We start from the raw sequence: 57671 nt of genomic DNA on the forward strand, positions 1-57671 counted from the left end.
AAGACAGGACGCCTCGTTGCGCTATCCTCTCAGCCGTGCTGCCGGCTGCCGGCCCCTACCGCGCGAGCGGTTTAGTCCTTTGGCCCTTCTCGGACCTCCTGCAATGTCTGCTCCTGTGCCGCTGTTGGGGAATTAGCGGACATCCTAGGTTTATGAGTATGCGCCCTTGCTAGCAGCCTATCCGCCAGCCGCACGAGCGACCGCAACTGCCGGCACAGCCTGCGCCGTTAGCGGTGCATGGCGGCAATAGTGATGGTTCATGAATAGACCACGTCCGCTGCGCTTTCGAACCCTCGTCGGCCCAGCAACTGACGTGGAGGGCCAGACGCGGACATTCGACAGGCTTCCAAATCGCTCGAAAGTGCGATCATATGCCGTTCGGCGACACTTGACGTTGTGTTGCAAGAGTCTTGGTTTGCCGGAGGAGAATGCGCGTGAAAGAACTCGCTGGAAAGACTGCGTTCGTGACCGGTGCGGCGTCAGGCATTGGCCTGGGGATCGCGACCGCTTTCGCCCAGGCGGGGGCGAAAGTGATGCTTTGCGACATTGAAGAAGAGGCGCTGTCCGCGGCGCTCAAGCAACTGAAGCTCACCAACGCCGATGTCGAGGGCGTGAAGGCCGACGTCTCACTCAAAGCCGAGCTCGTGGCGGCCGCTGAAGCCACGACCGCCCGCTACGGCAAGGTGCATATCCTCGTCAACAATGCAGGTGTCGGCGGCGGCGGGCCCTATGGCACCTGGACCGAGGCGTCGTGGAATTGGACCCTGGGCGTCAATTTGATGGCGACCATTTGGGGGATCGAGATCTTCGGGCCGTTGATCGAGCAACATGGCGAGGGTGGACACATCGTCTCTACAGCCTCGATCGCCGGCCTGATTTCAGGGGCGAGCAATGCATACAACGTTTCAAAATATGGTGTGGTCGCGCTGTCCGAGGGCCTGCGGCTTGAACTCGCCCCGCGCGGGATTGGCGTATCCGTGCTGTGTCCCGGGTTCATCCGCACTCAAATCGTGAACTCAAGGCGCAATGTCCCCAAACGCTTCGAGGAGGGAGTCCCTGCCATGCCGACTTCGGGCCCGCGTGCCGAGCAGATCAATATGATCCGTGAACGCGTCTCTCAGGGCATTGATCCCCTCTATGTCGGTGAGCTCGTCCGCGAAGGCGTCGAAAACGACTGGCCATATATCTTCACCGACCTCGAATTCGAGCCGTTCGTCGAAGCGCGCTTCGCCGCAATCAAGCAGGGCTTTGACCACATCCGCGGCCGCAGCCCGAAACATTGAGCGCGCAGCCTTTCACCGGCCTGAGGCCCCGGGACATCTCCCGGGGCCTTTGAATCACGCGCAGAGTTTTCTCGAGAGCGGGCGGACCAACCGGCTCATCCGCCCGCCGCACCGGCGACGACGACGGCTGGCACTACGGTCTCGGACACTCCCTCTTCGACCAGACCACGCTTGTCTTCCCACCTCGCCACGGCGGCCGTCGCAATGCCGTTGCCGATGACGTTGGTCATGGTCCGGCCCATGTCCAGGAACTGGTCGATGCCCATCACGAGAAGCATGCCGCCCACCGGCAGATTGAACATCGGCAGGGTCGCGGCAACGACCACGAGCCCGGCGCGCGGCACGCCGGCGATCCCCTTGCTGGTCACCATCATCACCAGCAGCATGACAAGCTGCTGCGTGAAGCTGAGCTCGATGCCGTAGGCCTGGGCGATGAACAGGGCCGCGAAGGCCTGGTACATCATCGAACCGTCGAGGTTGAACGAATAGCCCAGCGGCAGCACGAAGCCCGAGATGCGCTCGCTGACGCCGAACTTCGTCAATTGCTCGATCATCTTGGGGTACGCGGCCTCGCTGCTTGCGGTCGAGAAGGCGAGCAGCATCGGCTGACGCAAGAGGCCGAGGAGTTGAAGGACGGGCCGGCCGAGCGCCAGCAGGCCAACGAGAACAAGGACAGTCCAGAGCACAGCCAGGCTGAAATAGAACGTCGCGATGAACTTGCCGTAGGTCAGGAGCACGCCAAGCCCCTGCGTGGTGATGACAGCCGCAATGGCCGCAAACACGCCGAGCGGCGCGAACTTCATCACGAAGTTCGTGATCTGCAGCATGATGTGGACCAGCTCGTCGATCGACGACGCGATGGTCCTGGCATGGCTCGTCTTCAGCCGGCTGAGCGCGAGCCCGAAGAACACCGCGAAGACGAGGATCTGCAGGATCTCGTTCGTCGACATGGCCTGGGCGATGCTGGTCGGAAAGACGTGGGTGATGAAGTCCTTCAGATTGAAGCCGGCGGTCTGCAACGTGGTGGAAGCATCTACATTAGGAAGCGGCAGCTGCAAACCCCGCCCCGGCGCGAACAGGTTCGCAAAGACCATGCCGAGACCAAGAGAAACGAGCGAGGCCGAGACAAACCAGCCCATGGATCTCGCAGCAATGCGGCCGACCGCTCCGCCTTCGGAGCCGAGGCTGGTAATCCCCGACACGATCGTGGCGAACACCAGCGGCGCAATGATCATCTTGATCATGCGCAGGAACACGTCGGTGACAATAGAGAAATAGCCCGCAATGTTCTTCGCGGTCTCCGGCGTCGGCGCCAGCTCGTGGCAGGCGTAGCCCGCCAGGATGCCGAGCAGAAGGCTGACCACGAGAGCGTTGGTCAGGCGGTTGGATCGCGCCGGTGAATTGTCGGCATTCACTGTCATTTCTCATCTCCTCCCTTGGGTGCGTCTGATCATGTTGGGCCACGCGCGGCGACCCAATCGGCGTGCTGACGCTGTTGCGTGATGGCTTCAGCAAATCGGCTGTGGCTGGCGGCCGTCCTGGTCCGCGGCGGCAAGGCTTTGCGGCCGCGTCAGCATCTCGGGCTTCAGGATCGCCGCAAGCGTGGCCTCGGTGAGCAGGCCCCGTTCGCGCACGAGCTCGGCAACGCCGCGGCCGGACGCATGCGCCTCCACGGCGACCGCCGTCGCGGCCGCATAACCGATGTAAGGATTGAGTGCCGTCACGAGGCCGATCGAGTTCTCGACATCGGCCCTGAGACGGTCGCGGTTGGCGGTGATGCCTGTGACGCAGCCGCGCTCCAGCGTCAGGCACGCCTGACTGAGATGACTGATGCTCTTGAACAGGCTGTGCGCAATGATCGGCTCGAACGCATTGAGCTGCAACTGGCCGGCTTCGGCGGCCATGGTCACCGTGACGTCGTTGCCGATCACTTCGAAGGCGACCTGGTTAACGACCTCCGGAATGACAGGATTGACCTTGCCGGGCATGATCGAGGAGCCGGCCTGGACCGCCGGCAAATTGATCTCGCCGAACCCGGCCCGCGGCCCGCTCGAAAGCAACCGGAGGTCGTTGCAGATTTTTGAGATCTTGACCGCGACGCGCTTCAGCACGCCCGAGATCTGAACGAACGCACCGCAATCCTGCGTCGCCTCGACCAGATCAGGCGCGGTCACCAGCGGCAATCCCGTGATCGCATTCAGGTAACGGCAGACGAGACGCGCATAGTCCGGGTGGGCGTTGATGCCGGTGCCGATAGCGGTTGCGCCCATGTTGATCTCGTGGATCAGGCGTCCCGCTTCGCGGAGCCGCTCCTGATCCTCGCCGATCATGACGGCGTAGGTGTTGAACTCCTGCCCCAGCGTCATCGGCACCGCGTCCTGCAACTGGGTCCGACCCATCTTCAACACGTCCTTGAATTCTGCGGCCTTGCCGGCGAAGGCGAGGCGCAGGACGTCCATCGCCTTCACGAGAGTCTGCAAGCCATGCGAGGTCGCGATCTTCAGCGCCGTGGGGTACACGTCGTTGGTGCTTTGGCTCATGTTGACGTGTTCGTTCGGATGCAACGCGGCGTACTCGCCCCTGGCATGGCCGAGAATCTCCAGGGCCCGGTTCGCGATCACCTCATTGGCGTTCATGTTGGTGGAGGTGCCGGCGCCGCCCTGGATGACGTCAACGACGAACTGGTCGTGAAGCCGGCCGGCGCGCAACTCCTCGCACGCCGCGACGATGGCCCGCCCGCGTCGCTGGTCGAGAAGACCGAGCTCCATGTTGGACAGGGCTGCCGCCTGCTTGATGGCAGCGAGCGCACCGATCAGCTCGGGATAGGCCGAGATCGCGATCCCTGAGATCGGAAAATTCTCGACGGCGCGCATGGTGTGGACGCCGTAATAGGCCTCACGAGGCACCTCGCGATCACCAAGCAGATCATGTTCCGTCCGCATGTCATCTCCCGCTCGTCAGCTCCGTTGTCCGGAGACAGTGATCGTGGCCGTGAGCCTCGCGCGGAGGCTTGGCGTTGCGGGGGCGATGCATGCGCCTGACGACGGCGGGCCGTCCAATGTTATGCCGGCAAGCTCTATTCCGATTTTGCATAGATTTCCCCTGAGGATCGGGGCATCTTCGCCAGGGCGAACACCGGAGCAGACACGATGGAATTGAAATGGCTGGAGGATTTTCTCAGCCTGGCGCGGACCCGCAGCTTCTCACGCGCGGCCGATGAGCGGCACGTGACGCAATCTGCGTTCAGTCGCCGAATCCAGGCGCTGGAGCTCTGGCTCGGTGTGTCCCTTGTCGACCGCAGCAGCTACCCGACGACGCTGACCGCCGAAGGGCGCGAACTCCTGGAGACCGCGGAAGAAACGGTTCGCATGCTCCATGCGAGCCGTCTCGCGCTTCAGGCGAGCAAGCGGCCGAGCACGCAAGTCGTCTCGATCGCCGCGCTGCACACGCTGTCGATGCACTTCTTTCCGCGCTGGTTCCGGACCATCGAGAAGGACGTCGGGCCGATCGGCAGCCGCCTGCTGCCCGACGATTTTCACAGTTGCCTGCAGGCGCTCGTCGAGAGCAGCTACGATTTCCTGCTCACCTTCCACCACGCCAATGTGCCGATCCTGCTGGAGCCGGAGCTCTACCCGCATATCGTCGTCGGCATGGACAGTTTCGTCGCCGTCCGCAGCACGGCGTTAGCAGGAGACGACACAGCTTCGCTGCCCCTGCTCAGCTACGCCTCGAACTCGTTCCTGGGGCGGGTCGCCACCTTCGCCCAGGCCCAGGCCGGCTCACCGCCCGCGCATGTGACTCACACCAACGAGAATGCCATGGCCGAGGGGCTGAAGTTCATGGCGCTGGAGGGCTACGGCCTGGCCTGGCTGCCGCGCAGCCTGGTGGCCCGGGAGCTGGATGAGGCCACCCTCTCGATCGTGGGGCCGGAGATTCCCCTGGAGGTCCGGCTCTATCGCAGCGCACGGCGAACCAGGCCGATCGTGGAAAAGGTCTGGAACGCCGCGCAGGCTGCCGCTCTCAAAACTATGTAGAAACTGCATACGCCGTTCTGAACAGGCATTGGATTTGGCCGAAGCAGCCATGCACCATGGCCTCAGGCAAGGAGACTTCGATGCTTGGCATTCTGGGCGGCATGGGCCCGATGGCGACTGTGGATTTCATGAGCAAGATCGTCGGGAACACCCCCGCGTCCCGCGACCAGGACCACATCCAGATGGTGGTGTGTTCGGCGACCGATGTGCCCGACCGCACCGCCGCCATTCTCGGCCAGGGCTCCGATCCCTTTCCCGCCATGCTGAATGCCCTGCGCCGGCTCGAGCTGTCAGGCGCGACCCGCATCGCGATCCCCTGCAACACGGCGCATCATTGGCACGGCGCGCTCCAGGCCGAGACGTCGGTGCCGATCCTCCACATCGTTGATGCCGTAGCCGATGCGCTTTCTCGGCAGCGGACGACCCCGACCCTCGGCGTGCTTGCGACCGACGGCACGGTCCACGCCGGAATCTACCAGCAGCGTCTCACCGAGCACGGCTATGTCTGCGTGATGCCCGATGCGAAGGCGCAAGCCGAGGTCATGCGCGCGATCCGTCTCGTCAAGGCAGGACTTACGGACGAGGCGGCCGGCATCCTTGGTCGGGAAGCAGAAGCGCTCGCAGCCAAGGGCTGCTCGCACATTGCGATGGCCTGCACGGAAATCCCCCTGGCCCTCGCCGCCTTCGACGGCGATATCGGCGCGGCATTGCTTGATCCCACCGACCTGCTGGCGCAGGCCTGCGTCAGATCATGCCTGGCCACGCCGCAGGAGATGGTGCGGGAAGTCGCCTAGCCCTTCCCTCACGCCGCAGCGGGCGTTCGGATCTCGCGCGGCAGGATGATCGCCGCCGCAATCGCCAGCAGGCACAGGCCGGCAAATGCGTGCAGCATCGTCACGAAGCCGCCCTGCTCGTAGAGCCAGGCGACGAGGCCGACCGAGGCGCCGGCCGCCGTGAAGCCGATGAAGTACCGCACGGCATAGGCGCGCGAGCGCCATTCCTCACTGGTGTATTTGCCGACCATGGCATCGTTCACCGTGACCTGCCCGAACGCGCCCATGACGATGCCGATCGAAACAACAATCAGCGGCAGATTGTTCAGGCTCGCGGCCAGATACAGGAACGGCGCCAGCATGAAGGACAGCGGCAAGGCCACCGTCTTCAGCGAATAGCGGTCGAGCAGCCGGCCGATCGTGTATTGCGTCATCGCGCCGAACACATAGACGCAGGCGGCGATCACGCCCAGCAGCGCGGGGCTTTTGGTAAGATCGGCAAGCCGCTCCGCGAACAGCTTCGGCAGCGCGACGGTGACGGCGTTGAAGGTGGTGGAGATCGCGATCACGACGATCAGCAGCGAGAGCACCACGCGCCACATGTCCTGTTTTGCCACCCGCGCCTGCGCCGCGGCCTGCTTGCTGCCCTTGCGGTCCTCATGCACGACCAGCATCGCGAAGGCGAGGCCGATCAGGATGGTGACGATTCCGGGGATGATGAACGCAAAACGCCAGCCGAGATACTGGCCGATCACACCGGTGACCAGCGCCGACGAGGCGACGCCGAGATTGCCCCAGACACCGTTGATGCCCATCTCGCGGCCGAGCCTCTCGGCATAGGACACGATCATCGCCGTGCCGACAGGATGATAGATCGAGGCAAAGATGCCGATCGCGAGCAGCGCGGCGCCGAGTTGCACGGGCGTCTGCACGAAGCCGACCGAGATCATGGAGGCGCCGATGCCGACGAAGAAGATCAACATCATGTGGCGGCGGCTCCAGCGGTCCCCGAGCCAGCCCGTCAGCAGCGAGCCGGCGCCGAAGGCGATGAAACCGGGGGTCGCGTAAGGCAGCAGTTCCGAATAGGCCATGCCAAGCGCCGGCCCCATGATGATCACGGCGGCGGCGAAAATGAGCATCGCATAATGGTCGATGAAATGACCGGCGTTGACGAAACTGATGACCCTGACAGGGCTGTTCATTCGGAATCCTCTCCTGCTCCGAAATGAGTTATATGTCCTTGGCATGACGGGATGCTGCCAATGACTGTCTTGGAAACGCCAATCCTGAGGGAGGTCCAGAGCAACCATCGCTCGCCCGCGGGCGTGCACCTGGTCGCGCGCGACTACCCCAGGGGCATGCGGATCGATCTGCACATGCATCGCGAAGCGCAGCTGATCTATGCGGCGAAGGGCACGATGCAGGTGGCGACGCCCGGCGGGCGCTGGCTGGTGCCGCCGGACCGCGCGGTCTGGGTTCCGGCCGGGCTCGAGCATGCCATCGACCTGCTCGCCGACATCGAGATGCGCACGCTGTATTTCGACCTCGCCTGGCTCAAGCGCGAAAAGCGCTACGAGGGATTGACCCGGGAATTCGTGGTGCGGGTGTCGCCGCTGCTCAACCAGGCGATCCTGGCGCTGTTCGATCCGCGCAACACCGAGGAGCGCACCGAGCTGCTGGTCCGCCTGGTGATGCTGGAATTGCACCAGGCCGAGGATTCCGCGACCTTCGTGCCGCTGCCGCACGAACCGCGCTGCCGTCGCGCCGCGATGATCGTGCTCGACGATCCCACAGCCCTGCACGACATCGACACGCTGGCGCGCGAGGTCGGCACCTCCGCGCGCACGCTGTCGCGGCTGTTTTCGAGCGAGACGCAGCTCAGCTTCAAGAGCTGGTGCCAGCGTGCGCGGATCGCGGCGGCCATCCAGCGGCTGTCCATCGATGCGAATGTCTCGGTGAAGCAACTCGCCACCCAACTGGGTTATGCCAGCGTGCCGGCCTTCTCGGCGGCGTTCCGTCAGGTGACGGGGCGGACGCCGACGGAGTTTGCGGGGAAGTAGGGTAGCAGCTCCACTCTCAGTGGCGTCGCCGCCTCACACTCGGTGTCATCGCCCGGCTTGACCGGGCGATCCAGTACTCCGAGACGGCGCGGCCAGAACCGAGAAGGCGCGGCGTACTGGATGCCCCGGTCAAGCCGGGGCATGACGGTGTGCTTGGGGCGCATAGCACCGCCTAATCCAACTTCCTCCGCTTGATTGTGATCGGCTTCCGCCTAAATCCCGTGTAAGCTTCCGCACCGCACAAACCCGGATTCGAAAAGCCCAGATGGCCAATGCCTTCTTCTCCGACCTGCTCGCCACAATTTCCGAGCGCGGCCGCACGCTGCTGCGCCGGGGGGATTCCACTGACGCCAAGCAGGATGCCGACGGGCTGATCGCGCTCTGCGATGCGCTGCTGTCGGGCCGCGGCGAGGCCTCCGGGACCGCCATGGCGCGCGAGGTGCTCGACATCTACGGGGAGTTGGATACGGCCGGCCGCCGCGCCTTCTTCGAAGGGCTGGTGCGCGATTTCGGCCCGGACCGGGAGCGCCTGTCCAAGGCGATCGAAAAGTGGCGCACCCAGCCGAGCGATGAGGACGCGAGCGCACTGCATTTCGCCTCGGAGCCGCGGCGGCAGGAGCTGATCCGCCGGCTCAACCGCGCGCCCGGAGGAACCGGCGATCTCGTTGCCATGCGGGCCGATCTGCTCGGCATGATGAACGGACACACCGATCTCGCGGCACTCGACCGCGACGTCTCGCATCTGCTCTCGTCTTGGTTCAACAGGGGGTTTCTCGTGCTGCGCCGGATTGACTGGTCGACCCCGGCCAACATCCTCGAAAAGATCATCCGCTATGAAGCCGTGCACGAGATCTCAGACTGGGACGATCTGCGCCGCCGCATCGATCCAGTCGATCGCCGCTGTTATGCCTTTTTCCATCCCGCGATGGTCGACGAGCCCCTGATCTTCGTCGAGGTGGCGCTGACCGAGACCATTCCCGGCGCGATCGCGCCGCTGCTCGCGGTCGATCGCCAGCATCTTCCGATCGAGAAGGCGCGCACCGCCGTCTTTTATTCGATCTCAAATACCCAACGTGGTCTCGGCGGCATCTCCTTCGGCAGCTTCCTGATCAAGCAGGTGGTCGAGGAGCTACGCCGCGAAACGCCGAAGCTCGACACTTTCGTGACGTTGTCGCCGGTGCCGGGCTTCATGCAATGGATCAAGCAGGACAAGGATTTGCCGCTGTCGGACGAGGACCGCGAGATCCTCAAGCGCCTCGACGATCCCAAATGGTATGAGAATCCGGAGACGACCGCGCAGCTGCGCAGCCTGATCGAACCGCTCGCCGCGCACTACTTCCTCAAGGCGCGCACGCCGAAGGGCCGCCTGATCGATTCCGTCGCCCGCTTCCATCTCGGCAACGGCGCGCGGCTGGAGCGCATCAACTGGCTCGGCGACCTCTCGCCCAAAGGCCTGCGCGAATCCGCCGGCGTGATGGTCAACTACCTCTACCGCCTCGACGACATCGAGAAGAACCACGAAGCCTACGCCAATGACGGCGAGGTCGTGGCCTCGAGCGCGGTGAAGAAGCTGCTCAAGGGCGAAGGACGCAGGTTGCTGGACATGCGGTTGTCGTAGGGGGGCGCAGACGCTCGCGCCACGTCGTCATTGCGAGGAGCCCTTGCGACGAAGCAATCCAGGCTGCCGCCGCGGAAAGATTCTGGATTGCTTCGCTGCGCTCGCAATGACAGAGAATGTGGCGGCACCCTGGTCTCCAACTGCACGCCCTGCCATGCGCAGCTGCCGCAAGATCGGATTCGGCGAGACTCTCATGATCACCGACAGTCCCGCAGCTCCAGCGCCGGTGCCGTCTTCGGATCGAATCGACGCCATCGACGTGCTCAGGGGCATTGCCCTGTTCGGCGTGATGGCCATCAACGTCGTGATGGAATTTCGCGTTTCGATCTTCGACCAGTTTCTGGGTCCGGAGACGCTTGCCTCGCCCATCGATCGCGCCGTTGAGATGATCCTGACGCAGGCGATCGAGCTGAAGGCGTTTGCGCTGTTCTCGCTGCTGTTCGGCGCCGGCCTTGCCATTCAGTTCGACCGGCTTGCCAAGAGCGGACGCCGCACCGCGCTGCTGTTGCGCCGGCTCGCCGTGCTGCTGGGGTTCGGCATCATTCACCTTTGCCTGATCTGGAACGGCGACGTCCTCACCGAATATGCGCTGGCCGGATTCATCGTGCTGCCTTTGCTGTTTGGTCCGCGCTGGCTGATCGCTCTCGTCGCACTGGTGTCCCTGGCGCTGTATCTGGTCATGCAGGATTTCCCGCCGGAGGGATTGTTTCCCTCGAGGGCCGTGATCTGGCGCGATGTCACGGATGCCAACCGCATCTACGCGACGGGCGGCTTCCTTGACGTGCTGGCATTTCGCCTGCGCGAACTTCCTCTGGTCGCCTCGCTGCACGCGTTCGTCTTCCTGCGCACGATCGGGCTGTTTCTGCTGGGGGCGCTGGCCTGGCGCAGCGGCCTTGTGCAGAATACGCGCGGCCTGTTCGTCATCGCGTTTCCCGCGATCACTCTCGGCGCGGCCTTGCTCTATGGCGGCATGGAGCCGCTCGGGACCATCGTGCTGGCGCTGGGCTACGGTGCCGCCATTCTCGGCATTGCTAACTTCGCGCGCGGCAAGCGGCTGCTGGGCTGGGCTGCGCCGCTGGGACGGATGGCCTTCACCAACTACGTCGCACAGTCCATCGTCTTCGGCTGGATCTTTTACGGCTACGGCCTCGGCCTGTTCGGGCGCCTCGGCATCACCGAGGCCGTCGCCATCGGCATCGCGGTCTACATCGCGCAGGTGCTGTTCAGCGCCTGGTGGCTGCGCCGCTACCGCTATGGCCCGCTCGAATGGCTGTGGCGGTCGTTGATGTATGGGGCGCGGCAGCCGATGGCGGTGGGTAAAGCGGCCGCGGTGTGACCTACTCCGCCAGCGCCTTCATCTCCTTGTAGAGGTCGGACTTGCCTTCGAAGCCGATGCCGGGGAGATCGGGCATGGTGATGTGGCCGTTCTCGACGCGGACGCCGTCCGGGAAGCCGCCATAGGGCTGGAACAGGTCGGGGTAGCTTTCGTTGCCCCCTAAGCCGAGGCCCGCCGCGATGTTGAGCGACATCTGGTGGCCGCCGTGGGGAATGCAGCGGCTGGGCGACCAGCCGTAGGTCTTCAAGACCTCGAGCGTGCGCTGGTATTCGCACAGGCCGTAGGACAGTGCGCAGTCGAATTGCAGCCAGTCGCGATCCGGGCGCATGCCGCCGTAGCGGATCAAATTGCGGGCGTCCTGGTGGCTGAAGAGATTCTCGCCTGTCGCCATCGGGCCTGGATAGAACTCGGCGAGCGCGGCCTGCAGCGCGTAGTCGAGGGGATCGCCTGCTTCCTCGTACCAGAACAAGGGATAGTCCCGCAGCATCTTGGCGTAGGCGATGCCGGTCTCGAGATTGAAGCGGCCGTTGGCGTCGACGGCGAGCTTCGCGTCCTTGCCGATCTCTTCCAGCACCGCCTCGATACGCTTGCGGTCCTCGTCGATATCAGCGCCGCCAATCTTCATCTTCACGACGTTGTAGCCGCGATCGAGATAGCCGCGCATCTCGCCGCGCAGCATCGAGAGCCCCTTGCCCGGATAATAATAGCCGCCGGCGGCGTAGACGAAGACGTGCGGATTGGCGGCGACGCCGTGGCGCTCGGCCAGCAGGCGGAACAGCGGTTTGCCCGCGATCTTCGCCACCGCATCCCACACTGCCATGTCGATGGTGCCGACCGCGACCGAGCGCTCGCCGTGGCCGCCAGGCTTCTCGTTGGTCATCATCGCGCCCCAGACCTTGTCTGGGTCGAGATTGTCGCCGGCCTCGTTCAGAAGCTTCTTCGGATCGGCTTCGAGGATGCGCGAGGCAAAGCGCTCGCGGATCAGACCGCCCTGCCCGTAACGACCGTTGGAGTTGAAGCCGTAGCCGACGACGCGCTTGCCGTCGCGTACGGCGTCGGTGACGACGGCAACGAGGCTCGTCGTCATCTTGGAGAAGTCGATATAGGCGTTGCGGATCGGGGACGAGATCGGCTTGGTGATTTCGCGGACGTCGACGATGCGGACGGACATGGGGCTCAGCCTTCGGTGGTTGTTGTCGTCATTGCGAGGAGCTCTAGCGACGAAGCAATCCAGACTGTCACCGTGGAAAGATTCTGGATTGCTTCGCTGCGCTCGCAATGACGAGAGGAGAGAGCGCTCCTCGCAATGACGAGGAGAGAGTGCGGCCCCTCACGACGACACGGAGGGCGCGGGTCGCAATTACTTCTTGTCCCGAAAATACGGCTCCACGGGCCCGTGCACCTTGATGGTCAGCGGGTTGCCGTAGCGGTCCTTGGCGCTGCCCGCGGTGACGCGGACCCAGCCTTCGCTGATGCAGTACTCCTCGACGTTGGTCTTCTCGATGCCCTTGAAGCGTATGCCGACGTCGCGCTGGAGGATGTCGGCGTTGTAATAGGGGCTGTTGGGGTCGACCGACAGTCGATCAGGAAATTCGTCGCTCATTGATGTCTCGCTCATAACAGTGTTTCGATTTGATTGCGCAGCCCCTCGGGCCGTGCGGTCGGCGCATAGCGCGCGATCACCTTGCCGGCACGGTCCACCAGGAATTTGGTGAAATTCCATTTGATGGAGGAACCAAGCAGGCCGGATTGCTGACGTTTCAGGTACTCGTACAGCGGATGAGCCTTCGGCCCGTTGACGTCGATCTTCTCGAACAGCGGAAAGGTGACATCGTAATTGGTCGAACAGAACGCCTGGATCTCGTTCGCCTGCCCCGGCTCCTGCGCGCCGAACTGGTTGCAGGGAAAGCCGAGCACCGCGAAGCCGCGCGGCGAGAGATCGCGATGCAAATCCTCAAGGCCGCGATATTGCGGCGTGAAGCCGCATTTGCTCGCGGTGTTGACGATCAAGAGCACCTGCCCTTCGTACTTGCGCATCGACACCTCTTCGCCAGCAAGCGAATTGGCCTTGAAGTTGTAAATCTCAGGCATCGCTAACCCACGGGATCGATCGGCGACGGCGGCACGCCGCCCGCCTCGATCGCTTCGCCGGCGAGAAGACAGAGATCCTCGCGGTAGCGGCCGGAGACGATGTGCACGCCAACAGGAATCTTGCCGACGAGGCCGGTGGAGACCACGAGGCCCGGCAGGCCCATGAAAGGAATGGCAATCTGCGGCAGCTGCGCTTCCCAGACCCGCTTGAAGGACTCCTCGTCCTTGCGGTCGAGATGATCCGGGAACGGCAATTCGCCCGAGACCGGCGTCAGCAGCACCGCATATTTTTCGAAGAACAGCATCCATTCGCGCGTCAGCGTGGCGCGGCGGGTCAGCGCCTTGGCGTATTTCACCTGGTCCATCGGCGTGACCCTGGCGCTGATGCCACGCAGGCAGGCCAACGCGCCCGGATCGCCCTCGCGCTCGGCCATTTCGAGCTGCGCCTCGTAGCCGTCGCCGAGCCACAGCTTGATCTGCCACTCGACCGCCTCGCGCATCGGCGGGGTGTTCTCGATCACATCAACGGTCCACCCCGCCCGCTCCAGCCGCTTGCCGGCGTCGGTCACGGCGGCCTTCACCTCCGGCGCGGTGCCAAGGCCATCCGGGTTGAGGCAGATCGCGGCGCGCTTCTCGCGCGCCGGGCCTTCGAGCGGCACTGGCGCGAACCAGGGATCGCGGATGTCGCGGGCCGACATCGCGGCGAGCGAGATCCTGAGATCGTTGACGGTGCGGGCTAGCGGTCCCGACACCGCCATGATCTGCGGCCCGATCGGACGCTCCGGCAGCGCCGGGTTGAAGGCGGGGATGCGGCCGAGGGTCGGACGCAGGCCGTGCACGCCGCAGGCATAGGCTGGATAGCGGATCGAGCCGGCGATGTCGGTGCCGTGGGCGATGTGGCCGATCCCGGCCGCAACCGCCGAGCCGGCGCCGCCGGACGAGCCGCCGGGGGTCAGCGAGGCATCCCGCGGGTTCTTGGTGTCGCCGTGGACGAGATTGGTGGTGAACCAGCGATAGGAGAAGGCGGGGCAATTTGTGCGCCCAAGCAGAACCGCGCCGGATTTGCGGAAATTGGCGACGACCGGATTGTCCTCGCGCGCGATGAGGTCCTTCTGAAGTTTCAGGCCGTTGGTGGTGGCAAAGCCTTCCTGGTCGACATTGGCCTTGATGGTGACGGGGACGCCCGCGAGCACGCCGGGGTTCTCACCCCTGGCGATGGCGGCATCGACGGCATCGGCCTGCTTGAGCACGTCCTCCGGCCGGTGGTCGATCACGGCGTTGAGCTTGGGATTGACGGCATCCAGGCGGTCGAGGCCGGCCTTGGCGGCCTCCCGGGCGGACACCTTCCTGGATTTCACGAGGGTAGCGAGGTCGGCGGCCGACAGGCGCCAGAGGTCTTGCATGACTTGCTCCGTATGACCGGCGTCTTTTAGCGCCGGGATCGCGGCAAAGCCATGCGGATTTCGCAGGGAGGAAGAGCGGGTTTGGCCCCAACTGGCGCCTCATTCTCCTTCATTGCGAGCCACCGGGTCCGCGCGAAGCGCGGCCCGAAGACAGGCTCCGCGAAGCAATCCAGAATCCCTCCGCGGCGACAGTCTGGATTGCTTCGTCGCAAGGGCTCCTCGCAAAGACGGGGAGAGAGAACGGAGGCCCCTAATGCCTTGTTTCGGACTCGTCCGGGATGTCCAGCAGCGCCTCGGTGAAGGGGAATTCGAGCACGATCTCGCCGTCATCGTCGGTCACCTCGATGACCGCCTCGAGCAAGGCCGGCTGGGCGCCTTCGGATTTCACCACCTCCAGGATCATCTGGCGGGCGACCTCCCAGGCGCGATCGGGGTTGCGCAGATCCTCGCCGTCGGGGTCCACGATCAGTTCATCGCCGATACGGGTGTTGAAGAAATATTTGGGCATCACGAGATCCAGCTAAAGCGGCCTGTATCGGATTGAAAGCTGCACTGCACTCACAACTGCTTTATCAGGACAGGGTTCGCGACCGAATGCGCCAGACGCAAGGCCGTATCACCAGAAAGTACTGTTCCCCGCGTATTTCTCGCGGCGCAATATGGCTGTGCTCGGGAAAATTTCACTGGCGAACTTTTACGCCCGCAGTAATTTAACCCCCGGGCGGACACGTCCGAAATCACGAAAATGGAGAGCCGAAATGGCCTGGAAAGCCCCCAAGATCGTCGAAGTGCCCTGCGGCATGGAAATCAACATGTATGTGAGCGCCACCCGCAAATAAGCGGTTGGCTAGTCTGCGTTCTGCGCAGGTGGGTCTTTCGGTCACGATCGGTTTCCGACTGACGGAAACTGTGTCGTCCAAGTCCTTTTGATCCTGAGGATCCACCTCGCGACGTTGCTTCCAGGAGACGGATCATGCTTCGCGTCGTCGTCCTGGGCGCCGGGGCTGGCGGCGGAGTCCCGCAGTGGAATTGCGGGTGTGAGGGCTGCCGGGCGGCCCGTGAAAACGGCCAAGAGCTTTGTCGAACCCAGGCCTCGGTCGCCTTCAGCGGCGACGGCGAGCACTGGTTCCTGATCAATGCCTCCCCCGATCTGCGCCAGCAATTGAATGCCACGCCGCAACTGCATCCCAAGGCGGGCGCACTGCGCCACACGCCCATTGCCGGCGTGATCCTGACCAACAGCGAAGTCGATGCCGTCGCCGGCCTCTTATCCATGCGCGAGGGCTCGCCCTTCACGGTTTATGGGCATGAGAAGGTGCTGGCGATCCTGGCCAGCAACAGCATCTTCAACGTGCTGAACGAGAAGAACGTCCAGCGCCAGCCGATCGGAATCAATGAGCCCTTCGAGCCGCGATTGCCTGACGGCGCACGGTCAGGGCTCGAGGTGCTGCCTTTCGCGGTGCCAGGCAAATCGGCCTGGTATCTCGAAGGCAAGGTGCATCCCGGCGGCGCGAGCGGCGATGGCGATACGCTGGGCCTGAAGATCACCGACAAATCCACCGGCAAGTGCTTCTATTTCATCGCCGCCTGTGCCGAGGTCACCGATGCGCTGAAGGCCAAGATCGACGGCGCCGCGCTGGTGTTCTTCGACGGCACGGTCTGGCAGGACGACGAAATGATCAAGGCCGGGCTCGGCTACAAAACCGGCAAGAGCATGGGCCATGTCGCGATGTCCGGCGACGACGGCGCGATCGCGCGGCTCGCCGATCTCTCGATCGGCAGAAAGATATTTCTACATATCAACAACTCGAACCCGGCACTGCTGCCTGCATCGCCTGAACGCAAGACGGCCGAGGGCGCGGGCTGGCAGATACCCGCCGACGGAACGGAGATTGTGCTGTGAATGCTGCATCCATGACGGGAATGACTGCGCTCTCGATCGGCAAGGACATCAAGCTCACGAGCGCCGAGGAGCTGGAGGCGACGCTGCGCCATATCGGCGCGACGCGCTATCACAGCCTGCATCCGTTCCATAAGCTGCTGCACGGCGGCAAGCTGAACAAGGGCCAGGTGCAGGCCTGGGCGCTGAACCGCTACTATTACCAGAGCACGATCCCGATCAAGGACGCGGTGGTGATCTCGCGTTTCCGCGACCGCGCCACGCGCCTGGAATGGCGCCACCGCATCGAGGACCATGACGGCGATGTCGGCAGCGAGGGCGGCATCGAGCGCTGGCTGAAGCTGACCGAAGGTCTCGGCCTCGACACGGCCTATGTGGAATCCACCGAAGGCATTCTCCCCGCGACGCGCTTCGCGGTCGAGGCTTACGTGCATTTCTGTCGCGAAAAGAGCCCGCTGGAGGCGATCGCCTCCTCGCTCACCGAGCTGTTCGCGCCCAATTTGCACGAAGAGCGCATCGCCGGCATGCTGGAGCACTATGATTTCGTCAATCCTGACATCATGAGCTATTTCAAGCGCCGCCTGACGCAGGCGCCGCGCGATGCCAATTTCGCGCTCGATTATGTGAGGACGCATGCGCGGACGCCGGAAGAGCGGGCTTCCGTCTGCAATGCGCTGATCTTCAAGACCAACGTGTTGTGGGTGCAGCTCGACGCGCTCTATCATGCCTATGTCGAAGGTAACATTCCGCCGGGCGCGTTCGTGCCCAAAGCGAGTTGAGGGATAGGGGCATGGCCGGGCCGCGGAACATCAGCGTCGGCGAGGCAAGCCGCCCCGTGCTGCCGCGGCATGCCAAGCTGAAATATGACGAGACGCGCAAGGTCTGGGTGATCCTCGCGCCGGAACGCGTGCTGGCGCCGGATGAGATCGCAGTCGAGGTCTTGCAGCTCTGCGACGGCAAGCGCAATGTCGGCGATGTCGCCGATCAACTGGCGGCGAAATACGCCGCGCCGCGCGAGGCGATCCTGACTGATGTCATCGCCATGCTGCAGGATCTCGCCGACAAGGGGTTCCTCACCGAGATCAGGGAGAAGACGCCATGAGCGATGTGCTCCCGACCATCCCGCCCGACACAAGCGACAGCCTCGCGGTGCTGGAGAAGGCCCGCTCGACGGCTGAGACCTTCGGCATTCCGCTCGCAGTGCTGCTGGAGATCACCCATCGCTGCCCGCTGCAATGCCCCTATTGCTCCAACCCGGTCGAGCTCGACCGCTCGGGCAAGGAGCTGACGACCGAGGAATGGAAGAAGGTTTTGAGCGAGCTCGCCGAGATCGGCGTGCTGCAGGTGCACTTCTCCGGCGGCGAGCCGACCGCACGGAAGGACCTGGTCGAGCTGGTCAAGCATGCCAGCGACGTCGGGCTCTACACCAACCTCATCACCTCCGCCGTGCTGCTGACGCGCGAGAAGCTCGGCGAGCTCGCGGACGCCGGGCTCTGCCATGTGCAGATCTCGTTCCAGGGCATCGAGGAAGGCCTCGCCGATCGCGTCGCCGGCTACAAGGGCGGCCACCGCAAGAAGCTCGAAGTGGCGAAATGGACGCGCGAGCTCGACCTGCCGCTCACCGTGAACGCGGTGATGCACCGGCAGAACCTGCACCAGCTTCCCGAGATCATCCAGATGTCCGTCGATCTCGACGCCGACCGGCTCGAGGTCGCTAATGTCCAATATTACGGCTGGGCACTGAAGAACCGCGCCGCACTGATGCCGACAGTGGCGCAACTCGATGAGTGCACCCGCCTCGTCGAGGAGGCGCGCGAGCGGCTGAAGGGCACGCTGTCGATCGACTACGTCGTGCCTGATTATTACGCGCTGCGGCCGAAGAAATGCATGGGCGGCTGGGGCCGACAATTCTTCAACATCTCCCCCGCGGGCAAGGTGCTGCCCTGCCACGCCGCCGAGAGCATCACCGGGCTCGAGTTCCTGTCGCTGCGCTCGAACCATTCGATCGCCTGGATCTGGCAGAACTCCGAGGCCTTCAACCGCTATCGCGGCACCGGCTGGATGAAAGAGCCGTGCAAGACCTGCGAATTCCGCGAGATCGATTTCGGCGGCTGCCGCTGCCAGGCCTTTGCGCTGACGGGCGATGCCGCCAACACCGATCCGGCCTGCGCGCTGTCGCCGCTGCACGAGACCATCTTCAAGCAGGCCGAGCGCGAGGCCGAGGGCGAGACCAATCGCTTCCTCTATCGCAACTTTGCCGGTGGCACCCTGGAACCCGGGAATGATGCCTGACGCCGACGCAGGCACCGCCGCCAGGCGCGCCGATCCCTTTGCACCGCTGACCTCAGACATGCTCGACGTCGGCGACGGCCACGAGCTCTATGTCGAGAGCGTCGGCCGCGCCGACGGCATTCCGGCGATCTATCTGCATGGCGGGCCGGGCAGCGGCTGTCAGCCCGATCATCGCCGGCTGTTTGATCCCGAGCGCATGCATGCCGTGCTGTTCGACCAGCGCGGCTGCGGCCGCAGTCGCCCGAAGGGCTCGCGCGAGCACAACACCACGGCGCATCTGATCGCGGACATGGAGAGGATCCGCGAAAAGTTCGCCTTCGAGCGCTGGATGGTGGTCGGCGGATCCTGGGGCGCGACGCTGGCGCTGGCTTATGCAGAGGCTCATCCCGAGCGCGTCTCCGGCATTGCGCTGCGCGCGACCTTTCTGGGCACGCAGGCGGAGGTCGAGACCGCCTTCACCTCGCGCCTGGCGCAATTCTATCCGGCGCTGCACGAGGATTTTCTGAGCGTGCTGCCGCCGGAGGAACGCGCGCAACCGGTGCAGGCCTATTATCGCCGCATCCTCGATCCTGATACGGCCGTGCACGGGCCCGCCTCGCGCGCCTGGCACGACACCGAGCGCGCGCTGTCGGAGCACAAGGCGACCAAGACGCGCATTGACCTTGCATCGCTGAATGTCTGGCGCACGCTGCCGGCAACGCCGTTCATGGAGGCGCATTACTTCGTCAACGATTCCTTCATGAGCGAAGACCAGCTGTTGCGGAACGCCGCGAGGCTCAGCGGCATTCCCGGCATTATCGTGCAAGGCCGCTACGACCTGTTGTGCCCTCCTGAGACATCCGCACGACTCGCGAAAGTTTGGCCGGGTTCCGAGGTCAGGATCGTGGAAGAAGCCGGACATTCGCTCTATGATGCCGGCGTGCGGGACGCGGTGATGAAGTCGATCGCCGACCTTGCGTCGAAGGCCGCGCGCTGACGCGCGAAACAAGGACAACAAGAACAATGCCGATCGCCGGGACAGGCATGCTGCTGACGTCGATGAATATCGACGCGGCTGACGAGGCCGATTTCAACCGCTGGTACGATCGCGAACATCTGGAAGAGCGCGTCGCGATCGAGGGCTTTCTGGAGGCGCGCCGTTATGTCGCGCACGCGGCCAGTCCCAAATATCTCTCGCTCTATTCGACCGCGACGTTGGACGTGCTCGATAGTCCCGCCTACCGCGTACGACTCGCCAACCAGACCGAGTGGTCGCGGCAGACCATGGCGCATTTCAAGAACATGCTGCGCGTGGTCGCGCGCATCACCATCAGCAAGGGCACCGGCCGCGGTGCCGCGCTCGGCCTGGTGCGGCTGCGACCCACGCCGGACAATGCCGGTGCTTGGCGTGATGCACTGCAAGAAAAACTGGTGCCGGGGGATCGTGACGGCATCATCTCGATGCACCTGCTCGAAAGCGAGCCGGAATTGTCTGGCGCAACGGGGGATATTCCGGCGGTGCGCAACGAAGGTGCCCGCGACTGGTTCGTGCTGATCGACGGCACGCATGTCGGTGCGGTCTCAGCCGTCATCGCCGAGCGCTTCACCGGACCGGCTGCGGCGCCCTTCCCGCTGCCCGTCTCCGTCGGCACCTACAGCCTGATGTGGGACCTCGCGAAGAGCGACATCGCGCGCAGCTGAGCGTCTATCCGCATCGCAACATATTGCACCGCACGCATCTCGAGCGCGGCGCGTTAATGCTGTGCACGCTTGGCTCCCATGAAAGAGGGGAAGCGCGCAAATTTGCCGTTGTGCTCCGGAACAGTTCTAATAAGCTAACCCAATGACGTCATTCAGAAACCAGATCGCCGCGCGTTAAGCGTCGACAAGCTCAAGAAGAGGCCGCCAGGTCTTTGAGCCTGCGCGGACGAGGGTAGGAATGAAACCGACCGATATCGCGGCCCCCGACTACTTTCACAAAGTGGTCGATTGTCAGTGGGCCTGTCCAGCGCACACCCCGGTTCCCGAATACATCCGACTGATCGCGCAAGGCCGCTACAGCGACGCCTACATGATTAATTGGAAATCGAACGTGTTTCCCGGGATCCTGGGACGCACCTGCGATCGTCCATGCGAACCGGCATGCCGCCGCGGACGCGTCGAGGAGACGCCGGTGGCGATCTGCCGCCTCAAGCGTGTCGCTGCCGACTTCAAGGACGACATCAAGCAGCGCCTGCCACATCCCGGCCCGAAGAACGGCAAGCGCGTTGCGTTCGTCGGCGGTGGCCCGGCCTCGCTGACAGTGGTGCGCGATCTGGCGCCGCTCGGCTATCACTGCACGGTGTTCGACGGCGATCCCGAAGCCGGCGGCATGATGCGGACGCAGATCCCGAAGTTCCGCCTGCCCAATTCCGTCATCGACGAGGAGACCGGTTACATCCTCGACCTCGGCGTCGAATTCAAGGGCGGCCACCGCATCGAAAGCATGAAGGCGCTGCTCGCGGAGAAGTACGACGCGATCTTCGTCGGCTCCGGCGCGCCGCGCGGCCGCGAGCTCGACATTCCCGGTCGGAAAGAGGCTGCCGCCAACATCCATATCGGCATCGACTGGCTATCCTCGGTATCGTTCGGTCACACCGACAAGATCGGCAAGCGCGTGATCGTGCTCGGCGGCGGCAACACCGCGATGGATTGCTGCCGCACCGCGCGCCGTCTCGGCGGCGAGAAAGTCATGGTGATCGTACGTTCCGGCTTCGAGGAGATGAAGGCCTCGCCCTGGGAGAAGGAAGACGCCATCCACGAGGATATCCCGATCCTCAACTACATGGTGCCGGTGGAATTCAAGCATGTCGCCGGCAAGCTGATCGGCGTCACCTTCCAGCACGTCAAGGCCGAATACGACGCAAAGGGCCGCCGTAATCTGGTGCCTTCGGGCGATCCCGATCAGACCATTTCCTGCGACGACGTGCTGGTCGCGGTCGGGCAGGAGAACGCTTTCCCCTGGATCGAGCAGGATTGCGGCATCGAGTTCGACAAATGGCACATGCCCAAGGTCGATCCGAAGACCTTCGTCTCGACGAATCCAAAGGTGTTCTTCGGCGGCGACGCGGCGTTCGGGCCCAAGAACATCATCTGGGCAGTGGCGCAGGGTCACGACGCCGCGCTGTCGATCCACAAGATGCTGTCGGGCGAGGACATCACCGAGCGGCCGCTGCCGGAGGTGCATGTCTCCTCGCAGAAGATGGGCATCCACGAATGGAGCTATGACAACGACATCTCCATCGACAAGCGCTTCAAGGTGCCGCATCGCGACAAGGTGGTCGCGCTGAAGGACATCAAGACCGAGGTCGAGCTCGGCTACGACGTCAAGCTCGCGCTCGGCGAAGCGCATCGCTGCCTGAACTGCGACGTCCAGACGGTGTTCTCGACCTCGCTCTGCATCGAGTGCGATGCTTGCGTCGACATCTGCCCGATGGATTGCATCACCTTCACCCATAATGGCGAGGAGAGCGACCTGCGCACGCGCCTGAAGGCGCCCTCCCCGCATCCGGACCAGGACCTCTACGTGTCCAGCGATCTCAAGACCGGGCGCGTGATGGTCAAGGACGAGGACGTCTGCCTGCATTGCGGGCTGTGCGCCGAGCGTTGTCCCACCGGCGCCTGGGACATGCAGAAATATCTAATCGAGATGACTCACGCAGGTTCGACATGTCCGACAAAAAGCCGATCAGCAGCGTAAACGACTTCGTCGTCCGCTTTGCCAACGTCAACGGCTCGGGCTCGGCCAGCGCGAACGAAATGTTCGCGCGCGCTATCCTGCGCCACGGCGTGCCTGTCAGCCCTCGCAACATCTTCCCCTCCAACATCCAGGGCCTGCCGACCTGGTACGAGGTGCGGGTGACGGAAGACGGCCATCTCGGCGCCCGCGGCGGCGTCGACATGATGGTGGCGATGAACCCGCAGACCTGGGACAAGGACGTCGCCGGCATCGAGCCCGGCGGCTATCTGTTCTACGATTCCACCAAGCCGATGCCGTCGACCAAATTCCGCGACGATATCACCGTGATCGGCGTGCCCCTGACCGCGATCACGAACTCGACCTACACCGATCCGCGCCAGCGCCAGCTGTTCAAGAACATCATCTATCTCGGCGCACTCTCCGCGCTGCTGGAGATGGACCCGAAGCTGATCGAGCAGCTGATCGGCGAGCAGTACAAGGGCAAGGAGAAGCTGCTCTCCTCCAACGTCCACGCGCTGCATCTGGGCCGCGACTGGGCGCTGCAGAATTTGAAATGCCCGATCGGGCTGCGGATCAGGAAATCCGACAAGGTCGGTGACCGCATCTTCATCGAGGGCAACAGCGCCGCCGCGCTCGGCGCCGTCTATGGCGGTGCCACGGTGTGCGCGTGGTATCCGATCACGCCGTCCTCGTCGGTGGCTGAAGCCTTCACCGCCCATTGCAAGAAGTACCGGCACGATCCGGAAACGGGCAAGGCGAAGTACGCGATCGTGCAGGGCGAGGACGAGTTGGCCTCGATCGGCATCGTCATCGGCGCCTCGTGGAACGGCGCCCGCGCCTTCACCGCGACCTCGGGCCCGGGCATCTCGCTGATGACCGAGTTCATCGGCCTCTCCTATTTCGCCGAGATTCCGGCCGTGATCATGAACATCCAGCGCGCCGGCCCCTCGACGGGCATGCCGACCCGCACCCAGCAATGCGACATCATCGCTTGTGCGTATGCCTCGCATGGCGACACCAAGCATGTGCTGCTGTTCCCCGAAGATCCCGCTGAGGCGTTCGAGTTTGCGGCGGCCGCCTTCGATCTCGCCGAGCGGCTGCAGACCACGATCTTCCTGATGCTGGACCTCGACATCGGCATGAACCACCGGCTCTGCCGCCCGCTGAAATGGGACGATGCCAGGCAGTATGACCGCGGCAAGGTGATGACCGCGGAGATGCTGGAAGAGGGCCGCGACTTCGGCCGCTATCTCGACGTCGACGGCGACGGCATCCCCTACCGCACCTATCCCGGCACCCATCCGACCAAGGGCTCCTATTTCACCCGCGGCACCTCGCGCGACCGCTATGCGCGCTATTCCGAGGAAGGTTCGGTTTATGCCGACAATATGCAGCGGCTCGTGCGCAAGTTCGAGACCGCGCAGGACCTCGTGCCGCGGCCGCTGCAGGCCAATGCGGAACGGCCGACCAAATATGGCGTGATCTATTTCGGCTCGACCTCGCCGGCGATGGACGAGGCGATCGGCCTGTTGGAAGAGCGCGGGCATCAGCTCGATCGCCTGCGCATCCGCGCCTTCCCGTTCCACTCGAGTGTCGCGAGCTTCCTCGCCGAGCACGACTTCGTCTATGTCGTCGAGCAGAACCGCGACAGCCAGCTCCGCCAGCTGATCGTCAACGAGAACGGCATCGATCCCGTCCGCCTCGTGCCGATCGTGCATTATGACGGCACCCCGATCACCGCCCGCTTCATCGCAAAAGCCATTGGCGACCACCAGGATCACCTCAAGGTGACCCCGCTCCGCAAGGCCGTATCATGACCTATATTGCCAAGCCGAAATTCCATCATCCGAGCCTGAAGAAGAACGAGCTCGGCTACACGCATCGCGACTACGAAGGCAAGATCTCGACGCTATGCGCCGGCTGCGGCCATGACTCGATTACGGCCTCGATCATCGAGGCCTGCTACGAACTCTCGATCGAACCTCACCGGGTGGCAAAAATCTCCGGCATCGGCTGCTCCTCGAAGACGCCGGATTACTTCCTTGGCAATTCGCACGGCTTCAACTCCGTGCACGGCCGCATGCCCTCGGTGTTGACGGGCGCCAACCTCGCCAATCGCGATCTGATCTATCTCGGCGTCTCCGGCGACGGCGATTCCGCCTCGATCGGCTTCGGCCAGTTCGCGCATTCGATCCGGCGCGGCGTCAACATGACCTATATCGTCGAGAACAACGGCGTCTACGGCCTGACCAAGGGCCAGTTCTCGGCAACCGCCGACCGCGGCTCGAAGTCGAAGAAGGGCGTGACCAACACCGACAACGCCATCGACCTCGTCGCGATCGCGCTGCAGCTCGGCGCCACCTTCGTGGCGCGCTCATTCTCCGGCGACAAGAGCCAGCTGGTGCCGCTGATCGCGGCTGCGATCGGCCACAAGGGCGCGTCCTTCATCGACGTCATCAGCCCCTGCATCGCCTTCAACAACCATGCCGGCTCGACCAAGAGCTTTGACTATGTCCGCGAGCACAACGACGCCGTGAACCGGCTAGACGTGCTGGTCGGCCGCGATCCGATCGCGGTGGACTATGCGCCTGGTACTGTGCAGGTGGTCGAACAGCATGACGGCAGCAAGATCGCGCTGCGCAAGATCGACGCCGATTACGATCCGCATGACCGGCTCGGCGCCCAGACCTTCCTTGCCAAGCACGCCGCCAAGGGACAGATCGTCACCGGGCTCCTGTACGTCGACCCCGATGCGGACGATCTGCACGCCCATCTCAACACGGTCGAGACACCGCTTAACACGCTGGGAGCGGATACGCTGTGCCCGGGCTCGGCGGTGCTGGACAAGATCAACGCCAGCCTGCGCTGAGGCGTTGACTGGATCGGCCGCACGATCGGTCGCTAGCTGACGGGCTCCGGCGCAACGCGGCGCGAGGTGGCGAGCCGGCTGGCCGACCAGTACTGCTTGCAGGTCTCGCACAAGGTCTCGGCGTCCATGGTCAGGCCGCCGGCATTGACGATGACGCCGTCGGCGCCAAGCGCCTTGTTCATCAGCGTTACGATGTGCTTCAGTATGCCTCCGGCAAACTGCTCGGCAACGAGAGGATCAACCTTCAGCACCACGATCCTCTGGGTGCGCAACTGCCAGACCAGGATGTCCCGCACCGATCGCCAGGCGATGGTGTCGTCGGCGATCCTGGTGTCGCGGATGCCGACGCGGGTGATGAATACGACCGGCTCGCGGGCGGAGACCAGCCGCCAGACTGCCTGGCAGGTCGCAAAGCCGAACAGCGCAACGCCGGCGGAGCAGATCACGATCTGGAGCGAGCTGATCTCCTTGCCGTGGAGCCAGTTGAATGCGACGGCGGCGCAGAGCAGCGTCAGCAGCAGGCCCGCGCCGAGTACCTTCAACGACCTGGCCAGGGAATAGCCGATCGCAAGATTGGGCAAGTTCTGACTTTCGGACATGTTCAAGCGCCTCCAGCCATTTGCAACAACCGGGGTTTTTCTGCGCCCCGTCGCAAGGGGTAAGCCTGGAACCTTGCGCGAGGCTGCCGGCCGGGCGTGCGGTTGAACGCGCCGCGTGCGGCTTGCGACTAACCGCTGGTTGGCCCCTCACCGTCCCGATGCGGGCCCGAAATGCCTGACGCCGGCGGTACGATCATGAAACTTGCCCTCATCCTTCCGCTTGCCTTCGTGGCCTGCATCGGCGCTGCCCGGGCCGAGGAGGCCGACGACTTTCGCGAGGCGAGCAAGACCGAAGCCGAGACCTTCAATGCACGGATGTATGCGGGCTCTCCAGGCAAGACGGCCTATGCCTGCTTCGTCCGCCGCTACGATGCCGAGCATCTGGCGCGGCATCCCAAGCAGAAGGTCGCGTCCATGAAGCTGCTGGTCTCCGCGGAGGCCGACGGCGAGGACAAGCAGCTGCACAACTCGTTCCGGATCGGCTTCCGCTATCGCCACCGCAGCGGCGATTTCGATTCCAGCGGCTCCTGTCACCACACGGTGCTCACCAAGGAAGGTAATGAGGTCAGGCTCGGCTGCGGTGTCGATTGCGAGGGCGGCGGCGTCGGTATCGCGCTGTCGACGGACGACAAATCGGCGGTCGTGCGGCTGGAGAGCGTCAGGATCTGGCTGCACAACCAGCCGACTGAAGATGAAGACCGAACACTGGTCGCGGGCAGCGACGACGGGATTTTCCGCCTCGACCGCACCGACACCAGCGAGTGCGCCGCGCTGGCGACCGACCGCAAGGAACTCGCCGCGCTCCGCCACAAGTGATATCTGTCGGGCAAAATCGGGAGATTGCCATGAACCGCCGGAACATCTTGTGGAGCACCGTCTCGGCGCTGGGCGCAGCCTTTGCCGCTTCGCGCGCGAAGGCTGCGACCGAAAAAGCTGCGACTGAAGCTGTAAAGTCAGACAAGCTGAAGGTGGTCTATCACCTCAGCGACGCCGACAAGGTCAATTTCGTGCTCGGCAACATCCAGAACCACATCGACGGCGTCGGCGGCCCCGACCATGTCACCCTCGCGCTTGTCATCCACGGACCGGCGCTGAAGGCGTTCCATCAGGCGCAGGCCAACCCTGACGTCAGCGGACGGATCAGCAACTTCGCGAAGGACGGCGTCGAGCTTGCCGCCTGCGGCAACACCATGAAGGCACAGAACATCACGCTGACGGATCTGCTGCCGGGATTCGTGAGTGCCGAGAAAGGCGGCGTGGTTCGTTTGGCCGAACTGCAGTCTCAGGGATATCTGTATTTGCGGCCCTGAGGGGCGTGAGCGTCCGCGCCATCCTCCGTCATTGCTAATGACGGGAGAGAGGGCTGCGGAAAGCCACCATCACTCTCCCGGCCGCACTTGACAGACCCATAACTCCACGGTTATGAATTAATCCATAACTTCATGGTTATGGATTCCCATGTCCGCCACCCCAGACCTTCTGTTCAGGACCCTGGCCGACCCGACCCGGCGGGCGATCTTCGAACGGCTGTGCCGCGAGGGGGAGCAGACGGTCGGGGCACTGACGGCGCTATCAGGCGTTTCCCAGCCGGCCGTTTCAAAGCATCTGGGCGCGCTGAAGCAGGCGGGCCTCGTGCGCGACCGTCACGAGGGACGTCAGACCCACTACAGCGCGCAGCCGGCCGCGCTTGATCCGCTGATCGACTGGACCAGCCAGATGGCCGGCTTCTGGCAAAACCGGCTCGATGCGCTCGACGATCTCCTGAAGAGGATGGACCAATGACTGGGGCTGCGACCGAAACACGTTCCATGATCATCGAGCGCGAGTTCGCCTATCCGCCGGAGCGGCTGTGGCGCGCGCTGACGCAGCCGCATCTGATCGAGGAATGGCTGATGAAGAACGACTTCAAGCCTGAAGTCGGTCACCGCTTCAATCTGCGCGGCGAATGGGGCGGCGTGCTGGATTGCGAGGTGCTCGCCATCGAGCCGCAGCGCTCCCTCGCCTACACCTGGAATTTCACCCATGAGGACGCGGCCTACGATCTCAGAAGCGTGGTGACCTTCACGCTGACCCCGCAAGGGGGAGGCACGCATCTGCGTGTCGAGCAGGCGGGCTTCCGCCCCAGCCAGAAGCAGGCCTATGGCGGCGCGCATGCCGGCTGGAAGCAGTTTTTCACCAAGCTGGACGAGTTGCTGGCCCGGGCCGAATAGCCCAGCCACGCGCATCCATTCCCAACATTCCCGACAGGAGATTGAAATGAGCTCGAACCTGTGGATCCGGCAGATCCATCGCTGGCTGTCCATTGCCTTCACGCTTGCCGTGATCGCCAACATCGTTGCGCTGACCATGCAGATTCAGGCGACGTGGATTGGCCTGATGGCCTTCGTGCCCTTGATCCCGCTGCTCGCGACCGGGCTCTATCTGTTCGCACTGCCCTATCTCAGCGGCCGCAGCGAGGCGAGGTCATGAAGAAGACCGTGACCGCAAGTAAGGAAACGGACGGACCGTCCCCCTCGAAGCTCATCGACATCAGGATCAAGGAGCTCGGCGACTGGCGTGGCGAGATGCTGAAGCGGATCCGCGCGCTGATCAAGGAGGCCGATCCCGATGTGGTCGAGGAATGGAAATGGCGCGGTGTTCCCGTGTGGGAGCACGATGGGATCATCTGCACGGGCGAGACCTACAAGGCGGTCGTGAAGCTGACCTTTGCCAAGGGGGCTGCACTGGATGACCCGGCCGGCCTGTTCAATTCCAGCCTCGACGGCAATGTGCGTCGCGCGATCGATATCAGCGAGGGCGCGAAGCTCAACGAGAAGGCGCTGAAGGCGCTGATCCGCGCGGCGGTGGAACTGAATGCGTCGAAGGCGAAGAAGAAGCCGGCGAAGAAAGCCTGATGAGCCGAAGATCGACCGACGGCGATGCTCTCTCCGTTCCCTCCCCCCTTGTGCGGGAGGGAACGCGCCTTCGACGGCGCGCTAGTCGGGCTCATCGTCAAGCGTCAGGCGTAGTCCGCTTCAGGCCACCGCCGCCGCGATCGGACGCGGGCTGACGACATATTCGCGCAGCACCTTGTCGTTGGCATCGACCTCGATCAGTGCGACGTCGTAGGTCCAGAGATCGGCGAGATGCTGAAGCACGCGCTTGGCGTCGGTCTCGTTGAGCTGCGAGCCCTTGATGACGCGGTGATGCAGGATCAGCCGGCGGTCGCCGGAGAGATCGACATCGACCACCTCGATATTGGCGTCGATGAAGCCGACATCGTGCTGCCGTGCCAGCTCGCGGCGGACGCGGCGGAAACCGCGCTCGTCGTGGATGGCGTCGACCCGGATGCCCGCTCGCTCCTCGGGGTCGTCGTGCAGATGGAACATGCGGAAGTGCCGCATCAATCTGGGACTCAAGAACTGGCCGATGAAGCTTTCGTCGCGATAATTGGCCCAGACGTCGCGCAGCACGCCCATGACGTCGCCCTTGCCGGCGATATCGGGGAACCACTCGCGGTCTTCGTCTTCCGGATTGGTGACGATGCGCTCGATGTCCTGCATCACGGCGAAGCCGAGCGCGTAAGGATTGAAGCCCGAGTAGCGCTGATCGTCGAATTCAGGCTGGAACACCACATTGGTGTGCGAGCCCAGGAATTCGAGGAAATTGCCGTCGGTGATGCGGCCCTGCTGATGCAGCTTGGTCATGATGCGATAGTGGACGTAGGTCGCCGTCCCCTCGTTCATCACCTTGGTCTGGCTTTGCGGATAGAAATATTGCGCGATGTGGCGGACGATGCGCAACAGCTCGCGCTGCCAGGGCGCCAGGCGCGGCGCGCTCTTCTCCAGGAAGTAGATGAGGTTTTCCTGCGGCAGGCCGAGCAGCTTGCGGCGGCGCTCGAGCGAAATCGCGGACCGCGTCTTCGACGCTCCCTTGGGCACCGTGCGCCAGAGATCGTTGAAGACTTCCTCCTCGTGCTGGCGGCGACGGCCGGCACGTTTCTCCTCCTCGCGCAGATCCAGCTTCTTCTTGCCGGGATAGCGGTCGATGCCGTGCGACATCAGCGCGTGCGCGGCGTCCAGCGTGCGCTCAACCTCGATGCGGCCGTAGCGCTCCTCGCACTGCATGACGTAGTTCTTGGCGAAATCCAGATAGTCGAGAATCCCTTCCGCATCGGTCCACTGCTTGAACAGATAATTGTTCTTGAAGAAGTGGTTGTGGCCGAAAGCGGCGTGCGCGATCACCAGCGTCTGCATCGTCGCCGTGTTCTCCTCCATGAGGTAGGAGATGCAGGGCGAGGAGTTGATCACGATCTCATAGGCAAGGCCCATCAGCCCCTTGCGGTACGAGGCCTCGTGATAGGCGAAGTGCTTGCCGAACGACCAGTGCTTGTAGAACAGCGGCATGCCGACGGACGAATAGGCGTCCAGCATCTGCTCGGCGGTGATGACCTCGATCTGGTTCGGGTAGACGTCGAGCCCGAGATCCTTCAGCGCCACTTCTTCGCAGGCATCGGTGATGCGCTGCAAGGTGTGGAAATCCCAATCGGCGCCTTCGAACAAGCGTTCCGTCATGGAGCGGCTTTCTCCTGGGCAGTGTCGCGGCGCTGGAACAGATCGTGGAACACCGGGAAGATCTCGCTGCGCTCACTGACCTTGCGCATCGAGAGCGGTGCGCCAGAGTTGCGCAGGCGCTCATAGAGGGTCCAGAGCGAGGAATCGGAGAGATCGAAGGCGCTGCCGCCCGACTCGCCGACCTCGAGATAGGCAAAGAACTGGCAGACCGGAAGGATCTTCTCGGTCAGCAGCAGGCCGGTGAGCTCGCCGTCGGAATAGGAGTTGTCGCCGTCGGAGGCTTGCGCGGCGTAGATATTCCAGTCCGCCGGGCTGAAGCGCTCCCGCACGATCTCGTGCATCGCCTGCAGCGCGCTGGAGACCAGCGTACCGCCGGAGGCCGGGCCATAGAAGAAGGTCTGCTCGTCGACCTCCTCGGCTCGATCGGTGTGGCGGATGAAGACGATCTCGACATGCTTGTAGCGCCGCTTCAGGAACACGTAGAGCAGCATGTAGAAGCGCTTTGCCAGATCCTTCATGTGCTCGGACATCGAGCCGGAGACGTCCATCAGGCAGAACATCACGGCCTGCGCCACCGGCCGCGGCACCTTCTCGTAGCGGCGATAGCGGATGTCGAGCGGATCGATGAAGGGAATGCGCTTGGTCTTCGCCTTCAGCTTTTCCAGCCGGGCGATGAGCTCGGCGCGCTCGTCCTCGTCGGTGCAGGCCTCGATCGCGGCTTCCAGCTCCTCGACCTCGTCCTTGCGCGGGCGCTTGAGCGCGATGCGGCGGGCGAGCGCCAGCTTCACGGTACGGCTGACCGAGATGTTGGCCGGCGAGCCCGAGGTGGTATAGCCGGCGCGCTGGATGCCTTCGCTCTCGGTCTGCGCGATCTTGCGCTTGGCGAGATCAGGCAGCTCGAGATCGTCGAGAAAGAGATCGACGAATTCGTCGCGGCTGAGCACGAAGCGGAAAGCATCTTCGCTGTCGCCTTCGCCGGGACCGGAATCCTTGGCGCTGCCCTGGCCCTGGCGCTGGAGATAGTCGCCCTCGACGAACTTCTTGTTGCCCGGCAGTACCATGTCGCGCGTCCCGCCTTCACGGCGGAAACGCGGCTCGTGCATGCCGTCGAGCGGGATTGTGACCTCTCCACCCTCCAGGACATCCTTGATGTCGCGTTCCTGCGAGGTCTTCTTGACGGCGCCCTGCACCAGGGATTTGGCCCGACGCAAGAACCGCTGGCGGTTCTCAAGACTCTTGCCGCCTGGATTCAGGCGCCTGTCAATAATATGAATGGCCACTTTCTCATCCGCCTCAACCGGCTTGCTTCACGCGCATGTACCATTCGACCAGTCGGCGAACCTGACGCTCGGTGTAGCCGCGCTCCACCATGCGTGCCACGAACTCGCCGTGCTTCTTCTCCGTCTCGCCGTCCTTCTTCGAACCGAACGAGATGACCGGAAGCAGGTCCTCGACCTGAGAGAATATCCGCTTTTCGATCACATCGCGAATCTTCTCATAGGAGGTCCAGGTCGGATTCTTGCCGCCGTTCTGGGCCCGGGAGCGTAACGAGAATTTGACGACCTCGTTCCGGAAATCCTTGGGGTTGGCAATGCCCGCCGGCTTCTCGATTTTCGTCAATTCCTGGTTCAAAAGCTCGCGATCGAGCAGCTGGCCGGTGTCGGGGTCCTTGAAGTCCTGATCCTCGATCCAGGCATCGGCGTAATCGACGTAGCGGTCGAACAGGTTCTGGCCGTAATCCGAGTAGGATTCCAGATAGGCCTTCTGGATTTCGTTGCCGATGAACTCGGCGTAGCGGGGCGCGAGGTCGGCCTTGATGAATTCGAGATAGCGCTTCTCGACTTCCTCGGGCAACTGCTCGCGCTTGATCGACTGCTCCAGCGCATACATCAGATGCACGGCGTCGGCGGCGACCTCCTGCGGATCGTGGTTGAAGGTCGCAGCCAGGATCTTGAAGGCGAAACGGGTGGAGACGCCGTCCATGCCCTCGTCGACGCCGGCGGCATCGCGATATTCCTGGACGCTGCGCGCCTTCGGATCGGACTCCTTCAGGCTCTCGCCGTCATAGACCCGCATCTTGCCGAACAGCGTCGAGTTCTCGTGCTTGCGCAGGCGCGACATCACCGAGAACCGCGCCAGCGTCTCCAAGGTCGAGGGTGCACACGGTGCAGCCGCGAGCTCGGAGCCCTGGATCAGCTTCTCGTAGATCTTCTGCTCCTCGGTGACCCGGAGGCAGTAGGGCACCTTGATGACGCAGATGCGGTCGATGAAGGCTTCGTTGTTCTTGTTCGACTTGAAGCTCGCCCACTCCGCTTCGTTGGAGTGCGCGAGGATGACGCCGGTGAACGGAATCGCGCCGATATTCTCGGTGCCGATGTAATTGCCTTCCTGCGTTGCGGTCAGCAACGGGTGCAGCATCTTGATCGGCGCCTTGAACATTTCGACGAATTCGAGCACGCCCTGGTTGGCGCGGTTGAGGCCGCCGGAATAGCTGTAGGCGTCGGGATCGTTCTGCGCGTAGGTCTCGAGCTGGCGGATATCGACCTTGCCGACCAGCGAGGAGATGTCCTGGTTGTTCTCGTCGCCGGGCTCGGTCTTGGCGATCGCGATCTGGCGCAGCCGCGACGGCTGGATTTTTGCGACCCTGAATTGAGAAATGTCGCCGCCGAAGGCCTCGAGGCGCTTGTAGCACCACGGGCTCATCAGACCGGTGAGACGCCGGCGCGGAATGCCGTACTTCTCTTCCAGCATCGGTCCGAGCTGATCGGGATCGAACAGGCTGAGCGGGCTCTCGAACACCGGCGAGAGTTCGTCGCCGGCCTTGAGCACGTAGATCGGATGCACTTCCATCAGCGACTTGAGCCGCTCGGCGAGCGAGGATTTGCCGCCGCCGACCGGGCCGAGCAGATAGAGGATCTGCTTACGCTCTTCGAGACCTTGCGCCGCGTGGCGGAAGAACCCGACGATGCGCTCGATGGTTTCTTCCATGCCGTAGAAGCCGGCGAAGGCCGGATAGGTCCGGATCGTGCGGTTCAAAAAAATACGGCCAAGGCGTGGGTCCTTGGCCGTGTCAATTGTCTGGGGCTCACCGATCGCTGCAAGTAGTCGTTCGGCCGCGTTGGCGTATTTCATGGGATCGCTTCGACACGATTCCAGGTATTCAGCCATCGACATGTCGTGCTGGCTTCTCGCCTCGAACGACCGAGCGAAAGCGTTGAATAGAGAATCGTTGTACATGATCCCTCTCCGCGTGAGTTCCGCTACAAGCTGAAACGAAAGCAGTTACTGGACCGTTCCTCAGGCCGCTTCTCGAATCAGCGTGAGCACATGACGATCATTGGACACCCGGGTGCCGACACGACGCAACGCACAAGGTAGGCACTCGCTGAATTACGAACAGGCACTTGCCTGTAATTTGTGCGAATCTCTGTCCATCTTGGCGTATTTCCAGAAATTGTCACTGGCTCGCCACATCCGGGCGATACCGGGGCACCTTCCTCCGGCACTGCAACATGACGATTTGCGAGCGGCAAACTTATGACGCTTGCAAGGCGATCCCGCGGGTGCCGCGTTCATCTTCCTGCTGCAATGCGATGGCCTGATTGTTTGCAGCGGCCGGGTTGGCTGCAGCGTGGCAATCGCGGCAAGCGCGCAGCAGTGTGTCAAAATCGGTCGCCAACCCCTCCGGACGGATAACAATCCGTTCATCCTGCGCGCCGCGCGTGGCGGCACGGATGTAGGAAAGCTGTCGCTGCAAGGCAGGCGTCGGTGTCAGCACAATCGCCTTGCGGCCGCGGCATTCCTCAGCCGAGACATCAGCAATCGACTCCCAGAGCAGAAACTCATTGCCGATCCGCAAGTCGCGGATGCCGAAGAGGGTGACGATCACCACCGGCCCGCGCTCGGCCGGCAGCATCCAGATCAACCAGGCGGTCACAGGGCCGAACAGAGCGACGCCGAGATAGCCTATCGTCGTGTCATAGGGTGCGATCTCGCCCCACCAGTCGAAAGCAAGGCTTGCACTGAGCAGCGTCACCGCGAAGCCTGCCGCGACCAGCAGCCGCATGCGCGTGACGCATTGCCCGACTTCGAGATCATGAGACGAATCGATGCAGGTCGCCGACGGAATCGATTGCCGGTTATCGGCGACGGCAACACCATCAGGACGAGTGTGCATGCTTTCCCCCAGCATGGCCATTCGCAACCGAGCCCCGTGACGATCAGGGGGACCGTTCCTCCTGACGACACCTCGCGACGCGAATAATCGACCTCAACCAAAAGCCTCGGCCGACCCGTGCCGGCCAAATTATTATTACGCAAAAGCACGACGGCCGCCTGGATCGTCATGATCGCGACGGAGTTAGGCTATGAGTATGACGCCCATACCCTTGATTGGTTCCCTCCCGGGAGCATGCTAGCTAGAGGATAGCGCGTCAGGACCGGTGCGGAAACCCCCTCCGTCCGCAGGCTTGGAGATAAATAAGCATCATGAATCCCGTCAAAGAACTGGAAAAGCACGGACAAGCCGTTTGGCTGGACTTCCTGGCCCGCGGCTTCATCGCCAAGGGCGACCTGAAGCGGCTGATCGACACCGATGGCGTCAAGGGCGTCACCTCCAATCCCTCGATCTTCGAGAAGGCGATCGGCAGCTCGGACGAATACGACGCCCCGATCGGCAAGGCGCTGAAGCGCGGCGACCGGACCGTGGCCGATCTGTTCGAGGCGGTCGCGGTCGAGGACATCCAGAACGCTGCCGACGTGCTGCGCCCGGTCTATGACCGCCTCAAGGGCGGCGACGGCTATGTCAGCCTCGAGGTCTCGCCCTATCTGGCGATTGACACGTCGGGCACGGTCGCCGAAGCACGGCGGCTCTGGAAGGACGTCAATCGCAAGAACCTGATGGTGAAGGTGCCGGCGACGCCAGAGGGCCTGCCGGCGATCGAAACGCTGATCGGCGACGGCATCAGCATCAACATCACGCTGCTGTTCTCGAAAGCGGTCTACCTCCAGGTCGCCGAGGCCTATATCGCCGGTCTGGAAAAATACGTTGCCGGCGGCGGCGATCCTTCCCATGTCGCGAGCGTGGCCAGCTTCTTCGTCAGCCGGATCGATTCCGTCGTCGACAAGCAGCTCGACGAGAAGATCGCACGGGCCAACGATCCCTCCGAGAAGGAGCGCCTCGCCGCGCTGAAGGGCAAGGTCGCGATCGCCAACGCCAAGGTCGCCTATCAGGACTACAAGCGCCTGTTCGCAGGCCCGCGCTGGGAGAAGCTCGCCGCCAAGGGCGCCAAGCCGCAGCGCATGCTGTGGGCCTCCACCGGCACCAAGAACAAGGACTACAGCGACGTGCTCTATGTCGAGGAGCTGATCGGCCCCGACACCATCAACACCGTGCCGCCGGCGACGCTCGATGCGTTCCGTGACCATGGCAAGCCGCGCGATAGCCTGGAGGAGAATGTCGAAGACGCCTATCGCGTGCTGGAAGAGCTGGAGCGCTCCGGCGTCTCGCTCGACGCCATCACCGAGGAGCTGGTCAAGGACGGCGTCAAGCTGTTTGCGGACGCCGCCGACAAGCTCTACGGCACGGTCGCCCACAAGCGCGCGACCGTGCTCGGACCCGCGATCGACCGCCAGCTTCTCTCGCTCGGCGACGGCCTCGGCAAGGCCGTGGCCAAGAGCACCGAGGAATGGCGCGCATCGGCAAAAATCCGCAGGCTGTGGCAGCGCGACAAGTCGGTCTGGACCGGGACGGACGAGGACAAATGGCTCGGCTGGCTCGACAGCGCCGCCAAGGCCGATGTCGCCGATTATGAGGACTATGCGAGCCGCGTGAAGGGCCAGAAATTCTCCGACGCCGTCGTGCTCGGCATGGGCGGATCGAGCTTGGGCCCCGAGGTGCTGGCGGAGACGTTTGCCCGGAAGGCCGGCTTCCCGAAGCTGCACGTGCTTGACTCCACCGATCCGGCCGAGGTGCGGGCGATGGAGGCCAAGATCGACATCGCCAACACGGTGTTCATCGTGTCGAGCAAGTCAGGCGGCACCACCGAGCCGAACGCAATGAAGGATTACTTCCACGAGCGCGTCGCGCAGGCCCTCGGCCCGAAGGCCAAGACCGGCTTCCGCTTCATCGCGGTGACCGATCCCCGTTCGTCGCTGGAGAAGGCGGCCAAGAAGCTGAACTATGCCCGCATCTTCCATGGCGAGCCCTCGATCGGCGGCCGCTATTCGGTGCTGTCGCCGTTCGGCCTGGTGCCGGCGGCCACCGCCGGCATCGACGTCAGGACCTTCCTCAAGCATGCGCTGGCAATGGCCCGCTCTTGCGGACCGGACGTGCCGCCAGCCGAGAACCCGGGCGTGCAGTTCGGTCTCGCCATGGGCCTCGCCGGCCTCGAAGGCCGCGACAAGGTGACGATCCTGGCGTCGAAGAAGATCGCCGATTTCGGCGCCTGGGCCGAGCAGCTGATCGCGGAATCGACCGGCAAGGAGGGCAAGGGCCTGATCCCGATCGCCGGCGAGCCGTTGAGGGAGTCCGCGGCTTACGGCAACGACCGTTTCTTCATCGACATTCGCACCGAGGGCGAAACGGATGCCGCCCATGACTCGGCGCTCGCCGGGATCGAAGCAGCCGGTCATCCGGTGGTGCGCATCGTCATGAAGTCGATCGACCATCTCGGCCAGGAGTTCTTCCGCTTCGAGATGGCAACAGCGGTGGCGGGCGCGATCCTCGGCATCAATCCGTTCGACCAGCCCGACGTCGAAGCGGCCAAGATCAAGACCCGTGAGCTGACGTCGGCGTTTGAGAAGACCGGTGCGCTGCCGGCCGAAGAGCCGGTGGTGAGCACCAAAGAGTTCGATCTCTACACCGACGACCACAACGCCGCCGCGTTGCGCACGATGGGCGCCAATGGCGACCTCACCTCCTGGCTCAGGGCCCATATCACCCGCTCGCGGCGCGGCGATTATTTTGCCCTGCTCGGCTACATCGCGCGCGACAAGGCCAACATCGAGGCGCTGCAGGACATGCGGACGGCCGTGCTGGAGAAGCGACATCTGGCGACCGCCGCCGAATTCGGCCCGCGCTTCCTGCACTCGACAGGCCAGGCCTATAAGGGCGGGCCCGACAGCGGTGTGTTCCTCCAGATCACCGCCGATGATGCCAAGGATCTCGCGGTGCCGGGCCAGAAGGCAAGCTTCGGCGTGATCAAGGCGGCACAGGCGCGTGGCGATTTCGACGTGCTGACCGAGCGCGGCCGGCGCGCGCTTCGCGTGCACCTGAAGGGGCCGCTCAAGAAAGGCCTTGCGGCGCTCAATGCCGCGCTCAACGACGCGCTAAATTAAGGGAATTTCTCACATGCAACTCGGCATGATCGGCCTCGGCCGGATGGGCGGCAACATCGTTCGCCGCCTGATGCGTCAGGGACATTCGACCGTGGTCTATGACAAGGACGCCAAGGCCGTCGCCGGTCTCGCCGCGGACGGCGCAGTTGGCTCGGCGACGCTCGAAGAATTCATCTCGAAGCTGGAGCGGCCGCGCACGGCCTGGGTGATGCTGCCGGCGGGCCGCATCACGGAAGCAACCATCGAGACGATCGCCGGCGTGATGCAGGAGGGCGACGTCATCATCGACGGCGGCAACACCTTCTGGCAGGACGACGTGCGTCGCGGCAAGGCGCTGAAGACGCGCGGCATCCACTATGTCGACGTCGGCACCTCAGGCGGCGTCTGGGGCCTCGACCGCGGCTATTGCATGATGATCGGCGGCGAGAAGCAGGTCGTCGACCGGCTCGATCCGATCTTCGCAGCGCTCGCCCCCGGCGCCGGCGACATTCCGCGCACAGAGGGACGCGAGGGCCGCGATCCCCGCATCGAGCAGGGCTACATCCATGCAGGTCCGGTCGGCGCCGGGCACTTCGTCAAGATGATCCACAACGGCATCGAATATGGCCTGATGCAGGCTTACGCCGAAGGGTTCGACATCCTCAAGAACGCCAACATCGACGCCCTGCCGGCCGATCATCGCTACGATTTCGACCTCGCCGATATCGCCGAGGTCTGGCGCCGCGGCAGCGTGATCCCGTCCTGGCTGCTCGACCTCACCTCGACGGCACTCGCCGACAGCCCACAGCTCGCGGAATATTCCGGCTTCGTGGAGGATTCCGGCGAAGGACGCTGGACCGTGAATGCGGCGATCGACGAAGCCGTGCCGGCCGAAGTGCTGACGGCCGCGCTCTACACACGTTTCCGTTCCCGTCGGGAACACACCTTCGCCGAAAAAATTCTTTCTGCGATGCGCGGGGGATTCGGCGGCCACAAGGAGCCGAAGCAGCCGGACGCTTCGAAGCCAAAATAAGAACTTAAGCGAAGGCCCAACGTTCGTGACAAAAGACCCGCAACCAAAGCGCAAGCCGGAAAACTGCGCCTTCGTCATTTTCGGCGTCACCGGCGATCTCACCCATCGCCTGGTGATGCCGTCCCTCTACAATCTCGCGGCCGAGCACCTGCTGCCGGAAAAGTTCTGCGTCGTCGGCGTGGCCCGCAGGGGCCAGTCGGACGACGAGCTGCGCGACGGCCTGCTGAAGGGCCTCAAGCAATTCGCAACGCGGCCCGTGGACGACGATATCGCCACAAGGCTGCTGGAATGCGTGACCTTCGTCGAAGCCGACGCAAAGGACCCGCCCTCCTTCGATCGTCTGCGCGAGCATCTGGATTCGCTGGAATGCGCGCAGGACACCGGCGGCAACCGCCTGTTCTACCTGGCGACCCCGCCGGCCGCGTTCGCACCGACCGCGCGCGAGCTCGGCCGCACCGGCATGATGAAGGAGAATGGCGCCTGGCGCCGCCTCGTAATCGAAAAGCCATTCGGCACCGATCTCGCCTCGGCCAAGGCGTTGAACGCCGAGCTCTTGAAGATCATGGACGAGCACCAGATCTACCGGATCGATCATTATCTCGGCAAGGAGACGGTGCAGAACATCCTGGTGCTGCGCTTTGCCAACGGCATGTTCGAGCCGATCTGGAATCGCAACCACATCGACCACATCCAGATCACCGTCGAGGAGAAGCTCGGCGTCGGCCATCGCGGCGGCTTCTACGATGCCACCGGCGCGCTGCGCGACATGGTGCCGAACCATCTGTTCCAGCTGATGTCGCTGGTCGCGATGGAGCCGCCGGCGCGCTTCGACGCGCATTCGGTTCGCTCCGAGAAGGCCGAGGTGCTCACCTCGATCCAGCAACCGAACCACGAGGAAGCGCTGCGAAACTCGGTGCGCGCGCAATATCTTGCAGGCCGCATCGGCGACGACGAGATCGCTGATTATCGCAAGACCGAAGACGTCAAGCCCGGCAGCACCACCGAGACCTTTGTCGCGCTGAAGCTGATGATCGACAATTGGCGCTGGGCCGGCGTACCGTTTTACTTGCGCACGGGCAAGGCACTGGGCCACAAGCGCACTGAGGTGGCGATCAAGTTCAAGCAGGCGCCGCTGTCGATGTTTTCAGGCACGACGGTCGACCGTCTCTCGCAAAACTTCCTCACCATCGGCATTGCGCCGACCGAAACCATCGAGCTTCAGTTCAATGCAAAAATCCCGGGGCCGAGCATCACCATCGACGGCGTCGAGATGAAGTTCAAATATGGCGACTATTTCCGCGCCGATCCGTCCACCGGCTACGAGACGCTGATCTACGACTGCATGATCGGCGACAACATCCTGTTCCAGCGCGCCGATGGCATCGAGGCCGGCTGGGCGGCGGTGCAGCCGTTCCTCGACGCCTGGAAGACCGCGGGCGACAATGGCATCGAGACCTATGAAGCCGGCAGCGACGGCCCGGCCTGCGCTGACGAGCTGCTGCGGCGCGACGGCCGAAGCTGGCGGAAGCTTTTGTGATGGCGACAGCCGCAGAGCCTAAGCTGATCGTCGTCGCGGACGCCGAAGCCCTCGCACAAGCCGCCGCCGAGCGGGCGATCGCCCGCATCGCAGCCAATCCCGGCCGCATCGCGATTTGCCTCACCGGCGGGTCGAGCCCGAAGAAGCTGTATCAGCTGTTCGGTAGCGAGGCTTGGCGCGGCAAGATCCCCTGGGATCGCGTGCATTGGTTCATCGGCGATGAGCGCTTTGTCGGCACGAGCGATCCGCTCAACAATATGGCCGTCGCTCGCGCCACGTTTCTCGATCGCAACGCGCCGTCAGGCCATATCCATCCGATTCCGACCCTGGTTGAAAATCCGGATGAGAGCGCTGCGGCGTATGCACACGAATTGCAAGCCTTCTACGGATCTGAAAGCCTCGATCCGGCACGGCCGTTGTTCGATCTCGTCCTGATGGGTGCGGGGCCCGATGGGCATACCGCCTCGCTGTTTCCCGGCTATCCCGGTATCGAGGAAACTGCGCGCTGGGTCGTCGGCGTGCCCAAAGCCAATGTCGCGCCCTTCGTGCCGCGGGTCTCGCTGACGCTTCCCACGCTGGCCTCGTGTCACGAGATGCTGTTCGAGATTGCAGGGCACGACAAGCAGCCGATCTTGACGCGCCTGCTCAATGGCGAGAATCTGCCGGCGTTACGCGCGCGCTCGCATGGTGAGACCGTCTGGCTGGTCGACCGGGCCGCGCTTCCGGAGGGGATTCGTGGCGGGCACTAAAGCACCTTGTGCGTTGATCGTGATGGGCGTGTCGGGTTCGGGCAAGAGCACGATTGCAGCTGCGCTGGGCGACCGCCTCGGCTGGCGATTCGAGGATGGCGACAGCTTCCACCCCAAGAGCAATGTCGAGAAAATGCGGGCCGGCCATCCCCTCACCGATGAGGACCGCTGGCCCTGGCTCAACGCCATCGCCGACGAGATCGCGCGGGCCTGCGGCAAGGGCGAGCCAATCATCATCGCCTGTTCGGCGCTCAAGCATACCTATCGCGAGGTGCTGCTGCGCGGGCGCGACGACGTCCGCTTCGTGTTCCTGAAGGGCACGCAGGAGCTCATCGCCGATCGGCTGGCGCATCGCAAGGGCCATTTCATGCCGCCCGGACTGCTCACCAGCCAGTTCAACACGCTGGAGCCGCCGGAGGCGAGCGAGCACGTCATCACGGCCTCGATCGACGAATCCGTCGAAGCAATCGTCGATGGCATCGTGCGGCAGCTGAAAATCGACGGCGGGAAAAGCAGGGCCGAGCCATGACGAAAATCTCACTGATCGTTTCCGACGTCGACGGCACGCTGCTGACCAAGGACAAGACGCTGACGGAGCGCGCGCGGAGCGCGGTGCAGCGGCTGCACCAGGCCGGCATCGGCTTCACCATCACCTCCAGCCGGCCTGCGATCGGCATGCGCTTCCTGATCGAGCCGCTGGCGTTGTGGCTGCCGGTCGGCCCGTTCAACGGCTCCTCGATCGTCGATCCCGAGATGAATCCGGTCGAGCAGCATCTGATCCCGAAGGACGCGGCCGAGCGCAGCTTGCAGATCCTCCGGGAGTTCGGCGCCGACATCTGGCTTTTCACTTACGACAAATGGCTGATCGATAACCCCAGCGGTAAATACGTCGCGCATGAGCAGCACACGATCCGCTCAGATCCCACCATCGTGACGGATTTTGCACCGCATCTCGCCAGCGCCTGCAAGATCGTCGGCGCCAGCGCCGATGCGGCGGGCCTCGAGGCTTGCGAGAAGGCGATGCAGCAGGCGCTCGGCAGCGAGGCGACCGCGGTCCGCTCCCAGACCTATTATCTCGACATCACCCCGCCCGGCTTCAACAAGGGCACGTTCGTGCAGGCCATGGCCAAGCGGCTCGGCATTTCCCTGGATGCGGTCGCCACCATCGGCGACATGCAGAACGACCTCGCCATGTTCCGCGTCAGCGGCACCTCGATCGCCATGGGCAACGCCACTGACAGCGTCAAGGACCAGGCCACCAACGTCACCGCGAGCAACGAGCAGGACGGGTTTGCCGAGGCGATGGAGATGATCTTGAAGCGGAATGGGGTGGGCTAGAGCTTAATTGCGTCAAGTGCGCAGCTGGTCGTACACCTCTCCCCAGCGGGGAGGGGTTAAGACCCTCCCCTACCGCGCGCTCCCTACTATTTCGACCGCTGCATCGCCGGCTTATCGCTGGCGTGCCTGGCCGCCGAGAGATTGTGGGCGGTGTTGATCAGCGCGATATGCGTCAGCGCCTGCGGGAAATTGCCGGTCTGGCGGCGCGCGACGGGATCATATTCTTCGGCGAGGAGCCCGACGTCGTTGGCAAGCCCTGCGATGCGATCGAACAGCGCCTGTGCCCGATCGAGGTCGCCCGCGAGCACGTGGGCATCGGCCAGCCACAGGGTGCAGGCCAGGAACGCGCCCTCGATCGGCTGGGTCTCCTCGGAGACCTCGCGCGGGTCATGCCGCAGCACGAAACCGTCGCGCATCATGTGCTTCTCGACGGCTGCGATGGTGCCGCGGATGCGCGGATCGTCGGCCGGCAGGAAGCCGACACCCGGCAGCAGCAGCACGCTCGCATCGAGCAGTTTTGAGCCGTAGGACTCGACGAAAGCATTCTCTTCAGCGTCAAAGCCCTTGTTGCAGACGTCGCGGTGAATCGCCTCGCGCAAGGTGCGCCAATGCAGCAGCGGCGCCTTGAAGCCAAAGGTCTCTGCGCTCTTGATGGCGCGGTCGAAGGCGACCCAGGTCATCACCTTGGAGAAGACGTAGTGCCTCGGCTGGCCGCGCCGCTCCCAGATGCCGTGGTCGGGATGATCCCAGACCTCGGCGAGATGATTCAGCACCGCACATTCCAGCGCCCAGGTCGCCTCATCGTCGAGTTGGAGCTTGGCCATACGCGACTGGTGGAAGGCATCGATCAGCTCGCCGTAAACGTCGAGCTGAAGCTGCGCATGCGCGGCATTGCCGACACGCACCGGCTGGGCGCCCTCATAGCCATCGAGCCAGCTTGCCTCCCATTCCAGCAGCCGGCGCTGGCCCCAGATGCCGTACATGATCTGCATGTTGGCGGGCGAGCCGGCGGCCGCGCGCAGCAGCCAATTGTGCCAGGCCAAGGCTTCGTCGGTGTAACCCGAATTCATCAGTGCCAGCAGCGTGAAGGTGGCATCGCGGAGCCAGCAGAAGCGGTAGTCCCAGTTCCTGGCGCCGCCGAGCTTTTCCGGCAGCGAGGTGGTCGGCGCCGCGACGATGCCCCCTGTCGGGCCGAATGTCAGCGCCTTCAGCGTGATCAGCGAACGCATGATGAGATCGCGATACTCGCCGTCATGAGTGGAGCGGCTTGACCACTCCTTCCAGAATTTTTCGGTCTCCCGGAGCGCGATATCAGGGTCGATCGATTCAGGCGGATCGAGATGTGAGGGACCGTAGGTCAGCACGAACGGCACGGTCTCGCCGGCCCTGACCTCGAAATCGGACACCGTGGTGAGATCCTCGCCGCGCGTCTCGACCGGCGTGCGCAGCATCGTCATGTCCTGGCCGGCGACCGCCAGCAGTGAATGGTCGATCCGCCTCACCCAGGGAATATCGACACCGAAGCCGAAACGGATGACAAGCTCCATCCGCATCTTCACCGTGCCCTTGACGCCGCGCACCAGCCGCACGATGTCGGACGCCTTGCCGCGCGGCGGCATGAAGTCGACCAGCGCGACGGTGCCGCTCCCGGTCTCAAAGCGCGTTTCGAGGATGAGGGTGTTGCCGAGATAGCGGCGCGAGATGCTTGTGATGTCCTCGCTCGGCGCGACCAGCCACCGACCGTTCTTGTGCGTGCCGAGGATCGCGGCAAAGCAGGCGTCGGAATCGAAGGCCGGCCAGCACAGCCAATCGATCGAGCCGTTGCGCCCGACCAGCGCCGCGGTCTCGCAGTCGCCGATCAGCGCATAGTTCTCGATCTTCTGAGACAATGTTTTGCGAGCCTAGGAAACCCCTGGATATCAACGCCCACCGATGAGCGAACGTTCCCGCGTCGCCGCCTTCAAAGCCGCGAGATCGACCTTGGCAGCGATCTGATCGAGTGCGACGGGAAGGCGCTGCCGCCAATTCGGGTGCTCGTCGATCGTGCCGGGAATGTTGGGCTGGTCGATCACGCCGAGCAGGTCTTCCATCGACACCGCGAGCAGCCGCGACGGCGTGCGCGACAGGAAGCCGAGCACCGAGTAGAGGTCGTTGGCGTTGATCCCGTTCTGGTGCAGAATCTGATCGAGCGCGCCGAGCGCATCCCAGCGCGCCTGTTCGTTCTCGCCGGGATCGAGCCCGAGCGACAGCTTCATCTTGAGATCGCCGAACGAGCGCCAGCCTGCATAGGTGCATAGATCATGCGTGTTGAGCGTGACCAGCGCGTTCGGCCGGTAGTGGTCGACATTGCGGAAATGGCCGGCATCGTCGCGCTCGAACATCATGACCAGGTAGGACCAGATGCCGAAATCCTGCATGGTCTCGCGGAAGCCTTCGGGCACGGTGCCGAGGTCCTCGCCGATCACGATGCATTTGTGGGTAACGCTCTCGCACACGACCGCCGCGAGCAGCGCCTCCAGCGGCATCTGCACATAGGCGCCGTTATCGGGCTTGAAGCCGCGCGGCACCAGATAAAGCCGCTTCAGCCCCAGCACGTGATCGAGCCTGATGGCGCCGGCATGCCGCATCGAGGCGGCCAGCATGTTCGCGAAGGGCACGAAGGACTGCGCCTCCAGGCCGCCTGCGTTGAAGCCGGCAAGGCCCCAATCCTGACCGACGGTATTGAGGACATCAGGCGGCGCGCCGACCGCAAGGTGGCGGGAGATTGACGTCTGTTCGTTCCAGGCATCGAAGCCGTTGGATTGCACGCCGACGGCAACGTCGAGATAGAGCCCGACGCGCATGCCGAGCTCGGCGGAGAGCTCCTTGGCGGCGCGCAATTGGCTATCCGCCGTCCATTGCACGAATTCGACGAACTCGACCCTGTGCTTGTCGGGTCCCTTGCGCATTTCAGCGCATTTGGCATCGTCCGGCTGCTGCCATTCCACTGGCCATTCCCACCACGGCACATTGAAACGATGCCGAAGCACCTCGAAGCAGGCGAAGCGTGACAACAGCGGCCCGCGGTCCGCTCGAAACGCATCGAACTGGTTACGCCGGACACCGGTCGCGGTCTTCAAGAAGCTGTCAAAGGCAGCACGGAGGCCCAGCCATTTCAGCGCCGCCATGTCGGCGTAAGGGACACGATCGCCTTGGCGCAGCCGCGTGGCGGTCGTGGCGGCGTCCGGGACGAGGTCGGCCGAATATTCGGGAATGGCCTCGACGTCGATATACAGCGGATTGAGAAACAGCCGGCTGTTCGGCGAATAGGGGCTGCAATCGGCCGGATGATCGTCGAACAGCACATGCAGCGGATTGAGCCCGACGCCGTCAGCCCCCAGCCGCTTGGCGAGCCTGACAAGACCGGCGAGATCGCTGAAATCGCCGATGCCCCAATTGCGGTCGGAGCGAACGGAGTAGAGCTGCACGGCCAGCAGCCAGCCGCGGTCAAACTCGCCGCCAAAGGCGCGCTCGGGTGCCACGATCATCGGCACCTCTTCCGTCGCGCCCGTAGCATCGGTCAGCGTCAGCCGGTGGTAACCGAGCGGCAGGCCGGCGGGCCAGGCGATAACAGGCTCGCGCGTCTCGCCCTGCCCGATCACATTGCCCTTGCCGGTGATTTTCCATTGCAGCGGCGCCGTGCCGACGGCAGCAAGCTCGGTGCGCGGATTGCCCAGCGCGCGCACCACCACCGGACCGCTGACGAAGCGATAGACCCGCTTCTCCGGCAGGGCATCGAGGATGGATTTGAGCGCCTCGGGCGCGGTGACCCGCAGCTTGCCGAGGGCGTCGACAAATTCGGATTGAACGCCCTTGGTCTGGGCTTGAGCTAAAAGATCCATTCGGCACGCAGCTTGCAGGCCATTGTCTGGCCGGGGGCATGGATTTTAACGAGGTCGCGGAAGAGGTTAGTCAGGGGTAACTCCCAAACCGCACCTGCCGTTCCCATGGGAACCAATGACACACAAGCGGCTTTCTATAGTGGTACCAAGCGTAGGTTCCCGACAAGGGAAACGGGCTCCTGCTTTCTTGTCAATGGCATCACCGTGAACAAGACAATTCAAACTGTCGAGAGTGCCGCCGCCGGCAGCGCTTTCCTCATCGAAGATATCTATCCGTTGATCGATGGCGGCCGCTTCGCCGTGAAGCGGATCGCGGGCGATCGGGTCGAGGTGTGGGCCGACATCTATCGCGACGGCGACGCCACCATCAGCGCGGCGCTGGTCTGGCGCGGCGAGCAAGACCGTGAATGGCGGCGCGAGCCCATGATCCATCATGGCGACGACCGCTGGTCCGGCGCGTTCACGCCGACCGAAGCAGGGCAATATGTCTATGCCATCGAAGCCTGGACCGACGAATTCGCCACCTGGCGCCACGGGGTCGAGCGCAAGCAGCTCTCCGGTGGCGACGTGACGCTCGATGCGATCGAGGGCGCTGGCCTTTTGACCAAGGCGCATGGCGCGCAACAGGACGCCGCGGCCGTGATCGTCAGGCAATGCGAGGACTATCTCCAGAACGGCGACGTCACCTCGCTGCTCGCAACCGACCTCGGCGAGGCCATGGCCGAGAGCCAGGCGCGGCTGGACCTGACCCGCTCGCCGAACTTCCCGCTTGTTATCGACCGCGACAGGGCGCGCTTCGGCGCCTGGTATCAGATGATGCCGCGTAGCCAGAGCGCGGTTGCCGGCCAGCACGGCACGCTCCGCGACTGCATCGCGCGCGTGCCCGATATCGCGGCGATGGGCTTTGACGTCTTGTACTTCACGCCAATCCATCCGATCGGCCGCACAAGCCGAAAGGGCCGCAACAACGCGCCTGTCGCAACCGAGGGCGAGCCCGGGTCGCCCTATGCGATCGGCTCGGCTGAGGGCGGCCACGATGCTCTGCATCCCGAGCTCGGCACCATCGAGGATTTCCGCGCGCTGGTCGCGACCTGCCTCGAATTCGGCCTCGAGATCGCGCTCGATTTCGCCCTGCAATGCTCGCCCGATCATCCCTGGCTGACGCAGCATCCGGAATGGTTCAAATGGCGACCGGACCGTTCGGTGCGGACGGCGGACGGCCCCTATTCTGATATCGTGATCCCCGATTTCGCCTCGGTCGACCGGGCCGGGCTGTGGAATGCGTTTCGCGACGCCATGCTGTTCTGGATCGACCATGGCGTAACCATCTTCGCGATCGACAATCACGACACCGCGCCGCTGCCGTTCTGGGAGTGGCTGATCCACGAGATTCGTCAGCGGCATCCCGAGGTGATCCTGTTCTCCAAGACGTTTGCGCGGCCGAAGCTGATGAAGGGCCTCGCCAAGCTCGGCTTTGCGCAGTCCTTCAGCTATTTCCCCTGGCGCACAAGGAAGTGGGAGCTGGAGCAATATCTCGGCGAGCTCTCGCGCTATCCGGAGCGGGATTTCTATCGGGCAAACCTGTTCGTCAACACGCCGGACCTGCTGCCGTATCATTTGCAGAGCGGCGAAGCCTGGATGTTCAAGTCGCGCGTCGCGCTGGCGGCAACGCTGTCAGGGAATTACGGCCTCTATAGCGGCTTCGAGCTGCTCGAGCACGAGGCCGTGCCCGGCCGCGAAGAATATCAGGATTCCGAGAAGTACCAGATCCGCCAGCGCGACTGGGACAAATCAGGCAATATCAAACCCTGGATCACGACACTCAACCGTATCCGCAACGACAACGCCGCGCTCCAGCAGACCAGCAATCTGCGCTTCCTCGGCATCGAGGACGGCGAGACCATCGCCTTCGTCAAGGAGGCCGCTGAACCGGTGAACGCGATCATCGCGGCCATCGCCCTCTCGCGCCATGCGCGCGAGATCTGGTTGCCGCTCGGCGACCTCACCATCGATGTCGGCGGCGAGCGCCGCCACGTCACCGCAATCGAAAATCTCATGACAGGCGAACAGTCCCGCATCGAATGGGGCGGGATCAAATTGCGTATCGATCCCGACCGCGATCCGGCCCTGCTCTTCCGCTGCCTGGCGTAAGGATCACGCCATGAATGTTCTGTCTTCCGTCGACACCAAGAAGGCCGAGGCTGCCGCGATCGCGGACGAGCTCTGGTACAAGGACGCCATCATCTACCAGCTCCACGTCAAGGCCTTTGCCGACAGCAACAATGACGGCATCGGCGATTTCGCAGGGCTGACCGAGAAGCTGCCTTATCTGCAGGATCTTGGCGTCACTGCGCTGTGGCTGCTGCCGTTCTACCCCTCGCCCGGCCGCGACGACGGCTACGACATCGGCGATTACGGCGCGGTCAATCCCGATTTCGGGACGATGAAGGACTTCAAGCGCTTCATCCAGGAAGCGCAGAAGCGCGGCCTGCGCGTCATCACCGAGCTGGTCGTCAACCACACGTCCGACCAGCACAATTGGTTCAAGCGCGCGCGCCGCAGCCCGGCCGGCTCGAGCGCTCGCGACTGGTATGTGTGGAGCGACACCGACCAGAAATACCAGGGCACGCGCATCATCTTCACCGACACCGAGAAGTCGAACTGGACCTGGGATCCCGAGGCCGGCGCGTTCTACTGGCACCGCTTCTTCTCGCACCAGCCCGACCTCAATTTCGACAATCCGCGCGTCGTCAGCGCCATCATTCAGGTGATGAAGCGCTGGCTGGACGCCGGCGTCGACGGCTTCCGCCTGGACGCTATTCCCTATCTCTGCGAGCGCGAGGGCACCTCGAACGAGAACCTCCCGGAGACGCATGCGATCATCAAGCGCCTGCGCCACGAGCTCGACGCCTATTCCAAGGGAAAGCTGCTGCTGGCTGAGGCCAATCAATGGCCGGAGGACGTGCAGGAATATTTCGGCCGTGGCGACGAGTGCCACATGGCCTACCATTTCCCGCTGATGCCACGCATCTACATGGCGATCGCGCAGGAGGACCGTTTCCCGATCACCGACATCCTGCGCCAGACGCCTGATATTCCCGCGAGCTGCCAATGGGCGCTGTTCCTGCGCAACCATGACGAGCTGACGCTGGAGATGGTGACCGACGTCGAGCGCGACTATCTCTGGACCACCTACGCCAACGATCCCCGCGCCCGTATCAACGTCGGCATCCGCAGGCGCCTCGCGCCACTGATGGACAACGACCGGCGCAAGATCGAGCTGATGAACTCGCTGCTGCTGTCCTTCCCCGGCACGCCGATCATCTATTACGGCGACGAGATCGGCATGGGCGACAACATCTATCTCGGCGACCGCAACGGCGTGCGCACACCGATGCAGTGGAGCCCGGACCGCAATGGCGGCTTCTCCCGCGCCGATCCCGCCCGTCTCTATGCGCCGCTGATCATGGACCCCGTCTACGGCTACGAATCAGTCAACGTGGAGGCACAGTCGCGCAGCCTGTCCTCGCTGCTGAACGCGACCAAGCGGCTGATCTCGGTACGCAAGTCGACGCTCGCCTTCGGCCGCGGCACCATGACCTTCATCCGCCCGGCCAACCGCGCCGTGCTGGCCTATGTCCGGCAATATCGCGACGAGGTCATCCTCTGTGTCGCCAATCTGTCGCGCGCGGCGCAGGCGACCGAGCTCGATCTGTCGCCGTGGAAGGATCGCATCCCGCAGGAGATGCTCGGCCGTACCCGTTTTCCGGCGATCGGCGAATTGCCCTACATGATCACGCTGGGGCCCTATGGCTTCTATTGGTTCCAGCTCCAGGAGCGCGACAAATCCGAGCCGGTGGTGCCGCGCGCGGTGCCGGAATTCGAAACGCTGGTGGTGCCTGTTAACTCCAACTGGGTGTCGCTTGCCCGTGAGCGCGGCGTGTTCGAGCGCGACGTGCTGCCGGGATTCCTGTCGCGCACGCGCTGGTATCCCGAACACGATCCCAAGCACATCAAGGCTGCGCTGACGTCAGCAGTGCCGTTCAGCGACATCGGCGACAACAGGCCGTGGATCGCGTTCTTCGAGACGACGGACGACGAAGTCGCGACGCGCTACGTGCTGCCGATGCAGATCGAGTGGGTCCGCTTCGACCGCGAGCGCTTCAATCCGAGGGCACTCGCCGCCGTGCGCCAGGGCGCACGCGAAGGCACGCTGCTCGACGTCGCCACCGACCAGATCTTCATCGGGCTTTTCCTGCGAGGCTTGTCGCAGAATCTCGTCGTGGACGAGAACAATCTGCGGCTCGAGTTCAAGCCGACAAGCCGGTTCGCGGATTACACCGTGAAGGAGCCTGCGCGCATTCGGACGGTCGAGCAATCGAACAGCACGGCGCTAGTCGACAATCAGTATGTCGCCAAGATCTATCGTCGGCTCGAGAGCGGCAGCAACCCCGAGATCGAAATCGGCAATTATCTCACCGAGGTCGCGCGCTTTCCCAACACACCAGCGCTGCTCGGCAGCGTCGAGCTGGTCGAGGGCGTCAGCCGCAGCGCGCTCGGCGTGCTGCATGCCTATGTCGAGAACCAGGGTGACGGCTGGGCCGTCACCACGGGCTACCTCGACCGCTATATCGACGAGCAGCGGGTGCTGCCGCCGGATGAAATGCACCGCGAGACCCAGGAGCAGTCACCCTATTTGCACTTCGTGGCGCAGATTGGCCGTCGGCTCGCCGAGTTGCACATGGCGCTCGCCGCCGCAAAATCCCCCGACCTTGCCCCTGAACCGATCGGCAAAGCCGACGTCAAGCGCTGGACGACAGACCTCAAGGCAAGGGCCGAGCGGGTCTTCGACCGGCTGGCCGATGCCCGGGACGGCCTGCGCGAGGCTGACCGGCCCCTGATCGATCAGCTCGTCGCGATGCGCGCGACCTTGCCCGGCCACGTCAATGCGCTCTTGCCATCCGACATCGGCGGGTTGAACATCCGTCATCATGGCGACTTCCGCCTCGGGCAAACTCTGATCGTGAAGGACGACATCTTCATCATCGATTTCGACGGCGATCCGCACCTCACCCTGGTCGACAAGCGGCGCAAGCTGCCTGCCGCGCGCGATGTCGCCGGCCTGGTCCGCTCGATCGATCTTTCGGTTAACGCCGCGCTTGGCCGGGCGCTGTCGGGCGGGGGTCATGAACACGGCCGGATTACGGCCGCGCTCGACGAATGGCGCGAGCGCGCCACCGCGACCTTCCAGTCCGCCTATCGTGAGGCCATGGCCGACCGGCGGCTCTGGCCGGAAGACGCACATTCCGCGGAAAGCATGTTAAGGTTTTTCCTGCTTGATCTAGCGTTCGACGAGGTAGAGTACGAGCTGTTCCACCGGCCCGAAGGGCTCCATGCGCCGCTGACCGGCCTGCTTCGCATTCTGTCCAGTGCCGGGAGCGAAGCCCATGCCTAAACTGCCAGCCGAAGCCTACGCCATCATCGAGGGGCGCCACTCCGATCCCTTCCACTATCTCGGGATGCATCCCGAGGGTGGCAAGAGCGTGGTGCGCGCCTTCCTGCCGGAGGCCTCCAATGTCGAGGCGGTCGGTGAGCATGGCGAAGTCGCGCCGCTCGACCGCGTCCACGATTCCGGCCTGTTCATCGGCGCCCTGCCCAACGGCTCGAAGCACTACCAGCTTCGCGCCAAATTCGGCGACAAACTCGTCGAGTTCGAGGACGCCTATCGCTTTCCGCCAATCCTGACCGATTTCGACCTCTATCTGCTCGGCGAAGGCACGCATCAGCGGCTCTACGACAAGCTCGGCGCCCATCCGATGCGGCTGGACGGCATCGACGGTATCGGTTTCGTCGTGCTCGCTCCGAATGCGCGGCGGGTGTCCGTGGTCGGCGATTTCAATTTCTGGGACGGGCGGCGTCATCCGATGCGCGTGCGCGGCGCCGGCTATTGGGAATTGTTCATTCCGCATGCCAAATCCGGCGATCATTACAAGTTCGAGATCATCGGACCGCATGGCCATCTGCTGCCGCTGAAGTCCGACCCGATGGCGTTTGCCAGCGAAGTGCGGCCGAAGACGGCGTCGATCGTGTTCGACGAGGCGCATCTGCCGCGGCCTCGCCCGGCGCCCGACGGCATCAACGCGCTGTCGGCGCCGATGTCGATCTACGAGGTCCATCTCGGCTCGTGGCGGCGCAAGAGCGGCAACGAATGGCTAACCTATCGCGAACTCGCCGAGCAGCTGCCGGCCTATGCCCGCGACATGGGCTTCACCCACCTCGAATTCCTGCCGGTGAGCGAGCATCCGTTCGACGGCTCCTGGGGCTATCAGCCGACCGGCCTCTATGCGCCGACCAGCCGTTTCGGCGGGCCTGAGGACTTTGCCGCGCTGATCGATGCCTGCCATCGCGAGGGCATCGGCGTGCTGCTCGACTGGGTGCCCGGACATTTCCCTGATGATCCGCACGGGCTCGGCAGCTTCGACGGCACGGCGCTGTATGAGCACGCCAACCCGCTGCAGGGCCGCCACCTCGACTGGGGCACGCTGATCTACAATTACGGCCGCACCGAAGTGACGAACTTCCTCGTGTCGAACGCGCTGTTCTGGCTCGAGCGCTACGCTATCGACGGCCTGCGCGTCGATGCGGTCGCGTCCATGCTTTATCTGGACTACAGCCGCCCGCCCGGTGCCTGGATTCCGAACCAGTACGGCGGCCGCGAGAACATCGAGGCGATCAACTTCCTGCGCCGCTTCAACACCGAGCTGTTCGCGCGCTTCCCGCAGGCGACCACGGCAGCCGAGGAATCCACCGCGTGGCCGCAGGTCTCGCGCCCGGTCGAATTCGGCGGGCTCGGTTTCGGCTACAAGTGGAACATGGGCTGGATGCACGACACGCTGAACTACATCAGCAAGGATCCGATCCACCGCAAATATCATCACGGCGATATCCTGTTCGGCCTGCACTACGCCTTCTCGGAAAACTTCATCCTGCCGCTGTCGCATGACGAGGTCGTGCACGGCAAGCGCTCGATCTTCGGCCGCATGCCCGGCGACGAATGGCAGCGCTTTGCGAACCTGCGCGCCTATTACAGCTTCATGTTCGGCCATCCCGGCAAAAAGCTGCTGTTCATGGGCGGCGAGATCGCGCAAAGCCGCGAATGGAATCACGACCAGTCGCTCGACTGGCACCTGCTGGAATACAAGTACCATTCCGGCGTCCAGGCGCTGGTCCGCGACCTCAACCGGCTCTACCGCGCGGTGCCGGCGCTGCACCAGATGGATTGCGATCAGGCCGGCTTCGAATGGCTGATCACCGACGATGCCAACCGCAATGTCTTTGCCTGGCTGCGCAAGGGTTTTGACGAGCACGCGCGGTGTCTCGTGGTCATCAACTTCTCACCCAATGTCTATCGCAACTATCGCGTCCCCGTGCCCTTTGCCGGCAAGTGGAAAGAGGTGTTCAACTCGGACTCCGCCCATTATGGCGGCACCAATGTCGGCAACATCGGCGAGGTGCAAACCGTTGCCGGCAAGTCGCCCGAGCTTCGTCTCACCATTCCGCCGCTCGCCGCGATCTTCCTCGTTCCGGAAAGCTGACCGATGCGTCTGACTGCTGGATCGCCCGCGCGCCTCGGTGCAAGCTGGGACGGACGCGGCACCAACTTCGCGCTGTTCTCAGCCCATGCGCAGAAGATCGAGCTGTGCCTGTTCGACAGCCAGGGCCGGCGCGAGCTCGAGCGCATCGAGCTGCCGGAGCGCACCGAGGACGTCTGGCATGGCTATCTCAACGACGTCTCGCCGGGCCAGCTCTACGGCTATCGCGTGCATGGCCCTTATGAGCCCGAGCACGGCCACCGCTTCAACGCCAACAAGCTGCTGCTCGATCCCTACGCCAAGCGCCTTGCCGGGCGCCTGGTCTGGAGCGATGCGCATTTCGCCTATCGCACCGGCTCGGCGCGCGAGGATCTCTCGTTCGACCGGCGCGACAATGCGCGCGGCATGCCCAAGGCCGTCGTGGTCGACGAGACCTTCAACTGGGGCCGGCGCGAGATAAGGCCCAACATCCCCTGGGAAGACACCATCATCTACGAGGCTCACGTCAAGGGCCTGACCCAGAAGCGCGACGACGTGCCGCCGAATTTGCGCGGTACCTATGGCGGGCTGTCGTCGCCGGCGATGATCGAGCATTTGAAGAAGCTCGGCGTCACCACCATCGAATTGCTCCCGATCCACAGCTTCGTCGACGACCGCGTGCTGGTCGAGAAGAAGCTCGCCAATTACTGGGGCTACAACACGCTGTCCTTCTTCGCGCCGGAGCAGCGCTATGCCCAGGACAACGCGCTGGATTCCTTCCGCACCACCGTGGCGCGCCTGCACGATGCCGGCATCGAGGTGATGCTCGATGTGGTCTACAACCACACCGCCGAGGGCAACCATCTCGGCCCGACGCTGTGCTATCGCGGCATCGACAACGCCTCCTATTACTGGCTGAACCGCGAGAACCCGCGATATTACGACGACTTCACCGGCTGCGGCTCCTCGGTGAACCTCACTCATCCGCGGGTGCTGCAGATGGTGATGGATAGCTTGCGCTACTGGGTCGAGGTCTGCCATGTCGACGGCTTCCGCTTCGACCTTGCCACCACGCTCGCGCGCGGCCCGAACGGTTTTGATCGCGGCATCTCGTTCCTGACTGCAATCCGGCAGGATCCGGTGCTCGCCACCGTCAAGCTCGTCGCCGAACCTTGGGATCTCGGCCTCGGCGGCTACCAGGTCGGCGCCTTCCCCTCGCAATGGTCGGAGTGGAACGATCGCTATCGCAGCGCCATGCGCCGCTACTGGAGCGGCGAAGGCAGCCTGATCGGCGATATCTCCAGCCGCATGACGGCCTCCTCCGACCTGTTCAATCACGATGGCCGCCGGCCGCGCGCCAGCATCAACCACATCACGGTCCATGACGGCTTCACGCTGGCCGATCTCTTCAGCTACAACGACAAGCACAACGAGGCCAATGGCGAGGACAATCGCGACGGCTCCAACGACAACCACAGCAACAATTGCGGTGTCGAGGGCCCGACCGACGATCCCAAGATCCTCGGCCTGCGCCGCCAGCTTCGCAAGAACGTGCTGGCCTGTCTGATGCTGGCGCAGGGTATTCCCTTGATCCTTGCCGGCGACGAGGTCGGCAATTCGCAATCCGGCAACAACAACGCCTATTGCCAGGACAACGAAGTAGGCTGGGTCGGCTGGGACAATCTCGGCAAGGACGGCGACGACATGGTCGATTTCGTCGCTGACCTCGCTGACGTCAGGCGAAACTTCTCGCAGTTGCGCAGCCATCGCTGGCTCGACGGCCGCCCCAAGGACGGCATCTCCTACGGTGCGCTGTGGCTGACGCCCGAAGGCAACGAGATGACGGACAGCGACTGGACATTTCCGGACGGCCGGTTCCTTTCTTATGTGATGGGACCGATGGAACCGGGCAGCGCGGCGATCTTTATCGTACTGAACGCCGCCCCCGAAGAGATCGCATTCAAATTGCCCAAAATGCCCGAATACAAGAGCTGGCAGCAGATCCTCAATACGACGGATGCCAAGCTGAACAGCGTTAATTTCATGTCTGGAAGCGACAGCAAGGCGCCGCCGCGCTCCGTGCTCGCGTTCGCGGGGGCGCTATGAGGCCATCCTTCGGGGCGAAGCCGACCAAGGACGGCGTGTCGTTCCGACTGTGGGCGCCCGGCGCGCGTCGCGTCGACCTCCTGCTCGAGCGGCGGCACGCGATGCAGCGCCGGCAGGATGGCTGGTATGTCGCCGAAATCGCGGGCTTGCCAGTCGGCAGCCCCTACAGGTTCAGGATCGACGACGAGATCGACGTCCCCGATCCGGCGTCTGCATTCCAGCCCGAGGATGTGTTCGGCCCGAGTGAGGTGATCGATCACGACGCCTTCAAGTGGCGCGCGAAGGATTGGCGCGGCCGCCCCTGGGAAGAGACGGTGCTGATCGAGACCCATGTCGGCACCTTCACGCGCGACGGCACTTACCGCGCCATGATCGACAAGCTCGATCATCTGGTCGTATCAGGCATCACCGCGCTGGAGCTGATGCCGCTGGCCGATTTCGCCGGCCGCCGCGGCTGGGGCTATGACGGCGTGCTCTGGTACGCGCCCGACAGTGCCTATGGCCGCCCGGAAGATCTGAAGACGCTAATCGACGAAGCGCATCTGCGCGGGCTGATGGTCTTCCTCGACGTGGTCTACAATCACTTCGGCCCCGAAGGAAATTATCTCGGCCGCTATGCACCAACCTTCTTCACCGATGCGCACACGCCCTGGGGCAGCGCGATCGATTATCGCGTGCCGCAAGTGCGGGCCTTTGCGGTCGAGAATGCGCTGTCCTGGCTGACCGACTATCGCTTCGATGGTTTGCGACTCGATGCCGCCAACCACATCATGGCGATTCCCGGCGAGCAGTCGATGCTGCACGACCTCAGCGCCGCCGTCGGCGAGCTTGCCAAGGCCACCGACCGACACATTCATCTCGTGCTGGAGAATGGCGATAACCGCGCCAGCATGCTTGACGCCGCGCAGGAGCCGCCGAGCGGCAAATATCGCGCGCAGTGGAACGACGACTATCATCACGTCTGGCACGTGATGCTGACCGGCGAGCTCAACGGCTATTACGGCGACTACCAGACGCCGCGCATGGACCTCGCGCGCGCGCTCGCCTCGGGCTTCGTCTATCAGGGCGAGATCTCGGAATTCTGGGGCAAGAAGCCGCGCGGCGAAGCCAGCGGCGAGCTGCCGCCGGCGACCTTCGTCACCTTCCTGCAAAACCACGACCAGATCGGCAACCGCCCGCTTGGCGACCGCCTCGAGAGCCTGGCCTCGCCGCAGCAGATCGAGGCCGCGCTCGCAGTGACGCTGCTCGCGCCGATGGTGCCGATGCTGTTCCAGGGCGAAGAATGGGGCTCGAAGGTGCCCTTCCCGTTCTTCTGCGATTTCCAGGGCGGCCTTGCCGATGCCGTGCGCAAGGGCCGCAAGCAGGAATATGCCTGGGCCTACGCGACATACGGCGACGAAGTGCCCGATCCGCTTGATCCGGCCACGCCGCAATCGGCCGTGCTGGACTGGACGGGCCGCACGCCCGAACAGGACGCGCGGCTGGCGCTGGTGCGCAATCTCCTCGCGCTTCGCCACAAGGAGATCATGCCGCGGCTGAAGGGCGCGCGGTTCGGCGATGCCGTGGCTGAAGACAACGGCCTGCTCAATGCGCACTGGCGCATGGGCGAC

At 63.7% G+C, this 57671-nt stretch carries 47 protein-coding genes and 1 pseudogene (1 of these 48 running past the window's edge); 33 read left to right on the top strand and 15 right to left on the bottom strand.

Annotation, left to right across the window (positions count from 1 at the left end; all coding sequences use genetic code 11):
• Positions 1-428: 428 nt before the first annotated feature.
• Positions 429-1283 carry an SDR family NAD(P)-dependent oxidoreductase gene (locus tag XI06_RS00005; protein WP_237871460.1) on the top strand — a complete coding sequence of 285 codons (855 nt, stop codon included), beginning with the start codon at positions 429-431 and terminating at the stop codon, positions 1281-1283.
• A gap of 95 nt (positions 1284-1378) precedes the next feature.
• Here XI06_RS00005 and XI06_RS00010 read toward each other — a convergent pair whose 3' ends face one another.
• Positions 1379-2704, bottom strand: a complete 1326-nt coding sequence (locus tag XI06_RS00010) for a dicarboxylate/amino acid:cation symporter (protein WP_237862592.1) — start codon at positions 2702-2704, stop codon at positions 1379-1381.
• A gap of 87 nt (positions 2705-2791) precedes the next feature.
• Complete coding sequence (aspA, locus tag XI06_RS00015) at positions 2792-4225, bottom strand: aspartate ammonia-lyase (protein ID WP_237862593.1); 1434 nt, start codon at positions 4223-4225, stop codon at positions 2792-2794.
• A 207-nt stretch (positions 4226-4432) separates the two neighbouring features.
• On the opposite strand from aspA, the gene XI06_RS00020 reads away from it, so the two are divergent.
• Together XI06_RS00020 and XI06_RS00025 are read left to right on the top strand one after the other, a co-directional pair.
• Entirely contained in the window at positions 4433-5317 is an 885-nt protein-coding gene (locus XI06_RS00020; protein WP_271604339.1) for a LysR family transcriptional regulator, read from the top strand.
• Positions 5318-5397: 80 nt separating this feature from the next.
• Positions 5398-6111 carry an aspartate/glutamate racemase family protein gene (locus XI06_RS00025; RefSeq protein ID WP_271604340.1) on the top strand — a complete coding sequence of 238 codons (714 nt, stop codon included), beginning with the start codon at positions 5398-5400 and terminating at the stop codon, positions 6109-6111.
• Between the two features lie 8 nt (positions 6112-6119).
• On the opposite strand, the gene XI06_RS00030 is transcribed toward XI06_RS00025, so the two are convergent.
• Positions 6120-7292 (bottom strand): MFS transporter, encoded by a 1173-nt coding sequence (locus XI06_RS00030; RefSeq protein ID WP_237891419.1) that lies wholly within the window; start codon positions 7290-7292, stop codon positions 6120-6122.
• A gap of 60 nt (positions 7293-7352) precedes the next feature.
• Here XI06_RS00030 and XI06_RS00035 point away from each other — a divergent pair.
• The 3 genes and pseudogenes from XI06_RS00035 to XI06_RS00045 form a co-directional block, all read left to right on the top strand.
• Positions 7353-8147: pseudogene (locus tag XI06_RS00035) on the top strand (AraC family transcriptional regulator); the annotation flags it as partial.
• Positions 8148-8415: 268 nt separating this feature from the next.
• Positions 8416-9768, top strand: coding sequence for a malonyl-CoA decarboxylase (locus XI06_RS00040; protein WP_271604341.1), 1353 nt, complete (start codon positions 8416-8418; stop codon positions 9766-9768).
• 193 nt (positions 9769-9961) lie between these two features.
• Positions 9962-11104 (top strand): DUF418 domain-containing protein, encoded by a 1143-nt coding sequence (locus XI06_RS00045; protein ID WP_271604342.1) that lies wholly within the window; start codon positions 9962-9964, stop codon positions 11102-11104.
• 1 nt (position 11105) lies between these two features.
• Here XI06_RS00045 and tarD read toward each other — a convergent pair whose 3' ends face one another.
• The 5 genes from tarD to XI06_RS00070 all read right to left on the bottom strand — a co-directional run bounded on the left by tarD (position 11106) and on the right by XI06_RS00070 (position 15106).
• Positions 11106-12275 carry a D(-)-tartrate dehydratase gene (gene tarD, locus XI06_RS00050; RefSeq protein WP_271604343.1) on the bottom strand — a complete coding sequence of 390 codons (1170 nt, stop codon included), beginning with the start codon at positions 12273-12275 and terminating at the stop codon, positions 11106-11108.
• A 189-nt stretch (positions 12276-12464) separates the two neighbouring features.
• The gene (locus XI06_RS00055) at positions 12465-12722 is read right to left on the bottom strand and encodes a DUF3297 family protein (RefSeq protein WP_237862601.1); all 258 of its coding nucleotides are present in this window, start codon (positions 12720-12722) and stop codon (positions 12465-12467) included.
• Positions 12719-13195: a glutathione peroxidase gene (locus XI06_RS00060; protein WP_237862602.1), complete on the bottom strand. Its 477-nt coding sequence runs from the start codon at positions 13193-13195 to the stop codon at positions 12719-12721. The genes XI06_RS00055 and XI06_RS00060 overlap by 4 nt, the downstream gene beginning before the upstream one ends.
• Positions 13196-13197: 2 nt before the next feature.
• Positions 13198-14598, bottom strand: coding sequence for an amidase family protein (locus XI06_RS00065; protein WP_237873775.1), 1401 nt, complete (start codon positions 14596-14598; stop codon positions 13198-13200).
• A gap of 250 nt (positions 14599-14848) precedes the next feature.
• On the bottom strand, positions 14849-15106 hold the full coding sequence (locus XI06_RS00070; protein WP_237862604.1) for a DUF6894 family protein: 258 nt from the start codon (positions 15104-15106) through the stop codon (positions 14849-14851).
• Positions 15107-15356: 250 nt separating this feature from the next.
• Between XI06_RS00070 and pqqA the strand changes: the two genes are divergently transcribed.
• The 10 genes from pqqA (at position 15357) to XI06_RS00120 (ending at position 25377) form a co-directional block, all read left to right on the top strand.
• On the top strand, positions 15357-15437 hold the full coding sequence (gene pqqA / locus XI06_RS00075) for a pyrroloquinoline quinone precursor peptide PqqA (RefSeq protein ID WP_007595659.1): 81 nt from the start codon (positions 15357-15359) through the stop codon (positions 15435-15437).
• 134 nt (positions 15438-15571) lie between these two features.
• Entirely contained in the window at positions 15572-16501 is a 930-nt protein-coding gene (gene pqqB, locus XI06_RS00080; protein WP_271604344.1) for a pyrroloquinoline quinone biosynthesis protein PqqB, read from the top strand.
• Positions 16498-17277: a pyrroloquinoline-quinone synthase PqqC gene (gene pqqC, locus XI06_RS00085; protein ID WP_237862606.1), complete on the top strand. Its 780-nt coding sequence runs from the start codon at positions 16498-16500 to the stop codon at positions 17275-17277. The genes pqqB and pqqC overlap by 4 nt, the downstream gene beginning before the upstream one ends.
• A gap of 11 nt (positions 17278-17288) precedes the next feature.
• On the top strand, positions 17289-17600 hold the full coding sequence (gene pqqD / locus XI06_RS00090; protein ID WP_237862607.1) for a pyrroloquinoline quinone biosynthesis peptide chaperone PqqD: 312 nt from the start codon (positions 17289-17291) through the stop codon (positions 17598-17600).
• Positions 17597-18790 (top strand): pyrroloquinoline quinone biosynthesis protein PqqE, encoded by a 1194-nt coding sequence (gene pqqE, locus XI06_RS00095; RefSeq protein ID WP_237873781.1) that lies wholly within the window; start codon positions 17597-17599, stop codon positions 18788-18790. The genes pqqD and pqqE overlap by 4 nt, the downstream gene beginning before the upstream one ends.
• Positions 18780-19766: a prolyl aminopeptidase gene (pip, locus tag XI06_RS00100; protein WP_237862609.1), complete on the top strand. Its 987-nt coding sequence runs from the start codon at positions 18780-18782 to the stop codon at positions 19764-19766. The genes pqqE and pip overlap by 11 nt, the downstream gene beginning before the upstream one ends.
• Positions 19767-19792: 26 nt before the next feature.
• The gene (locus XI06_RS00105) at positions 19793-20470 is read left to right on the top strand and encodes a DUF4286 family protein (protein WP_237873784.1); all 678 of its coding nucleotides are present in this window, start codon (positions 19793-19795) and stop codon (positions 20468-20470) included.
• A gap of 238 nt (positions 20471-20708) precedes the next feature.
• Positions 20709-22508, top strand: a complete 1800-nt coding sequence (locus XI06_RS00110; protein WP_271604345.1) for an FAD-dependent oxidoreductase — start codon at positions 20709-20711, stop codon at positions 22506-22508.
• Positions 22478-24325, top strand: coding sequence for a 2-oxoacid:acceptor oxidoreductase subunit alpha (locus tag XI06_RS00115; protein ID WP_237873788.1), 1848 nt, complete (start codon positions 22478-22480; stop codon positions 24323-24325). Before XI06_RS00110 ends, XI06_RS00115 begins: the two co-directional genes overlap by 31 nt.
• Complete coding sequence (locus tag XI06_RS00120) at positions 24322-25377, top strand: 2-oxoacid:ferredoxin oxidoreductase subunit beta (RefSeq protein WP_237873791.1); 1056 nt, start codon at positions 24322-24324, stop codon at positions 25375-25377. Before XI06_RS00115 ends, XI06_RS00120 begins: the two co-directional genes overlap by 4 nt.
• A gap of 32 nt (positions 25378-25409) precedes the next feature.
• Here XI06_RS00120 and XI06_RS00125 read toward each other — a convergent pair whose 3' ends face one another.
• The gene (locus tag XI06_RS00125) at positions 25410-25976 is read right to left on the bottom strand and encodes an STM3941 family protein (RefSeq protein ID WP_237873792.1); all 567 of its coding nucleotides are present in this window, start codon (positions 25974-25976) and stop codon (positions 25410-25412) included.
• A gap of 195 nt (positions 25977-26171) precedes the next feature.
• On the opposite strand from XI06_RS00125, the gene XI06_RS00130 reads away from it, so the two are divergent.
• The 6 genes from XI06_RS00130 (at position 26172) to XI06_RS00155 (ending at position 28870) form a co-directional block, all read left to right on the top strand.
• A complete protein-coding gene (locus XI06_RS00130) occupies positions 26172-26792 on the top strand; it encodes a hypothetical protein (RefSeq protein WP_237873794.1) in 621 nt (206 codons plus the stop codon).
• 29 nt (positions 26793-26821) lie between these two features.
• Positions 26822-27286 carry a DsrE family protein gene (locus XI06_RS00135; protein WP_237862616.1) on the top strand — a complete coding sequence of 155 codons (465 nt, stop codon included), beginning with the start codon at positions 26822-26824 and terminating at the stop codon, positions 27284-27286.
• 148 nt (positions 27287-27434) lie between these two features.
• Entirely contained in the window at positions 27435-27758 is a 324-nt protein-coding gene (locus XI06_RS00140; protein ID WP_237862617.1) for an ArsR/SmtB family transcription factor, read from the top strand.
• Positions 27755-28186 (top strand): SRPBCC family protein, encoded by a 432-nt coding sequence (locus XI06_RS00145; protein ID WP_237862618.1) that lies wholly within the window; start codon positions 27755-27757, stop codon positions 28184-28186. Before XI06_RS00140 ends, XI06_RS00145 begins: the two co-directional genes overlap by 4 nt.
• A gap of 46 nt (positions 28187-28232) precedes the next feature.
• The gene (locus XI06_RS00150) at positions 28233-28445 is read left to right on the top strand and encodes a hypothetical protein (RefSeq protein ID WP_237862619.1); all 213 of its coding nucleotides are present in this window, start codon (positions 28233-28235) and stop codon (positions 28443-28445) included.
• The gene (locus tag XI06_RS00155) at positions 28442-28870 is read left to right on the top strand and encodes a DUF1801 domain-containing protein (protein WP_237873795.1); all 429 of its coding nucleotides are present in this window, start codon (positions 28442-28444) and stop codon (positions 28868-28870) included. The genes XI06_RS00150 and XI06_RS00155 overlap by 4 nt, the downstream gene beginning before the upstream one ends.
• Before the next feature lie 120 nt (positions 28871-28990).
• Here the strand turns inward: XI06_RS00155 and XI06_RS00160 are convergent, their stop codons facing one another.
• From XI06_RS00160 to XI06_RS00175, 4 genes are all read right to left on the bottom strand, one after another.
• Positions 28991-30529: a SpoVR family protein gene (locus XI06_RS00160; RefSeq protein ID WP_237862621.1), complete on the bottom strand. Its 1539-nt coding sequence runs from the start codon at positions 30527-30529 to the stop codon at positions 28991-28993.
• Entirely contained in the window at positions 30526-31803 is a 1278-nt protein-coding gene (locus XI06_RS00165) for a YeaH/YhbH family protein (RefSeq protein ID WP_237863328.1), read from the bottom strand. Before XI06_RS00165 ends, XI06_RS00160 begins: the two co-directional genes overlap by 4 nt.
• Positions 31804-31822: 19 nt before the next feature.
• Positions 31823-33766, bottom strand: a complete 1944-nt coding sequence (locus XI06_RS00170) for a PrkA family serine protein kinase (protein WP_271604346.1) — start codon at positions 33764-33766, stop codon at positions 31823-31825.
• 298 nt (positions 33767-34064) lie between these two features.
• The gene (locus XI06_RS00175; protein WP_237862623.1) at positions 34065-34727 is read right to left on the bottom strand and encodes an STM3941 family protein; all 663 of its coding nucleotides are present in this window, start codon (positions 34725-34727) and stop codon (positions 34065-34067) included.
• A gap of 290 nt (positions 34728-35017) precedes the next feature.
• On the opposite strand from XI06_RS00175, the gene XI06_RS00180 reads away from it, so the two are divergent.
• The 6 genes from XI06_RS00180 to XI06_RS00205 are packed head-to-tail and all read left to right on the top strand — an operon-like array spanning position 35018 to position 42503.
• Positions 35018-37867: a bifunctional transaldolase/phosoglucose isomerase gene (locus tag XI06_RS00180; RefSeq protein ID WP_271604347.1), complete on the top strand. Its 2850-nt coding sequence runs from the start codon at positions 35018-35020 to the stop codon at positions 37865-37867.
• A gap of 13 nt (positions 37868-37880) precedes the next feature.
• Positions 37881-38879, top strand: a complete 999-nt coding sequence (gnd, locus tag XI06_RS00185; RefSeq protein WP_271604348.1) for a phosphogluconate dehydrogenase (NAD(+)-dependent, decarboxylating) — start codon at positions 37881-37883, stop codon at positions 38877-38879.
• Between the two features lie 25 nt (positions 38880-38904).
• Positions 38905-40416 carry a glucose-6-phosphate dehydrogenase gene (gene zwf / locus XI06_RS00190; protein WP_237873801.1) on the top strand — a complete coding sequence of 504 codons (1512 nt, stop codon included), beginning with the start codon at positions 38905-38907 and terminating at the stop codon, positions 40414-40416.
• The gene (gene pgl / locus XI06_RS00195; protein WP_237862627.1) at positions 40416-41165 is read left to right on the top strand and encodes a 6-phosphogluconolactonase; all 750 of its coding nucleotides are present in this window, start codon (positions 40416-40418) and stop codon (positions 41163-41165) included. The genes zwf and pgl overlap by 1 nt, the downstream gene beginning before the upstream one ends.
• Positions 41152-41694, top strand: a complete 543-nt coding sequence (locus XI06_RS00200) for a gluconokinase (RefSeq protein WP_237873804.1) — start codon at positions 41152-41154, stop codon at positions 41692-41694. Before pgl ends, XI06_RS00200 begins: the two co-directional genes overlap by 14 nt.
• On the top strand, positions 41691-42503 hold the full coding sequence (locus tag XI06_RS00205) for a Cof-type HAD-IIB family hydrolase (protein WP_237862629.1): 813 nt from the start codon (positions 41691-41693) through the stop codon (positions 42501-42503). The genes XI06_RS00200 and XI06_RS00205 overlap by 4 nt, the downstream gene beginning before the upstream one ends.
• Before the next feature lie 86 nt (positions 42504-42589).
• Here the strand turns inward: XI06_RS00205 and XI06_RS00210 are convergent, their stop codons facing one another.
• Together XI06_RS00210 and malQ are read right to left on the bottom strand one after the other, a co-directional pair.
• A complete protein-coding gene (locus XI06_RS00210; RefSeq protein WP_271604349.1) occupies positions 42590-44392 on the bottom strand; it encodes a glycoside hydrolase family 15 protein in 1803 nt (600 codons plus the stop codon).
• A gap of 30 nt (positions 44393-44422) precedes the next feature.
• The gene (gene malQ, locus XI06_RS00215; RefSeq protein ID WP_271604350.1) at positions 44423-46384 is read right to left on the bottom strand and encodes a 4-alpha-glucanotransferase; all 1962 of its coding nucleotides are present in this window, start codon (positions 46382-46384) and stop codon (positions 44423-44425) included.
• Between the two features lie 204 nt (positions 46385-46588).
• On the opposite strand from malQ, the gene XI06_RS00220 reads away from it, so the two are divergent.
• The 5 genes in view from XI06_RS00220 to treZ are tightly spaced (at most 10 nt apart) and all read left to right on the top strand, a layout consistent with a single transcriptional unit that may run on beyond the window.
• Entirely contained in the window at positions 46589-48535 is a 1947-nt protein-coding gene (locus XI06_RS00220; RefSeq protein WP_271604351.1) for a maltotransferase domain-containing protein, read from the top strand.
• A gap of 10 nt (positions 48536-48545) precedes the next feature.
• Positions 48546-51839 carry a maltose alpha-D-glucosyltransferase gene (treS, locus tag XI06_RS00225; RefSeq protein WP_271604352.1) on the top strand — a complete coding sequence of 1098 codons (3294 nt, stop codon included), beginning with the start codon at positions 48546-48548 and terminating at the stop codon, positions 51837-51839.
• A complete protein-coding gene (glgB, locus tag XI06_RS00230) occupies positions 51832-53979 on the top strand; it encodes a 1,4-alpha-glucan branching protein GlgB (protein WP_271604353.1) in 2148 nt (715 codons plus the stop codon). The genes treS and glgB overlap by 8 nt, the downstream gene beginning before the upstream one ends.
• 3 nt (positions 53980-53982) lie before the next feature.
• Positions 53983-56061 (top strand): glycogen debranching protein GlgX, encoded by a 2079-nt coding sequence (glgX, locus tag XI06_RS00235; protein WP_271604354.1) that lies wholly within the window; start codon positions 53983-53985, stop codon positions 56059-56061.
• Positions 56058-57671: the 5' portion of a malto-oligosyltrehalose trehalohydrolase gene (gene treZ, locus XI06_RS00240; protein WP_271604355.1), read on the top strand. 141 nt of this gene lie beyond the right edge of the window; the window shows 1614 of its 1755 coding nt (coding positions 1-1614); it begins with the start codon at positions 56058-56060; its stop codon lies beyond the right edge, outside the window. The genes glgX and treZ overlap by 4 nt, the downstream gene beginning before the upstream one ends.

The sequence above is a fragment of the Bradyrhizobium sp. CCBAU 11434 genome, from assembly GCF_028128895.1.
GTDB lineage: Bacteria > Pseudomonadota > Alphaproteobacteria > Rhizobiales > Xanthobacteraceae > Bradyrhizobium > Bradyrhizobium zhengyangense.

Coding starts and splice junctions, on each gene's coding strand:
- XI06_RS00175 (WP_237862623.1), bottom strand. CDS start 34,727: ATGGCCATGCTGGGGGAAAGCATGCACACTCGTCCTGATGGTGTTGCC.
- XI06_RS00010 (WP_237862592.1), bottom strand. CDS start 2,704: ATGACAGTGAATGCCGACAATTCACCGGCGCGATCCAACCGCCTGACC.
- XI06_RS00135 (WP_237862616.1), top strand. CDS start 26,822: ATGAACCGCCGGAACATCTTGTGGAGCACCGTCTCGGCGCTGGGCGCA.
- XI06_RS00025 (WP_271604340.1), top strand. CDS start 5,398: ATGCTTGGCATTCTGGGCGGCATGGGCCCGATGGCGACTGTGGATTTC.
- XI06_RS00040 (WP_271604341.1), top strand. CDS start 8,416: ATGGCCAATGCCTTCTTCTCCGACCTGCTCGCCACAATTTCCGAGCGC.
- pqqA (WP_007595659.1), top strand. CDS start 15,357: ATGGCCTGGAAAGCCCCCAAGATCGTCGAAGTGCCCTGCGGCATGGAA.
- XI06_RS00060 (WP_237862602.1), bottom strand. CDS start 13,195: ATGCCTGAGATTTACAACTTCAAGGCCAATTCGCTTGCTGGCGAAGAG.
- XI06_RS00110 (WP_271604345.1), top strand. CDS start 20,709: ATGAAACCGACCGATATCGCGGCCCCCGACTACTTTCACAAAGTGGTC.
- XI06_RS00205 (WP_237862629.1), top strand. CDS start 41,691: ATGACGAAAATCTCACTGATCGTTTCCGACGTCGACGGCACGCTGCTG.
- malQ (WP_271604350.1), bottom strand. CDS start 46,384: ATGGATCTTTTAGCTCAAGCCCAGACCAAGGGCGTTCAATCCGAATTT.
- XI06_RS00145 (WP_237862618.1), top strand. CDS start 27,755: ATGACTGGGGCTGCGACCGAAACACGTTCCATGATCATCGAGCGCGAG.
- XI06_RS00140 (WP_237862617.1), top strand. CDS start 27,435: ATGTCCGCCACCCCAGACCTTCTGTTCAGGACCCTGGCCGACCCGACC.
- pqqE (WP_237873781.1), top strand. CDS start 17,597: ATGAGCGATGTGCTCCCGACCATCCCGCCCGACACAAGCGACAGCCTC.
- gnd (WP_271604348.1), top strand. CDS start 37,881: ATGCAACTCGGCATGATCGGCCTCGGCCGGATGGGCGGCAACATCGTT.
- XI06_RS00125 (WP_237873792.1), bottom strand. CDS start 25,976: ATGTCCGAAAGTCAGAACTTGCCCAATCTTGCGATCGGCTATTCCCTG.
- glgX (WP_271604354.1), top strand. CDS start 53,983: ATGCGTCTGACTGCTGGATCGCCCGCGCGCCTCGGTGCAAGCTGGGAC.
- XI06_RS00005 (WP_237871460.1), top strand. CDS start 429: ATGCGCGTGAAAGAACTCGCTGGAAAGACTGCGTTCGTGACCGGTGCG.
- XI06_RS00155 (WP_237873795.1), top strand. CDS start 28,442: ATGAAGAAGACCGTGACCGCAAGTAAGGAAACGGACGGACCGTCCCCC.
- glgB (WP_271604353.1), top strand. CDS start 51,832: ATGCCTAAACTGCCAGCCGAAGCCTACGCCATCATCGAGGGGCGCCAC.
- aspA (WP_237862593.1), bottom strand. CDS start 4,225: ATGCGGACGGAACATGATCTGCTTGGTGATCGCGAGGTGCCTCGTGAG.
- XI06_RS00170 (WP_271604346.1), bottom strand. CDS start 33,766: ATGTACAACGATTCTCTATTCAACGCTTTCGCTCGGTCGTTCGAGGCG.
- XI06_RS00030 (WP_237891419.1), bottom strand. CDS start 7,292: ATGAACAGCCCTGTCAGGGTCATCAGTTTCGTCAACGCCGGTCATTTC.
- XI06_RS00065 (WP_237873775.1), bottom strand. CDS start 14,598: ATGCAAGACCTCTGGCGCCTGTCGGCCGCCGACCTCGCTACCCTCGTG.
- XI06_RS00180 (WP_271604347.1), top strand. CDS start 35,018: ATGAATCCCGTCAAAGAACTGGAAAAGCACGGACAAGCCGTTTGGCTG.
- XI06_RS00120 (WP_237873791.1), top strand. CDS start 24,322: ATGACCTATATTGCCAAGCCGAAATTCCATCATCCGAGCCTGAAGAAG.
- XI06_RS00160 (WP_237862621.1), bottom strand. CDS start 30,529: ATGACGGAACGCTTGTTCGAAGGCGCCGATTGGGATTTCCACACCTTG.
- XI06_RS00130 (WP_237873794.1), top strand. CDS start 26,172: ATGAAACTTGCCCTCATCCTTCCGCTTGCCTTCGTGGCCTGCATCGGC.
- pgl (WP_237862627.1), top strand. CDS start 40,416: ATGGCGACAGCCGCAGAGCCTAAGCTGATCGTCGTCGCGGACGCCGAA.
- tarD (WP_271604343.1), bottom strand. CDS start 12,275: ATGTCCGTCCGCATCGTCGACGTCCGCGAAATCACCAAGCCGATCTCG.
- XI06_RS00045 (WP_271604342.1), top strand. CDS start 9,962: ATGATCACCGACAGTCCCGCAGCTCCAGCGCCGGTGCCGTCTTCGGAT.
- XI06_RS00150 (WP_237862619.1), top strand. CDS start 28,233: ATGAGCTCGAACCTGTGGATCCGGCAGATCCATCGCTGGCTGTCCATT.
- treS (WP_271604352.1), top strand. CDS start 48,546: ATGAATGTTCTGTCTTCCGTCGACACCAAGAAGGCCGAGGCTGCCGCG.
- XI06_RS00055 (WP_237862601.1), bottom strand. CDS start 12,722: ATGAGCGAGACATCAATGAGCGACGAATTTCCTGATCGACTGTCGGTC.
- XI06_RS00115 (WP_237873788.1), top strand. CDS start 22,478: ATGTCCGACAAAAAGCCGATCAGCAGCGTAAACGACTTCGTCGTCCGC.
- pqqB (WP_271604344.1), top strand. CDS start 15,572: ATGCTTCGCGTCGTCGTCCTGGGCGCCGGGGCTGGCGGCGGAGTCCCG.
- XI06_RS00020 (WP_271604339.1), top strand. CDS start 4,433: ATGGAATTGAAATGGCTGGAGGATTTTCTCAGCCTGGCGCGGACCCGC.
- XI06_RS00070 (WP_237862604.1), bottom strand. CDS start 15,106: ATGCCCAAATATTTCTTCAACACCCGTATCGGCGATGAACTGATCGTG.
- XI06_RS00105 (WP_237873784.1), top strand. CDS start 19,793: ATGCCGATCGCCGGGACAGGCATGCTGCTGACGTCGATGAATATCGAC.
- pip (WP_237862609.1), top strand. CDS start 18,780: ATGATGCCTGACGCCGACGCAGGCACCGCCGCCAGGCGCGCCGATCCC.
- pqqD (WP_237862607.1), top strand. CDS start 17,289: ATGGCCGGGCCGCGGAACATCAGCGTCGGCGAGGCAAGCCGCCCCGTG.